At 55.6% G+C, this 50,970-nt stretch carries 45 protein-coding genes, 1 rRNA gene and 2 pseudogenes (1 of these 48 running past the window's edge); 13 read left to right on the forward strand and 35 right to left on the reverse strand.

Annotation, left to right across the window (positions count from 1 at the left end; all coding sequences use genetic code 11):
- The 5 genes from tyrB to dnaB all read right to left on the reverse strand — a co-directional run.
- Window positions 1-125, reverse strand: partial view of an aromatic amino acid transaminase gene (gene tyrB / locus KW829_RS21575; protein WP_218309049.1) — the 5' portion only. It extends 1,069 nt beyond the left edge of the window; only the first 125 of its 1,194 coding nucleotides appear in the window; its start codon is at window positions 123-125; its stop codon lies off the left edge, out of view.
- Window positions 126-200: 75 nt separating this feature from the next.
- Window positions 201-1,211, reverse strand: a complete 1,011-nt coding sequence (locus tag KW829_RS21580) for an AAA family ATPase (RefSeq protein ID WP_218309050.1) — start codon at window positions 1,209-1,211, stop codon at window positions 201-203.
- Window positions 1,208-1,765 carry a nicotinamide riboside transporter PnuC gene (gene pnuC, locus KW829_RS21585; protein WP_218309052.1) on the reverse strand — a complete coding sequence of 186 codons (558 nt, stop codon included), beginning with the start codon at window positions 1,763-1,765 and terminating at the stop codon, window positions 1,208-1,210. The genes KW829_RS21580 and pnuC overlap by 4 nt, the downstream gene beginning before the upstream one ends.
- Window positions 1,766-1,787: 22 nt before the next feature.
- Window positions 1,788-2,867: an alanine racemase gene (alr, locus tag KW829_RS21590; protein ID WP_218309053.1), complete on the reverse strand. Its 1,080-nt coding sequence runs from the start codon at window positions 2,865-2,867 to the stop codon at window positions 1,788-1,790.
- 9 nt (window positions 2,868-2,876) lie between these two features.
- Window positions 2,877-4,289: a replicative DNA helicase gene (gene dnaB, locus KW829_RS21595; protein ID WP_042718383.1), complete on the reverse strand. Its 1,413-nt coding sequence runs from the start codon at window positions 4,287-4,289 to the stop codon at window positions 2,877-2,879.
- A 66-nt stretch (window positions 4,290-4,355) separates the two neighbouring features.
- On the opposite strand from dnaB, the gene KW829_RS21600 reads away from it, so the two are divergent.
- Window positions 4,356-5,339 carry a quinone oxidoreductase gene (locus KW829_RS21600; protein ID WP_218309054.1) on the forward strand — a complete coding sequence of 328 codons (984 nt, stop codon included), beginning with the start codon at window positions 4,356-4,358 and terminating at the stop codon, window positions 5,337-5,339.
- 184 nt (window positions 5,340-5,523) lie between these two features.
- Here KW829_RS21600 and pspG read toward each other — a convergent pair whose 3' ends face one another.
- The 4 genes from pspG to KW829_RS21620 form a co-directional block, all read right to left on the reverse strand.
- On the reverse strand, window positions 5,524-5,766 hold the full coding sequence (gene pspG / locus KW829_RS21605) for an envelope stress response protein PspG (RefSeq protein WP_109492555.1): 243 nt from the start codon (window positions 5,764-5,766) through the stop codon (window positions 5,524-5,526).
- 135 nt (window positions 5,767-5,901) lie between these two features.
- A complete protein-coding gene (gene dusA / locus KW829_RS21610) occupies window positions 5,902-6,897 on the reverse strand; it encodes a tRNA dihydrouridine(20/20a) synthase DusA (RefSeq protein ID WP_218309056.1) in 996 nt (331 codons plus the stop codon).
- A gap of 82 nt (window positions 6,898-6,979) precedes the next feature.
- Entirely contained in the window at window positions 6,980-8,227 is a 1,248-nt protein-coding gene (locus KW829_RS21615) for a conjugal transfer protein TraF (protein ID WP_211449500.1), read from the reverse strand.
- A 173-nt stretch (window positions 8,228-8,400) separates the two neighbouring features.
- A complete protein-coding gene (locus KW829_RS21620) occupies window positions 8,401-8,889 on the reverse strand; it encodes a cupin domain-containing protein (RefSeq protein WP_089598613.1) in 489 nt (162 codons plus the stop codon).
- A 114-nt stretch (window positions 8,890-9,003) separates the two neighbouring features.
- Here KW829_RS21620 and zur point away from each other — a divergent pair, with 114 nt between their 5' ends.
- Complete coding sequence (gene zur / locus KW829_RS21625; RefSeq protein WP_218309057.1) at window positions 9,004-9,516, forward strand: zinc uptake transcriptional repressor Zur; 513 nt, start codon at window positions 9,004-9,006, stop codon at window positions 9,514-9,516.
- Window positions 9,517-9,585: 69 nt separating this feature from the next.
- Here zur and KW829_RS21630 read toward each other — a convergent pair whose 3' ends face one another.
- From KW829_RS21630 to KW829_RS21645, 5 genes and pseudogenes are all read right to left on the reverse strand, one after another.
- Complete coding sequence (locus KW829_RS21630; RefSeq protein ID WP_014830284.1) at window positions 9,586-9,795, reverse strand: CsbD family protein; 210 nt, start codon at window positions 9,793-9,795, stop codon at window positions 9,586-9,588.
- A 49-nt stretch (window positions 9,796-9,844) separates the two neighbouring features.
- Window positions 9,845-9,919, reverse strand: a pseudogene (locus KW829_RS23080) (hypothetical protein); the annotation flags it as partial.
- Window positions 9,916-11,253 (reverse strand): MATE family efflux transporter DinF, encoded by a 1,338-nt coding sequence (dinF, locus tag KW829_RS21635; protein ID WP_218309058.1) that lies wholly within the window; start codon window positions 11,251-11,253, stop codon window positions 9,916-9,918. The pseudogene KW829_RS23080 and the gene dinF, both read right to left, overlap by 4 nt.
- Window positions 11,254-11,315: 62 nt before the next feature.
- On the reverse strand, window positions 11,316-11,924 hold the full coding sequence (gene lexA / locus KW829_RS21640) for a transcriptional repressor LexA (RefSeq protein WP_089598610.1): 609 nt from the start codon (window positions 11,922-11,924) through the stop codon (window positions 11,316-11,318).
- Window positions 11,925-12,032: 108 nt separating this feature from the next.
- A complete protein-coding gene (locus tag KW829_RS21645; RefSeq protein WP_014830281.1) occupies window positions 12,033-12,401 on the reverse strand; it encodes a diacylglycerol kinase in 369 nt (122 codons plus the stop codon).
- A gap of 154 nt (window positions 12,402-12,555) precedes the next feature.
- Here KW829_RS21645 and plsB point away from each other — a divergent pair, with 154 nt between their 5' ends.
- Window positions 12,556-14,976: a glycerol-3-phosphate 1-O-acyltransferase PlsB gene (gene plsB / locus KW829_RS21650; RefSeq protein ID WP_089598609.1), complete on the forward strand. Its 2,421-nt coding sequence runs from the start codon at window positions 12,556-12,558 to the stop codon at window positions 14,974-14,976.
- Window positions 14,977-15,068: 92 nt separating this feature from the next.
- On the opposite strand, the gene ubiA is transcribed toward plsB, so the two are convergent.
- Together ubiA and ubiC are read right to left on the reverse strand one after the other, a co-directional pair.
- Window positions 15,069-15,938 carry a 4-hydroxybenzoate octaprenyltransferase gene (ubiA, locus tag KW829_RS21655; protein ID WP_042718873.1) on the reverse strand — a complete coding sequence of 290 codons (870 nt, stop codon included), beginning with the start codon at window positions 15,936-15,938 and terminating at the stop codon, window positions 15,069-15,071.
- A gap of 12 nt (window positions 15,939-15,950) precedes the next feature.
- Window positions 15,951-16,448 carry a chorismate lyase gene (gene ubiC / locus KW829_RS21660; RefSeq protein WP_089598607.1) on the reverse strand — a complete coding sequence of 166 codons (498 nt, stop codon included), beginning with the start codon at window positions 16,446-16,448 and terminating at the stop codon, window positions 15,951-15,953.
- A 217-nt stretch (window positions 16,449-16,665) separates the two neighbouring features.
- Here ubiC and KW829_RS21665 point away from each other — a divergent pair, with 217 nt between their 5' ends.
- From KW829_RS21665 to KW829_RS21675, 3 genes and pseudogenes are all read left to right on the forward strand, one after another.
- A complete protein-coding gene (locus KW829_RS21665) occupies window positions 16,666-17,019 on the forward strand; it encodes a hypothetical protein (protein ID WP_218309060.1) in 354 nt (117 codons plus the stop codon).
- The gene (locus KW829_RS21670) at window positions 17,016-18,173 is read left to right on the forward strand and encodes a hypothetical protein (protein ID WP_218309061.1); all 1,158 of its coding nucleotides are present in this window, start codon (window positions 17,016-17,018) and stop codon (window positions 18,171-18,173) included. The genes KW829_RS21665 and KW829_RS21670 overlap by 4 nt, the downstream gene beginning before the upstream one ends.
- Before the next feature lie 122 nt (window positions 18,174-18,295).
- Window positions 18,296-19,275: pseudogene (locus KW829_RS21675) on the forward strand (T6SS immunity protein Tli4 family protein).
- An 85-nt stretch (window positions 19,276-19,360) separates the two neighbouring features.
- Here the strand turns inward: KW829_RS21675 and malM are convergent.
- The 3 genes from malM to malK form a co-directional block, all read right to left on the reverse strand.
- Window positions 19,361-20,305: a maltose operon protein MalM gene (gene malM, locus KW829_RS21680; protein WP_089598606.1), complete on the reverse strand. Its 945-nt coding sequence runs from the start codon at window positions 20,303-20,305 to the stop codon at window positions 19,361-19,363.
- A 114-nt stretch (window positions 20,306-20,419) separates the two neighbouring features.
- Window positions 20,420-21,730, reverse strand: a complete 1,311-nt coding sequence (locus KW829_RS21685) for a maltoporin (RefSeq protein ID WP_218309063.1) — start codon at window positions 21,728-21,730, stop codon at window positions 20,420-20,422.
- Window positions 21,731-21,801: 71 nt separating this feature from the next.
- A complete protein-coding gene (malK, locus tag KW829_RS21690) occupies window positions 21,802-22,911 on the reverse strand; it encodes a maltose/maltodextrin ABC transporter ATP-binding protein MalK (protein ID WP_218309064.1) in 1,110 nt (369 codons plus the stop codon).
- A gap of 372 nt (window positions 22,912-23,283) precedes the next feature.
- Between malK and malE the strand changes: the two genes are divergently transcribed.
- From malE to malG, 3 genes are all read left to right on the forward strand, one after another.
- Window positions 23,284-24,474: a maltose/maltodextrin ABC transporter substrate-binding protein MalE gene (gene malE, locus KW829_RS21695; protein ID WP_089598604.1), complete on the forward strand. Its 1,191-nt coding sequence runs from the start codon at window positions 23,284-23,286 to the stop codon at window positions 24,472-24,474.
- A gap of 125 nt (window positions 24,475-24,599) precedes the next feature.
- Window positions 24,600-26,144 (forward strand): maltose ABC transporter permease MalF, encoded by a 1,545-nt coding sequence (gene malF, locus KW829_RS21700; protein WP_089598603.1) that lies wholly within the window; start codon window positions 24,600-24,602, stop codon window positions 26,142-26,144.
- 14 nt (window positions 26,145-26,158) lie between these two features.
- The gene (gene malG, locus KW829_RS21705; protein ID WP_042716434.1) at window positions 26,159-27,049 is read left to right on the forward strand and encodes a maltose ABC transporter permease MalG; all 891 of its coding nucleotides are present in this window, start codon (window positions 26,159-26,161) and stop codon (window positions 27,047-27,049) included.
- 96 nt (window positions 27,050-27,145) lie between these two features.
- On the opposite strand, the gene psiE is transcribed toward malG, so the two are convergent.
- The 6 genes from psiE to pgi all read right to left on the reverse strand — a co-directional run bounded on the left by psiE (window position 27,146) and on the right by pgi (window position 33,525).
- Entirely contained in the window at window positions 27,146-27,556 is a 411-nt protein-coding gene (gene psiE, locus KW829_RS21710) for a phosphate-starvation-inducible protein PsiE (protein WP_000202963.1), read from the reverse strand.
- A gap of 178 nt (window positions 27,557-27,734) precedes the next feature.
- On the reverse strand, window positions 27,735-29,831 hold the full coding sequence (locus KW829_RS21715; protein ID WP_218309065.1) for a YjbH domain-containing protein: 2,097 nt from the start codon (window positions 29,829-29,831) through the stop codon (window positions 27,735-27,737).
- A complete protein-coding gene (locus tag KW829_RS21720) occupies window positions 29,831-30,568 on the reverse strand; it encodes a capsule biosynthesis GfcC D2 domain-containing protein (protein WP_218309067.1) in 738 nt (245 codons plus the stop codon). Before KW829_RS21720 ends, KW829_RS21715 begins: the two co-directional genes overlap by 1 nt.
- A complete protein-coding gene (locus KW829_RS21725) occupies window positions 30,565-31,203 on the reverse strand; it encodes a YjbF family lipoprotein (RefSeq protein ID WP_218309069.1) in 639 nt (212 codons plus the stop codon). Before KW829_RS21725 ends, KW829_RS21720 begins: the two co-directional genes overlap by 4 nt.
- A gap of 63 nt (window positions 31,204-31,266) precedes the next feature.
- Window positions 31,267-31,509, reverse strand: coding sequence for an exopolysaccharide production protein YjbE (yjbE, locus tag KW829_RS21730; protein ID WP_008503423.1), 243 nt, complete (start codon window positions 31,507-31,509; stop codon window positions 31,267-31,269).
- 366 nt (window positions 31,510-31,875) lie between these two features.
- Window positions 31,876-33,525, reverse strand: coding sequence for a glucose-6-phosphate isomerase (pgi, locus tag KW829_RS21735; RefSeq protein WP_218309070.1), 1,650 nt, complete (start codon window positions 33,523-33,525; stop codon window positions 31,876-31,878).
- Between the two features lie 375 nt (window positions 33,526-33,900).
- Between pgi and lysC the strand changes: the two genes are divergently transcribed.
- From lysC to KW829_RS21750, 3 genes are all read left to right on the forward strand, one after another.
- On the forward strand, window positions 33,901-35,250 hold the full coding sequence (lysC, locus tag KW829_RS21740) for a lysine-sensitive aspartokinase 3 (RefSeq protein ID WP_089598598.1): 1,350 nt from the start codon (window positions 33,901-33,903) through the stop codon (window positions 35,248-35,250).
- A 93-nt stretch (window positions 35,251-35,343) separates the two neighbouring features.
- Window positions 35,344-36,288, forward strand: coding sequence for a ketopantoate/pantoate/pantothenate transporter PanS (panS, locus tag KW829_RS21745; protein ID WP_172701804.1), 945 nt, complete (start codon window positions 35,344-35,346; stop codon window positions 36,286-36,288).
- Between the two features lie 50 nt (window positions 36,289-36,338).
- Complete coding sequence (locus KW829_RS21750; protein WP_218309072.1) at window positions 36,339-36,611, forward strand: DUF3811 domain-containing protein; 273 nt, start codon at window positions 36,339-36,341, stop codon at window positions 36,609-36,611.
- Here KW829_RS21750 and rluF read toward each other — a convergent pair whose 3' ends face one another.
- The 5 genes from rluF to metH form a co-directional block, all read right to left on the reverse strand.
- Window positions 36,612-37,484, reverse strand: a complete 873-nt coding sequence (gene rluF / locus KW829_RS21755; protein WP_172701805.1) for a 23S rRNA pseudouridine(2604) synthase RluF — start codon at window positions 37,482-37,484, stop codon at window positions 36,612-36,614.
- Between the two features lie 54 nt (window positions 37,485-37,538).
- Window positions 37,539-37,712 (reverse strand): CcdB family protein, encoded by a 174-nt coding sequence (locus KW829_RS21760; RefSeq protein ID WP_023334123.1) that lies wholly within the window; start codon window positions 37,710-37,712, stop codon window positions 37,539-37,541.
- Window positions 37,712-38,005, reverse strand: coding sequence for a type II toxin-antitoxin system CcdA family antitoxin (locus KW829_RS21765; protein ID WP_032666560.1), 294 nt, complete (start codon window positions 38,003-38,005; stop codon window positions 37,712-37,714). Before KW829_RS21765 ends, KW829_RS21760 begins: the two co-directional genes overlap by 1 nt.
- Window positions 38,006-38,100: 95 nt before the next feature.
- The gene (locus tag KW829_RS21770; RefSeq protein ID WP_218309073.1) at window positions 38,101-39,732 is read right to left on the reverse strand and encodes a Na/Pi cotransporter family protein; all 1,632 of its coding nucleotides are present in this window, start codon (window positions 39,730-39,732) and stop codon (window positions 38,101-38,103) included.
- A gap of 201 nt (window positions 39,733-39,933) precedes the next feature.
- The gene (gene metH / locus KW829_RS21775) at window positions 39,934-43,617 is read right to left on the reverse strand and encodes a methionine synthase (protein ID WP_172701806.1); all 3,684 of its coding nucleotides are present in this window, start codon (window positions 43,615-43,617) and stop codon (window positions 39,934-39,936) included.
- A gap of 193 nt (window positions 43,618-43,810) precedes the next feature.
- Between metH and iclR the strand changes: the two genes are divergently transcribed.
- On the forward strand, window positions 43,811-44,638 hold the full coding sequence (gene iclR, locus KW829_RS21780; protein WP_074136400.1) for a glyoxylate bypass operon transcriptional repressor IclR: 828 nt from the start codon (window positions 43,811-43,813) through the stop codon (window positions 44,636-44,638).
- 68 nt (window positions 44,639-44,706) lie between these two features.
- On the opposite strand, the gene aceK is transcribed toward iclR, so the two are convergent.
- The 5 genes from aceK to rrf form a co-directional block, all read right to left on the reverse strand.
- A complete protein-coding gene (gene aceK / locus KW829_RS21785; RefSeq protein ID WP_218309075.1) occupies window positions 44,707-46,446 on the reverse strand; it encodes a bifunctional isocitrate dehydrogenase kinase/phosphatase in 1,740 nt (579 codons plus the stop codon).
- Between the two features lie 110 nt (window positions 46,447-46,556).
- Window positions 46,557-47,861, reverse strand: a complete 1,305-nt coding sequence (gene aceA, locus KW829_RS21790) for an isocitrate lyase (protein ID WP_218309076.1) — start codon at window positions 47,859-47,861, stop codon at window positions 46,557-46,559.
- Between the two features lie 31 nt (window positions 47,862-47,892).
- Window positions 47,893-49,494 carry a malate synthase A gene (gene aceB, locus KW829_RS21795; protein ID WP_218309078.1) on the reverse strand — a complete coding sequence of 534 codons (1,602 nt, stop codon included), beginning with the start codon at window positions 49,492-49,494 and terminating at the stop codon, window positions 47,893-47,895.
- Between the two features lie 270 nt (window positions 49,495-49,764).
- Window positions 49,765-50,694, reverse strand: a complete 930-nt coding sequence (gene metA / locus KW829_RS21800) for a homoserine O-succinyltransferase (protein ID WP_218309079.1) — start codon at window positions 50,692-50,694, stop codon at window positions 49,765-49,767.
- Between the two features lie 173 nt (window positions 50,695-50,867).
- A 5S ribosomal RNA gene (rrf, locus tag KW829_RS21805) occupies window positions 50,868-50,970 on the reverse strand; the annotation flags it as partial.

Raw genomic sequence — 50,970 nt, forward strand, 5'->3', positions numbered from 1 at the left:
ATGCCATCCTCGTTGTAATACAGACCAATACTGAGGTTCACTTTGTCGCTGCGAGGATCTTCTTTGAAACGCTCCATTAAGGAGAGAATAGGGTCGCCGGCATAGGCGTCAACTTTCTGAAACACGCGATGGTTCTCCGGAATTCGATGAGGCAGGGATTTCAACAATAAACCGGAAGTGGGAGAAGGTCGAGAGCGATATCAGCCCGGCCACGGGATATGTTGGCAAATTTGAGCGATGCGCTCCGACAACGAGCCCCGTACGCGCAAAAACGGTATCTTTCGCTGTGTTAGCACTGCTTCATACCATGCCTGCTGTCGACGGCGAAACGCCTCGCCTTGCCGGGTGCCATCCTGCACGAAAGGAAACTCATCGCCACAGAGTACGACCAGAGCGTAGTCTCGTTCTGCTAACGCCATGAGCTCCTGCGGCGCGCTGCCGAACTGGTCGAGCATATAGAACAGGGTGGTTAAAGGCGAGGTATCACACACCAGATACGGAGCTGTGCAGGCTAATTCCTCTCTGCGCACCTGCTGCCGGGCAATATGCAGCAGATCGTCCTTCTCCAGCACGCCGTTCTTTGCCTCCCAGTGTTCGCGACCAAACTCTGCTACATACGGGGCGTTTAAGGTTTGCGAGAGCGCCTGAGAAAGCGTGCTTTTACCCGTCGATTCGCCGCCTAATAAGCAGATACGAAAAACAAAGCTGCGATAAACCTCAGGGGAGATCATCTGACGGTAGCGGTGAACATCAGAGCGTATGCGTGTACCCGAGGGGGCTTCAGGCCCCTGTGGTCGCTGGAGCCGTATGTGCGCAACCGGGGATCCGAAACGCTGGCTTAACACAACGGCAAAGCCGTCACCGTAGTCTTCGGCGGTGAATACCACCTGTGGCTGACAGTGCAGAACGTCTTCACACAGCGTGGCAACGTAATGACGATGAAGGTCGTCTCCAGCGTCATTCGGTGGCGGTGGCGCAATATCGTGGGTCGCCATCACCTGCTGAGACAGCACAAGGTGGCGGCATTGAGGAAAAAGCGTTTGTAACCAGTGAAGTCGCTTTTCTGGCTCGTAGCCCGGTATTTCCGGCGATGAATAGCTGATGATAATGACCGTCTCGCACTGCGCAAGCGCTGCATGAATAAGCGCTTCATGACCTAAATGTAAAGGTGCAAATTTGCCCACGACCAGGCCGGTTGCGTAACGCTTCATTGCGTCCGTATTTCCTTACGCCATTGATACAGCCCGTGCCAGGCATTACACCAAAACACCAGGTATAAACCGGCCGTCAGATACAGCTCTCTCGTCGCATACAGCGGAATTGCCAGCGTGTTCACTGCCAGCCACACGTACCAATTTTCCAGACGCCGTCCCATCAACATGAACTGCGCAAGAATGCTGAATGTTAAAATAAGGGAGTCCAGCCAAGGTGCCCAGGCATTGGTGTAGAGATGCAATATCAGTCCGTACCCCGCCGCCACGATTGTGGCGCAGGCAAGCAAAATAACAATATGCCCAGGCCTGGTTCGGCGAACAGGTAATACATCCCCGCGGTGCCCTTTAAGCCAGTGTATCCACCCCGTGATGCTCGTGATGATGAAGAAAAACTGGAGGGAAACGTCCGCATAAAGCTGCACAGAATAAAAGACCCAGGCGTAAAGCCCGCTGCCTATGATGCCAATCCACCACGTATGGATGTTATTTCTGGCAGCCAGCCAAACGGAGAGCGCGTAAGCCAGACATGCAGCGATTTCTGAAGGGGACATTGTCCTTCCCTGGTAAGAGGTGTTAGTCGATATATTTCATTGCCACCCGCGAGGTCAGGCGTGTAATAATTTCGTAAGCACTCACTTTCGTTAATTCAGCAATGCGTTCAACGGGCAAACCTTCCCCCCACATCACCACTGCATCGCCTGCTTTGTCCTGCGCTTCCGGCCCGAGGTCAACACAGATCATGTCCATCGCGACGCGACCAACAATTTTCACTTCACGACCATTGACCAGAACCGGCGTACCCGTCGGTGCGGCACGCGGATAACCGTCACCATACCCCATCGCCACTACGCCCAGGCGCGTATCGCGTTCACTGGTCCATGTGCCACCGTAACCCACCGGCTCACCGGCTTTATGCTCGCGCACGGCGATCAGGTTAGAGACAAGGGACATCACCGGCTGGAAACCGAAATCTGGCCCCCAGGGTTTGCCCTCCAGCGGCGACACACCGTAAAGGATAATGCCCGGACGAGCCCAGTCGAAGTGCGACTGCGGCCACAGCAGAATGCCGCCGGAAGCCGCAATGGAACGCATCCCCGGCTTGCCTTCGCAGAAGGTGTTGAAGATATCGAGCTGCTTCTCTGTCGCACCACACTCCGGTTCATCGGCGCGAGCAAAATGGCTGACGATATTTACCGGCTGGCGCACGTTTTTGCACTGACACAGGCGATGATAAAACGCTTCTGCGTTTTCCGGGCGCACGCCCAGACGGTGCATGCCCGTGTCGAGCTTCATCCACACGGTCACCGGCTCGCTCAGCTCGGCGGTTTCGAGTGCCGCAAGCTGTTCTTCATTGTGTACCGCCGTGTGCAGATGCTGGTCGGCAATGGTTGGCAGGTCCGACGCTTCAAAAAAGCCTTCAAGGAGCAGAATCGGTTGGGTAATACCGCCCGCGCGCAGGTGGAGAGCTTCTTCAAGGCGGGCGACGCCAAAGGCGTCGGCATCGGGGAGCGTTCGCGCGGTCTCGAGAAGACCGTGTCCGTAAGCGTTCGCTTTCACGACTGCAACGAGCTTGCTGGCGGGTGCCAGTTCGCGCAGACGTTGCAGGTTGTGTCGCAGAGCGCGGCGGTTAATCACTACAGTTGCCGCTTGCATGTAAAATCCTTATTCGTCGTCGTACTGCGGTCCCGCATAGTTATCAAAGCGCGACCATTGTCCGTTAAAGGTCAGACGTACCGTACCGATGGGGCCGTTACGTTGCTTACCAATAATAATTTCAGCAATCCCTTTCAGGTCGCTGTTCTCGTGATAAACCTCATCACGGTAGATGAACATGATTAAGTCGGCATCCTGCTCGATGGAGCCGGATTCACGCAGGTCGGAGTTGACCGGGCGCTTGTCGGCACGTTGTTCCAGCGAGCGGTTAAGCTGCGACAGCGCCACTACCGGCACGTGCAGCTCTTTGGCTAAAGCCTTGAGCGAGCGGGAAATCTCTGCAATTTCCAGCGTACGGTTGTCGGAGAGCGACGGGACGCGCATCAGCTGAAGGTAGTCGATCATGATAAGGCCGATGCCGCCGTGTTCGCGGGCGATACGACGAGCGCGGGAGCGCACTTCCGTCGGCGTCAGGCCGGAGGAATCATCGATATAGATGTTCCGTTTTTCCAGCAGAATGCCCATGGTGCCGGAAATACGCGCCCAGTCCTCATCGTCGAGCTGACCGGTACGAATACGGGTCTGATCCACGCGTGACAGCGACGCCAGGGAACGCATCATGATCTGTTCGGAGGGCATTTCAAGACTGAAGATCAGCACCGGCTTATCCTGCAACATCGCCGCGTTTTCAACGAGGTTCATTGCAAAAGTGGTTTTACCCATCGACGGACGCGCGGCGACGATAATCAAATCCGACGGCTGCAAACCGGCGGTTTTCTTATTGAGGTCGTCATAGCCGGTGTTTACACCGGTTACACCATCGTGCGGTTGCTGGAACAGCTGTTCGATACGCGCAACGGTAGCGTCGAGCACATCGGCAATGTTTTTTGGGCCTTCGTCTTTATTTGCACGGCTTTCGGCAATTTTAAAGACGCGGGATTCGGCAAGGTCGAGCAGATCTTCGCTGGAGCGGCCCTGCGGGTCAAAACCGGCTTCGGCGATTTCGTTCGCTACCGAGATCATTTCGCGCACAACGGCACGTTCACGCACGATGTCGGCGTAAGCACTAATGTTCGCGGCACTTGGCGTATTTTTTGACAGTTCTGCCAGGTAGGCGAACCCGCCACAGCTATCAAGCTGCCCCAGTCGCTCAAGCGATTCCGCGAGCGTGATCAGGTCTATCGGGCTACCCGACTCCTGCAGGCGCGCCATTTCGGTAAAGATATGGCGATGCGGACGGGTGTAGAAATCTTCCGCCACGACGCGCTCGGCGACGTCGTCCCAGCGTTCGTTATCCAGCATTAAACCGCCCAACACCGACTGTTCCGCTTCAATCGAGTGCGGCGGGACTTTTAACCCGGCGACCTGGAAATCACGTTCGCGGGGTTCAGTCTGTTTGTTGAAGGGTTTGTTTCCTGCCATAGTGAATGGAGTTACCGAGATAAAGAGTGGGTCGAAAGATTACCATATTTTTCTTACGGAGGGAGCATGGCAACGCGCATTGAATTCCAGAAACACGGTGGACCAGAGGTGCTTAAAGCGGTGGAGTTTACCCCCGCCGCACCTGGCGAAAATGAAATCCAGGTTGAAAACAAGGCGATTGGTATTAACTACATCGACACCTACATTCGCGGCGGTCTCTACCCACCTCCGTCGATGCCAAGCGGGCTGGGAACAGAGGCGGCTGGCGTGGTCATCAAAGTTGGCAGCGCCGTTAAACATATCAAAGAGGGCGACCGCGTGGTGTATGCGCAGTCTGCCCTGGGGGCTTACAGCTCCGTTCATAACGTCCCGGCGGACAAAGCCGCCCTTCTGCCTAATGCCATCTCTTTTGAACAGGCTGCCGCCTCATTCCTGAAAGGACTGACCGTCTTTTACCTGCTGCGCAAAACCTATGAAATCAAACCCGACGAGCAGTTCCTGTTCCATGCCGCTGCGGGTGGCGTGGGGCTGATCGCCTGCCAGTGGGCGAAGGCGCTGGGCGCGAAGCTTATCGGCACCGTCGGCAGCGCGCAGAAAGCACAGCGTGCGCTGCAGGCCGGAGCATGGCAGGTCATCAACTACCGTGAAGAGAGCATTGCTGAACGGCTAAAAGAGATCACGCACGGTCAAAAAGTGCGGGTCGTGTATGACTCGGTGGGGAAAGATACCTGGGAAGCCTCGCTGGACTGCCTGCAGCGCCGTGGTCTGATGGTGAGCTTCGGGAATGCATCAGGCGCGGTAACCGGCGTTAGCCTGGGCATTCTGAACCAGAAGGGTTCTCTGTATGTGACTCGCCCTTCCCTGCAAGGATACATCACCAACCGGGAAGAACTGGAGGAAGCCAGCAACGAACTGTTCTCGCTGATCGCCAGCGGTGTGATCAAGGTTGACGTGGCGGATGCGCAGAAATACGCCCTGACCGATGCGCAGCGCGCGCATGAGGTGCTGGAAAGCCGGGCGACGCAGGGCTCAAGCCTGCTGATCCCCTAGCCCCTAAAAAGAAATTGGGCTTCCCGTGGGAAGCCCTTTCTTTTTTTAGTTCGGCTGTATGTAGGGTACAGCTCGATGAATTCTTTAGCGGCAGTCATAGTGACAGATTCGATAAGTAAATCCTATTCTGTTCTAAGGCATGCTGCCGGAAAAGTTACAAGTATGTGACGAACCCCTCAATACCTTAGTAACGAAAGCGGTTATTGCGCTGATAACTGGGCACTTTTGGCGATTTAATCGCCCGTATCACCCATACCACCGCGACAGCCAGCAGCAACCACGGTAGCAGTTTGAGCGTCAACGCAAATAACCCGCCGATAAACATCACCACCGTCGCCACAACGATCGCCGCGAGAATGCCGAGCAGCGATATGCCCGTCACCATCAGCATCACAAAAAAGCCAATCACAAAAAGTAGTTCCAGCATGGTGTTCTCCCACGAGCCCCGAATGATGCAGAAAGCATTACAAGAATCATGCCAAACGTAACGTATTGTTCTGAAAGCAAAACGCCCCGCAACGTTGGGCGGGGCGTGGTGAATTTGACGATCTTTTAGTGAAATTTATCGCTTATCTGCCACCAGGCGCAGCGCATGCTCAAGCACTTCAATATCGGCTCCGGCTTTGTGCGCGTTCTCGCTGAGGTAACGACGCCACTGGCGCGCGCCCGGAATCCCCTGGAACAGGCCAAGCATATGGCGGGTGATATGGCCAAGGTAGGTGCCGTTGCTCAGCTCACGCTCAATATACGGATACATGGCACGCACGACCGCCACCGGATCGGTATCTGCATCTTTAACACCAAAGATCTCACGATCGACCGTCGCCAGGATACCGGGGTTCTGATACGCCTCACGCCCGACCATCACGCCATCCATATGCGCCAGATGCGTTTTCGCGTCTTCCAGAGACTTGATGCCGCCGTTAATCGACATCGTCAGGTGCGGGAAATCGCGCTTCAGCTGGTATACGCGCGGGTAGTCCAGCGGCGGGATTTCGCGATTCTCTTTCGGGCTGAGGCCGGAAAGCCAGGCTTTACGCGCGTGGATGATGAACATCTCGCACTCGCCCTTTCCGGCAACGGTATTGATGAAATCGCACAGAAATTCGTAGCTGTCCTGGTCATCAATGCCGATACGGGTTTTGACCGTCACCGGGATAGAGACGACGTCGCGCATGGCTTTGATGCAGTCCGCCACCAGCTGCGCGTTGCCCATCAGGCACGCGCCGAACATGCCGTTCTGCACGCGATCGGACGGGCAACCCACGTTCAGGTTTATTTCGTCATAGCCGCGCTCTTCGGCCAGCTTCGCGCACTGCGCCAGCGCAGCCGGATCGCTGCCGCCCAGCTGCAGCGCAACCGGATGCTCTTCTTCGCTATAGGCCAGATAGTCGCCCTTACCGTGAATAATTGCCCCGGTAGTCACCATTTCGGTATACAGCAGCGTATGGCGGGAGAGCTGACGCAGGAAGTAACGGCAGTGTCTGTCCGTCCAGTCGAGCATCGGCGCAATGGAGAAACGGTGTGCGGGGAAAGCAGTCTGTAGTTCTGACGACATGGCGAAGTTTTAAGCATCTGGTGGAAAAGGGGCGCTACTATAGCACAAAGAAAAGCCGGAGGCGCAGCGCCTCCGGTTCACGTTAAAACGTCATGCTTAACTGTGCTCCTGCGCCCCAGGTTTCGTCCTCGCCGTACAGGCCCATCAGGTCAACGTGGACGGTGTTAAATGGCGCAAAGCCAACACCGCCGGTAAAGACATTGCTGTCGTTGCCTTTCATATCCGCCCGATAACCGGCACGCACGGCGAGCCAACTGAGCGGCGTCACCTCGGCACCTACGCCAACATATTGCGAGGTATCTTCGCTTTTAAAGCCCTTGGTTTCGGTCAGATCGCCATCAGCCGTCAGGGTCAGAAGATCGGTATGCCATGCCGCACCCGCCGTGACAACAGGGCTAATTTGATAGGTATCACGCACCCCGTCCACCTCTTTGGTGTCGATATCACGCGAGAAAAGGTTTTGTCCGGTCAGGCCGACCGTCCAGTTTTCCCCGAAGTCCGCCGCAAGACCAGCATCGACGTTAAAGCCAGTATCATCATTACGGTAACGGCTGCTGTTGATGTCGCCACTGTCGAAGTTGTAAATCGAGACGGTGTAGTTATAGAGCCAGGTCTTTTGCAGCTTCGGCGTGATACCCAATGAAACCGGCACACCGCTGATATCAAACTGACGCGCGACCGTCACGCCATAGTCCGAAACGATTGCCGCGCGGCCAAAGCCTTTTGATTTTAGATTATTGGGGTTAACCGTGAGCGCGGTCGCGGGAACAGCCTCAACACCGCGCAATATGTCGATATCGCCCTGATCGATATAAGAGCTCACACGTGCACGCGCATTCGCTTTGGCCACAAAGGCGACGGAGAGCACGTCATTAGGAATACTGACGGCGATCCCCCCACCCGCTTTACCGCTGGCGGTTTTCCCTTTCAGGGAATCCAGCTGATCGGCAAGATCGCCCGCAGCGGAAGAGACCTGCTGAGAGGCAGGGCTAAGCGGATTTAAGAGATCGATGAGGTTGATGTTGTCCAGCGTGCTGCGATAGCGGCTTACATCGTCGCTGATGTCATCGATTTTATCCCGCAGGTTATCTTTGTCTGAAATCTGCGCGCCGATGGATGGCAGGATCACCGTGATACCATCGTCAGGTTTCGCTTTGGCCAGTAATGCCGGGTTGATTAATGTACCGCTGCCGTAGGTCCCTGCTGCAACGCCCGTCCCCCCCATCGCGTCACTGCGCGCTTCTGTCCAGGTATTGGCTGCTCCCGCCTGATTTGCCATAAAAAAGGAGACAGCAATGCTAACCACCGAAAATTTAAAATATTTTTTCACAGTATGCCCGTTATAGTCTGTTATGAAATAACCCCTGTCTGTTATCACCCAAACAGGAACGAACTATTGCTGTGAATAAGAAGTAAAAGACCCGCTATTTCTTTCCCTAAGTAAAATTCCCTTACGGCCTGTTGTAATTTGTGACGGCCCTCAATATTTATAGAAGAGGAAAATTATTTCCGCTCGGGTTTTCCATTGTGCGGCCCAAAAAATTGAGGAGGATGATCTACCCAGCGGTCCTCACGCGTCGCGGCATAAACCGGGTTCAGCGGATAGTAGATACGGTTTTGCTTTTTGTTGGCCTCGCCGACAACCAGCAACCGCACCTCTTCGTCGGTATTGTTAATAAAGGTATGGCAAACGCCCGTCCCGGCGGGGAACCCCACGCTGTCTCCTGGCTCAAGCTTCCACAGGTAGCCGTTTATCCAGGCCTCCGGATGCCCTTCAAGCACATAAATAAACTCTTCTTCGTCACTTTCCGCATGCGGATAAGACGTACGACGCCCTGGCGGCAAACGCTCATGATGAATACCGATGCGGCCTAAGCCCAGTCTGCGAGCAAGGGGCGCGCCGATGGAAAAAAGTTCGTTACTGTCGGGATAGGTCGAATCGTCAGCACCTTCCACATCTTGCCAGTGCTTAATACAGTCAGGTCTTTTCATGGTTAATTCCCCGAATTGCGATGCGTCAGGTATAGCACAGCCTGGTGGATCTCGGTGTTTTTACCAGAACATGATAAAGTGAGGGTTTTCCATCCTATACATCCGAGGTGCTAAATGGATAAGTCCACAAAAGAGCTGTTAGCGCAGGCCGAAAAGCTGTGTGCGCAACGCAATGTGCGCCTGACTCCGCAGCGCCTCGAGGTATTGCGCCTGATGAGCCTGCAACAGAGTGCCATCAGCGCATATGACCTGCTGGATTTGCTGCGTGCAAGCGAGCCGCAGGCAAAACCGCCTACGGTTTATCGTGCGCTGGATTTCCTGCTGGAACAAGGGTTTGTGCACAAAGTTGAATCGACCAATAGCTATGTACTCTGCCATCTGTTCGATCAGCCAACCCATACCTCAGCCATGTTTATCTGCGACCGCTGCGGCGCGGTAAAGGAAGAGTGTGCGGAAGGCGTGGAAGATATTATGCATACGCTGGCGGCTAAAATGGGCTTCGCCCTGCGTCATAACGTGATTGAAGCGCACGGGCTGTGCTCGGCGTGTGTGGAGGTGGAATCTTGTCGTCATCAGGATGAATGCCAACACGATCACTCCATTCTCGTGAAGAAAAAGCCGCGTTAACGGCAAAAGAAAAGGCGGCTCAGGGCCGCCCTCAGGGTGTACTTCCTTGTACTTTCGGGTATAGCCCGGTTACCAGCGGTAGTCGTTGCGTTTTTCCCAGTCGCCCACTTCTTTTTCCGCCTGGTCTTTTGCGTAGCCGTAACGCTCCTGGATTTTACCGACAAGCTGATCGCGTTTACCTTCAATGACGGTCATATCGTCATCCGTCAGCTTACCCCACTGTTCTTTCGCTTTACCTTTAAACTGCTTCCAGTTGCCGCCGATTTCGTCTTTATTCATCATCGTGTCCTCTTAGTTAAGCGTTGGGTCGTAACGTCCGTTACGTTCTTTTCTGCTGGACGTGATAATAATTGTAGTTAAGGATTCGGCGGTTGATTTCATATTCGGAATCTTTAACCGTCACGATATATCGTGACGGGAAGGGAGCCAGGTATTGTTTTGCCAGTGGCGGTGCCAGATGAATGCCAGCGACAGTCCGCGCAGCGACAGGAAAACCGCCAGTGCCAGCCATAAACCATGGTTGCCCAAATACGGTAAGGTCAGCAGCGTCAGGCCAAAACCTGCAGCCGCGACCGCCATGCTGTTACGCATCTCCGCGCCGCGCGTTGCGCCAATAAACATGCCGTCCAGCAGATAACACCAGACGCCCACCACCGGTAAGATCACCTGCCAGATGAGATAGTGGCCCGCCAGTTCGCGTAAAGCCGGTAACGACGTGAGTAACGCGATAATATCGCTGCCGAAACAGGCATAAATCAGTGCGAATGCCAGCGCGACCAGACCTGACTGACGGCAAGCCGCTCGCCACACCTCGCGGAGCTGGCCACTTTCACGCGCACCGTATGCCTGCCCGGAGTGCGCCTCCACGGCGTAAGCAAAGCCATCCAGCGCATACGCGGTAAACGTCAGCAATGTCATCAGTACCGCGTTGACCGCAACGATCTCAGGCCCAAGACGGGCACCAAAAACCGTTAACGCACCAAAACAGAGTTGCAGCAGGAGCGAGCGCAACATGATGTCCCGGTTCAGCGCCAGCAGCTTGCGGATGTTGCCGCGCCACGCGGTTTTCAGCATGACGAGGGAGATTCCACGCATGACCAGTACGCGCCAGACCATCCACAGTCCGATGAGAAACGTGCTGTATTCTGCAACTGCGGTTGCCAGCGCCGCGCCCCGTACGTTCATGTGCAAGCCCATCACCAGCCAGAGGTCGAGCACGATGTTCAAAAGGTTTCCCACCACCAGCAGGATGACCGGCGCACGAGCGTACTGCACGCCCAGCAGCCAGCCCAGCAGAACCAGGTTAGCCAGCGATGCGGGCGCGCTAAGCCAGCGGATTTCAAGGAAGCGACGCGCCTGCTCCAGCACCGCCTCGCTGCCGCCCACAATATGCAGCGCCAGATCAATCAGCGGCGTGCGAAACAGCACGATTAACGCGCCTGCCCCAAGCGCCAGAATGAGTGGCTGAACCAGCGCCCGCGCCAGTCGCAGCGGATCTTTCGCGCCATAGGCTTGTGCCGTAAGCCCCGTGGTACTCATGCGTAAGAAGAGCAGGAGCATAAAGAGAAAACTGGTCGCCGTTGCGCCAATCGCCACGCCGCCCAGATAAACGGGAGAATCCAGATGACCAATCACCGCAGTGTCCACCAGGCCAAGCAGGGGAACGGTGATATTGGAAAAAATCATCGGCAGTGCAAGACGCCACAATGCCTTATCAGAAGCCGTCAGCAGTGACATGAAAAATACCGGGAATGGGAAATGAGCCAGGCTACGGAGACCCGTAGCCTGTCAGGAAGAAGTTACAGCCATTCACCGTTGCGGATAACACCAACGGCCAGACCTTCAATGGAGAAGTTCTGTTCGCGCAGATCCACCACAATCGGGGAGAATTCGTTATTTTCGGGCAGCAGCTGTACGGTGTTGCCCTGTTTTTTCAGCCGTTTGACGGTCACTTCATCATCAATACGCGCGACCACAACCTGACCGTTACGTACATCCTGCGTTTTGTGAACGGCCAGCAGATCGCCGTCAAGAATGCCGATATCTTTCATGGACATCCCGCTGACGCGCAGCAGGAAATCCGCACTCGGCTTGAACATACCAGGATCGACCTGATAGTGACCTTCAATATGCTGCTGGGCCAACAGAGGTTCACCTGCGGCGACACGACCAATCAGCGGAATACCTGTCTCTTCTTCCACCAGCAGACGAATGCCGCGAGACGCGCCAGACACAATTTCAATCACACCTTTGCGCGCCAGCGCTTTCAGGTGTTCCTCGGCCGCATTTGGAGAACGGAAGCCCAGACGCTGAGCGATTTCCGCACGCGTGGGTGGCATACCCGTCTGGCCGATATGATCCCGGATGAGATCAAACACCTCTTGCTGCCTGGTCGTTAACGCTTTCATTCCGCCCCCTGGGTGTATATACAGTTATGCTGTGAGTATATACAGTCAAAGGCGATTTTGGAACCAAAAACTGCACAAAAAACCAGGGACTTAATTATTCCTCGAGGCTCATCGGAAATGTGACCAAAGCAACGTGACCCAGGTGATCGCTGCCGTGATAATCGCCAACAGCACAGCGGCAGACCCCATGTCTTTCGCACGGCCAGAAAGTTCGTGGAAATCTGAACCGATACGGTCCACAACCGCCTCAATAGCGCTATTGAGAATTTCCACTATCATCACCAAAAGAACAGAGCCGATGAGAAGTACGCGGGTAATAGCATCAACATCAAGGAAACAGGCGATGATAACCGCGACGATAGCGGCAACGCCCTCCTGGCGAAACGCGGCTTCATTGACCCATGCGGCACGGAAACCTTTCCATGAATAGCCGGCAGCTTTGATGATTCGAGTTAACCCAGTGGTATTATTGGCCATTAATAGAACCTTTTATTGGAAAAAGCGTCAGTAACTCTGGCAGCAGCGCGTTTCGCTGTAGCCTGAAGTATGACGGGTAACAACAGAAATTTTGCGCGCTTTCTGTTATCCTTGCGCCGCAATTGCATTATTAACCAGAGGCTTTACATCGTTTATGTCCGGCTGGCCACGAATTTACTACAAATTACTTAATTTACCATTAAGCGTCCTGGTAAAAAGTAAGTCTATCCCAGCAGAACCTGCGCTGGAATTAGGGCTCGATACGTCGCGCCCTATTATGTACGTTTTGCCTTATAACTCGAAGGCAGACCTGCTGACGCTTCGCGCCCAATGTCTGGCGCATGATTTACCTGACCCACTTGAACCGCTTGAAGTTGATGGCACTCTGCTGCCGCGCTACGTGTTTATCCACGGCGGGCCGCGCGTGTTTACCTATTACACGCCGAAAGAAGAGTCCATCAAGCTGTTCCATGATTATCTCGACCTGCACCGCAGCAATCCCGATCTGGATGTGCAGATGGTGCCGGTCTCAGTGATGTTTGGTCGCCGTCCGGGCCGCGAAAAAGGCGAAGAGAATCCGCCGCTGCGTATGCTCAACGGCATCCAGAAGTTCTTCGCGGTCTCCTGGCTGGGACGCGACAGCTTTGTGCGCTTCTCCCCTTCCGTTTCGCTGCGTCGTATGGCGGACGAGCACGGCACCGACAAGATCATCGCGCAAAAACTGGCGCGCGTGGCGCGTATGCACTTCGCACGCCAGCGTCTGGCTGCCGTTGGGCCTCGTCTCCCGGCGCGTCAGGATCTGTTCAACAAGCTGCTGGCCTCCAAAGCGATTGCCCGCGCAGTTGAAGACGAAGCGCGCAGCAAGAAGATTTCACACGAGAAAGCACAGCAAAACGCCATTGCACTGATGGAAGAGATCGCGGCGAACTTCTCCTACGAGATGATTCGTCTCTCCGACCGTATCCTGAGTTTCACCTGGAACCGTCTCTATCAGGGCATTAACGTCCATAACGCCGAGCGCGTACGCCAGCTGGCCCATGACGGTCATGAAATAGTTTATGTGCCCTGCCACCGCAGCCACATGGACTACCTGCTGCTCTCCTATGTGTTGTATCACCAGGGGCTGGTGCCACCGCACATTGCGGCGGGTATCAACCTGAACTTCTGGCCAGCAGGCCCGATCTTCCGCCGTCTGGGTGCGTTCTTTATTCGCCGTACCTTTAAGGGTAACAAGCTCTATTCCACCGTATTCCGTGAATATCTCGGCGAGCTGTTCAGCCGCGGCTATTCCGTCGAATACTTCGTGGAAGGCGGTCGTTCCCGTACCGGTCGTCTGCTCGATCCGAAAACCGGCACGCTGTCGATGACCATCCAGGCCATGCTGCGCGGCGGCACGCGTCCGATCACGCTGGTGCCGATCTACATTGGCTATGAACACGTCATGGAAGTGGGCACTTACGCCAAAGAGCTGCGCGGTGCGACCAAAGAGAAAGAGAGCCTGCCGCAGATGCTGCGCGGCCTGAGCAAGCTGCGCAATCTTGGCCAGGGCTACGTGAACTTTGGCGAACCGATGCCGCTGATGACGTATCTGAACAACCATGTTCCGGAGTGGCGCGAGTCTATCGACCCTATCGAAGCGGTACGTCCGGCGTGGCTGACGCCTACGGTGAACGGTATTGCTGCAGAGCTGATGGTGCGCATCAACAACGCAGGTGCGGCGAACGCCATGAACCTGTGCTGTACCGCGCTTCTGGCCTCTCGCCAGCGCTCACTCACCCGTGAGCAGTTGACCGAGCAGCTTGATTGCTACCTGAACATTATGCGCAACGTGCCGTACTCGGTTGATTCGACCGTGCCTTCTGCTACCGCGAGCGAGCTTATCGACCACGCGCTGCAGATGAACAAGTTCGAAGTCGAGAAAGACACCATCGGTGACATCATCATCCTGCCGCGCGAGCAGGCCGTGCTGATGACGTACTACCGCAACAACATCACGCATATGCTGATGTTGCCGTCGCTGATGGCGGCCATTATTACCCAGCATCGCCGCATTTCGCGTCAGGAACTGTTGCGCCATCTTGAAGCCATCTACCCGATGCTGAAAGCGGAGCTGTTCCTGCGCTGGAGTAAAGATGAGCTGGCGGTAGAACTGGATAAAATGACGGAAGAGATGCGCCGTCAGGGGCTGATTACCCTGACTAATGACGAGCTGCATATCAACCCGTCGCGTTCCCGCACCCTGCAGCTGCTGGCCGCCGGTGCGCGTGAAACGCTGCAGCGCTACGCCATCACCTTCTGGCTGCTCAGCGCGAACCCGTCGATCAACCGCGGTACGCTGGAAAAAGAGAGCCGGACGCTGGCACAGCGCCTGTCTGTTCTACACGGCATTAACGCACCGGAGTTCTTCGACAAAGCGGTATTCAGCTCACTGGTGCTGACGCTGCGTGATGAAGGGTTTATCAGCGATACGGGCGATGCTGAACCGGAAGAGACGCTCAAAATTTACCAGATGCTGGCCGAGCTGATTACCTCGGACGTGCGTTTGACGATTGAGAGCGCGACGCAGGACGAGTGATGTAAAAAAGCCGGGTGGCGCTAGCGCTTACCCGGCCTACGATCCTGCATGACATGTAAGCCCGGTAAGCGCTAGCGCCACCGGGCTTCTTTTTAGCCAAAGTAACTCATCGCCAGCCCTAAAAACAGCACCAGACCGACGTAGTTATTATTTAAAAACGCTTTAAAGCAGGCTTCACGCTCGCGTTTCGCAATCAGCTTCTGCTGATACGCGAACAGCAGTCCCGCCACCAGCACGGACCAGTAAAATTCCCAGTTCAGCCCGTTCAGGCGACCAATCGCCACCATCAGCGCCAGCACCGCCACCTGCAATATGCCGATAATCAGTTTGTCCTGACGGCCAAACAGGATCGCCGTCGACTTGACGCCAATCTTGAGATCGTCATCGCGGTCAACCATCGCGTACTGCGTATCGTACGCCACTGCCCAAAGAATATTCGCCAGGAACATCAGCCAGCAGCTGAGCGGGACAGATTCGCTAACCGCGGCAAACGCCATTGGAATCGACCAGCCAAATGCCGCGCCCAACACCACCTGCGGCAGATGGGTGTAGCGCTTCATAAACGGGTAGACCCAGGCCAGCGCCAGCGCGGCGACAGACAGCAGGATCGTCATGGTATTAAGCGTTAGCACCAGCAGGAAGGAGAGCAGCACCAGCACCACAAACAGCGTGCGCGCCTCTTTTTCCGTCACCTGGCCGCTGGGCAGCGGACGATTAGCCGTTCGCTTTACATGTCCGTCAAATTTCCGGTCTGCGTAGTCATTTACTACACAGCCTGCAGCACGCATCAGCCAGACACCGGCAACAAACACCGCCAGGATCCACAGCGGCGGCACGCCCGGCGTCGCCACCCACAGCGCCCATAACGTTGGCCACAGCAGCAGCAATGCGCCAATCGGTTTATCCGTTCGCATTAAGCGGTGATAGGCCAGCAGCTTGTTTTGCGTCAGGCTCCACTCCATTTTGTCTTCCTCTCAGTACAACGGCGATGCCGGTAAAAAAAGCTCTGTCAGTATTAACGGTTTACCACTCAGACGAAGGCGGGAACGACGCCCCCACAGGTCGGCATCACGACCAATCTCAATAAAATCTCGGGTAAGTTCAGACGAGGTGAAAAGATATCGCCCCAGCGGCGTTTTCCCCAGACGCTGCAGCGCCAGTTCCGGTCCTGACAGGGTAGACTCAGGCACCACCGTTCGCCCGGCAAGCCACGGCTCGCCGTCAGCACACAATAAAATTTCACGCAGCCAGTAGCGATCTTCTTTTGGCAGCAGCGGCAGCTCGCTGGCGATGTCATCGGCAGAGACAAACCCTTCCTGAATCATCGTCACCGTGACCGTTTTGCCCTGTTGCTCAAAACGTTTCGTCATGGAATCTTCCAGCAGCAACCAGTCCAGTTGCTCCGGGTCAAGCGCAGGTATTTGGTCGAAATAGCGCAGCGCACGCAGTTGCGTTAGCGCGGGGTGTGACATGCCAGACTCTCCGATACATAACGTAATGGCATTGTATCGCAGAAACGCGGATTGAGGGCGGTCTAACGTTATTTAGCGATCACTATCGCAACAATGGCGCAACAGCGCAGGAGAAATGTTCGTGGCAGCAATAGCGGAACTTGATTTTGGTTAAGTATCGCGCGGATAAATTGTGAGCTAATGCTGCTCTTGAGAAGGAATATCAGGAACTTAATACATGGATGACAACAAAAATAGCCCCCCTAATCGGTCTTATCATCGTCCCATCTGGGATGACGATGGCACATTTCATTATAAAGTTTTTTCTCAGCCAAAAGACAAAAACCACACGTCGGTTTGCCTTGTGCCGCCTACAAAAGTGATCCCGGTGATTTTTATTCCTGGGGTGATGGGGTCAAACTTAAAAAATGAGGATGGTGAAGTCTGGCAGTTCAGTGCAGCTTCGCTCGTGAAATTGCCATTAGCCAATGCAAAAAAAAGAAAACAACTGCTTGATCCAAAGACCACCGTCGTCGATAACTCTGGGGAAATTTTAAACGACGGTGCGGATGGGGAAGTGCGTTTTACATGAGCTACGGTGAGGCGCTTGACCGGCTGCAATACCTGCTCAGCGACGACGAGATCCTGATGGATAATTACTTTCGGGAGATACAGTTGCAAACGGCACGTCAGCGTTTTATCGGCGTCAGAATCGGTGACGAGCCTCAGGAGCAGGTGCTGAGCGAAGAAGAAGTGGCTCACGGGCACAAGTTCTTATTCCCGTTGCACGTTTTTGGTTACAACTGGCTGCAATCGAATGCGGACTCTGCGGCGTTGCTGGGCGAATATATCCGTAAGGTGCTAAGTGCGTATCACGGACGCCTGGCAGTCAACAAGGTCGTCCTGATCACCCATTCGATGGGCGGACTGGTCGCCCGCCATTACTCGGAAAATATGGGCGGGCAAGACTCAATCCTGGGTATCGTACACGGCGTCATGCCGGATCTCGGCTCACCGGCAGCTTATCGCCGCATGAAGATCGGTGAGCGTGGCATTACTGGAATGATTATCGGGGACAGTGCTGAAAAGCTGATGCCGGTGCTGGCACAGTCTCCCGGTCCGTTACAGCTTCTGCCGGGCATGGCTTATGGTCCGGGATGGCTGAAAATCAACAGTAAAGAGACTCAACTTTCTCTCCCGGTGGCCGATCCGTATGAGGAAATATATTTAAACAAAACAGCGTGGTGGCGGCTATGTGAGCAGGATTTGCTGCTGGATGATACTGACCGGGAATGGAGCGATTTTCAAGATAGAATAAAACAGGACGTATACAAATTTATTGAGAAGTTAAACGGCAAATACCACCCCCAAACCTGGCTGTTTTACGGAGCCAGCAAGAGCAACTCGTCCGATGGGTTCCTGACATGGGAAGAGCGGATCCCCCAGAGCGTTAGGGAAGCGCAGAGATACAGGATAAATGCAGCTAACCCTTTTGAACTGTCCCCGTTAAGGTCCCATCAACTAATTTCATCCGCAAGCCCCGGCGATGGGACCGTGCCGATCACCTCCGTCCGCACCTCCTCTTCCCGTATACAGGGTGTAATGGCGACAGATGTCGATCATGAAGGCGCTTACGCTGTCGATCCTGTCGATCGCTCCCGCTCGGTATACAGCGATCTCTCCGACGCCCTGGTGTTCACGGTTCGATCGGTGGTGAAGATTGTGCAGCAGGTTCCCGCCCTATGAAAAAAGACACCTCCCCCCTGATTGTCACGCTGACGCTCCTGCTGCTGGCGGCAGGATATTACATCCATAACTATGTGACATTCGTGCATGCGCCCCCGGCGTTAACGGACATGGAAAAACGTATGGTTAATACTCTTTTTGCCACCACCAAATCCCAGTGCGTGGGGCGCTATGTGGTTGAGGTTCCCGCCTCATTCGAAAACACCCTGACTGACCGGGTACAGATTAATGAGATCCGCATCAGCAGCAAGCGGCTCTACCGTCCGGCGTTTGAGCAGCGTATCCGGTTGCGGGAACAGAAACTGAAAAACAGCGCGACCGTGGACCCTGTAGATCAGCCATTTCTCAAGCAGATATACAAGCTGAGGGATAATGCGGTGATTTTTGACCGCAACAGAAATGAAAGTGTGGCGGGTTTTGGGCGCATTCTGGAAGGCCATCTGTACGTTGACGGTGTAGCATTCATCCTTACTTCTGAAATCAGAGATGTATCGGACCCCAAATACAGGAAAGACAGGATTGATTATTTAAACGGGGGGATGAAAGAGCATCAACTCAATACTAAACCCCAGAAACTGGCAGAATTACAGGACCTCATGTCCCGACTGAGCGGACGGCGTGACGAGGATATTCCTTCCGCGCCCGGCACCTGCATTCCGCAAGGGTTTATCCGCGACGGAAACGGAAAGCCTAAGGAAGATATTACCTTTGTATATCCACATAATCCGGTCTTTTCCCTGTCGGTTTCCACTAATACCTATCTTGGCGATCCAGCGAGTATGCTGGAGCGAAGTGATGAGATCCAGCCCTACCTGACCCGGATCAATGCGAAGACTCTGCGTAAGTCAAAAACAGAGATTGCAGGATTTGAGGCTGATGAATGGTTAAATACCGCACCATCAGAAAAATCTCCTGGCAACCCGTCCGGGCAGCTGCTTTTTAACGTGATAGCTAATGAAAAGGTGGTCGATTTTCGGCATCCAATTATCGATGTGACATTGAGCAATCATACCCTGCCCCCCCGGCCTACAGCGATGCTGAACTGGTGGAGATCTGGGATCGCATCATTCGTTCTTTCCGCGTCAGGGATAATGCGTTCTGAACAGATTGCCCCTGAGTAGTGGCAAAAAAAGTGCGCCCACTCAGGCGCACTAAACTACTAACAAATCAGCACTGCGGGGAAACGGTTACCCCTTGCCTTTTACACTGCTGATAAAGGTGGAACGGGCAGTGGTTGAACCTAAACGTTCGGCCTCATCAAGCAGCTTCAGCGCTTTGTCGACATCGCCGCGCTTCACTGCCTGCTTAATGGCATTATTGAAATACGCTTCGGTGTCGTTAAGTACCGGCTCAGATGGCTTCGTTGGTGCTGGTGCAGGGGCCGATGAAGCCGCAGCAGCAGGTGCGGCATAGACTGGCGCTGCGGTGTTTCCTACCGTCACAGGGCCCGGGCCGGATGAGCCGAAAAGTGGGCCGACAAGTACACTTGACGCACTGTTGGTAGAGACTTTCAGTTTGACCAGACCATCAGTGGTATGACGAGCAAGCGGGTCCGGAATATCCGGGACAGAGTTTCCGGTGCCTTTCGCGTAGGCTTTCGCCGGGTCAACCAGCTTTGTCGTCTTCTGCAAATCTTTTTCTGTTGTGAATACCAGGACGTAAATCTTCTGCTGTCCCAGAGCTGGCGTCAGGCGCATTACGCCTTCCAGTCGGTCAGCGCTCATTACGCCCGGTTCCTGATAGCTAAAATAGTCGCTCGGGAAGTAGGCTGATGGCGTCATGTTTTGATCGAGGATCAGAACGTTAGGCGCGAATACGCTGGTTTGCTTGTTCACTTCGCTGGTCAGCGTCAGGGTCAGTTCGCCAATATTGGCTGGCACGCTAAAAGCCGCAACCGGGCCGCTGATACCAGGCACGTTCAGGGATTGACCACCGGCAGAAAGCTGAGTGGTTTGTACTTTTGATTGATCAACTGGCGTCCACACCAGCTGCTGGAGTGCCGCCGCCGGAATCGCTGGCGCAGCACTGGTATTTTGAGGAACGAAATTGACGTCTGCAAAGGTGACAGCCGGAACACAGGCCAGCAGCCCCGCAGAGAGGCACAGCGCGACGAGACTTTTCTTCATTTTCATTGTTATTACCTCTAATAGCGTGAGCACTGCGGTGGCCAGGCAATAGCGCGCAGCACCCTAAGGAGAGAGGGGCTCACGCCCCTCTTTTTAGGTCATTACGTCAGGTCTAACGAATTACCACCAGATTTCCATCTGGGCACCGAAGGTCCACTCATCGTTGTCGCCACGGCTGAAGGTTTTCGCGGAGGTGTCGCTATACGCTACGCCAGAGGTGTAGCCGGTATCGCCATTGTTCGCGTAGCCCCATTTCTCATCCCACTTCGCGTAGGTTGCGAAGACACGGATAGCCGGACGAGACCAGATGCTGTCGCCTGCCTGCCATTGCTGTGCCAGGGTGATTTTGTATTGGCTGTTTTTGTCGTCAGTTTTCTGAGATTTGACGTTGTCGTAGCCCACTTCCAGCAGGGTGCTCATGATCGGCGTCCATTTGAACATTGGACGAACGCCCACGGTCCACCACTCGGTGCCGTTGTTGTTGTCACGATCGATGTTCTGGTACATACCGACGTACATCAGGTCCCAACGGTCTGCCAGGGTGATTGCACCGTGGTCCAGCACACGCCACATGGAGCCGTCGTTATCAATGCTGCCGCCTTGTGGAATACCTTTACCGTTTGAGGTCATGGAGTCCGTACCGTACTGCAGAACGAACTTGTTGAAGCCCTTCATCATGCTCTGGGTGTGTTCAGCGGTGAACAGCCAGCCATCTTTAGAGGCGCCAGGCTGCAGGTAATAATCGTCTGGAATGTTGGTGTGACCGTAATCAACACCCAGCTCCAGCGTACCGCCCGGGTTGGTTTCCAGACCCGCTAAACGGACATCGAAGACATCGTTTGGCACGACGTTGTCGTATACGCGGTCACCGTTCTCATCACGATCGGCGAAGGTCGCAGAACCGCCGGACTCAGAAGAACGGGTTGCAGCCAGAGACAGTTTACCGAAGCCCAGATCGATGTTTTCGATACCCGCACCAGGACCAGAAATATCCCAGTAGTAGAAGTCGATCATGTGGACGTCATGACGTTGATAGAAACGCTTACCGGCCCAGATGGTGGAGCCAGGCAGCCATTCAATCAGGTTTTTACCCTGCACGTTAGCTTCACGGAAGGCCGGGCTGGTGGATTCCCAGTCGTTCTGCTGAGAAACGGAATACGCGACGTTAGTGTCGAAATAGAAGCTCTTATCGCCTTCTTTCCACACTTCCTGGCCAAGTTTCAGCTCGGCGTAGGTTTCACATTCGTTACCGAGACGGTATTTACTTTGTGCACCTGTTGCCTGGAAACATTGTTGTTCACCGCCACTCCCGGTCCAGCCAATGCCGGAACGAGCATAACCTTTAAAGTCCACGGCGCCTGCCTGGGCAGACAGGATGCCTGCCGCAACGGCGATTGCCAGAGGGACTTGTTTGCGCAGAGTAATCATCATTCTATCTCCTGAGATCATTGCTTTTCTTTGAACACTTCACCTGTCGGTTTCGTGTCTTCTTTTGGGAATGCTTAAACGCCTGGCTCTTTATGCAACCGACGACATGCAGTGCCATCCTCACGGAACAGATGACAACGCTCTGGCGGCAAGCCGATAGCGAATTTGGCACCCTCTTCTACCAACACCACGTCATTCTGGCGGTAGACCAGGTTCTGACGGATGGCGGGGATCTGGATATGAATCTGTGTTTCGTGACCAAGCTGTTCGACGACCTGAACGTCACCTTCCAGGGTCACATCGGCGATGTGGCTTGGCAGTAAATGTTCAGGACGAATACCCAGGGACATGTTTGCCCCGACCTGTACGTTGGCGCTGTCGACCGGCAGCCAGACCTGCTGACGGTTTGGCAGCTCCACCTGTACCTGTTCAATGGCTGTCGCGGTCACTTTAACGGGCAGGAAGTTCATCTTTGGCGAGCCAATAAAGCCCGCAACAAAGCGGTCTGCCGGGTAGTGGTACAGCTCCAGCGGTTTACCCACCTGCGCCACGCGGCCAGCATCCAGCACCACGATTTTGTCCGCCAGGGTCATCGCTTCGACCTGATCGTGGGTGACGTAAATCATCGTGCGGCCAAGACGCTTGTGCAGACGGGAGATTTCGATACGCATCTGGACGCGCAGGGCGGCATCCAGGTTTGAGAGAGGTTCATCGAGCAGGAACACGCGCGGCTCTGCCACCAGCGTACGGCCGATTGCCACACGCTGACGCTGACCGCCGGAAAGCGCTTTCGGCTTACGCTCCAGCAGATGAGCCAGCTGCAACACTTCCGCTACCTGCGTCACGCGCTGGTTAATGACATCTTTCTTCGCGCCGGCCAGCTTCAGGCCAAAGGACATGTTCTCGGCAACGGAAAGGTGGGGATAAAGTGCATAAGACTGGAACACCATACCGACGCCACGTTCGGCAGGTGGGATGTCGTTCATTCGGGTATCACCGATCAGCAAATCGCCGCTGGTGATGGTTTCAAGACCGGCAATCATACGCAGCAGAGTAGATTTACCACAGCCTGATGGGCCAACAAACACCACGAACTCACCTTCGTTGATGTCCAGATTGATGTCTTTCGACACCACTACGTCGCCCCAGGCTTTCGTTACATTACGCAGCTGTACGCTCGCCATGCCCTTCTCCCTTCGTTACAACCTGTCACCGACAGAAACATTCAAGATAAGTTCACTATGGGGTATCCATTACTTTCGTGAATCCTCCACCCCCCGGCTTTTTTATGGGGGAGGAGGCGGGAGGATGAGAGAGCAGGCTCTGCGACCGCGGCTGGGTGGCTGAGGCAAAATTCGTGAAGCCACCTGCAAAATTCGGTGGGTTTTTATGTGCGCCAGCACTCATAACTTAAATTTATGCAACCGGGATCACACAAACGGGGGGTGGGGCGTAGGGGCTGGGAGGATGGAAAGAGGATGTCAAATAAGGAGACTGAGTCACGTTGAACCACCTCAGTGTATCCACGAGCACATCACCAAAAAAGGATGGCAGATATGAAGATCAAGACTGGCGCACGCGTTTTCGCATTGTCCGCCCTGGCAGCAATGATGATTTCCGCACCGGCTCTCGCCAAAATTGAAGAAGGTAAGCTGGTTATCTGGATTAACGGCGATAAAGGCTATAACGGCCTGGCCGAAGTGGGTAAGAAATTCGAAAAAGATACGGGCATCAAAGTCACCATCGAACATCCGGACAAACTGGAAGAGAAATTCCCGCAGGTTGCGGCGACCGGCGATGGCCCGGACATCATCTTCTGGGCGCATGACCGTTTCGGTGGTTACGCACAGTCTGGTCTGCTGGCTGAAGTGACCCCAGATAAAGCCTTCCAGGACAAGCTGTTCCCGTTCACCTGGGACGCCGTTCGCTATAACGGCAAGCTGATCGCTTACCCAATCGCGGTTGAAGCGCTGTCTCTGATTTACAACAAAGACCTGGTACCAAATCCGCCGAAGACCTGGGAAGAGATCCCTGCCCTGGATAAAGAGCTGAAGGCGAAAGGTAAATCCGCCCTGATGTTCAACCTGCAAGAGCCGTACTTCACCTGGCCGCTGATTGCTGCCGACGGCGGTTACGCGTTCAAGTTTGAAAACGGCAAATATGACGTGAAAGACGTGGGCGTGGACAACGCGGGCGCGAAAGCGGGTCTGACCTTCCTGGTTGACCTCATCAAGAACAAACACATGAACGCGGATACTGACTACTCCATCGCGGAAGCGGCGTTCAACAAAGGCGAAACCGCGATGACCATCAACGGTCCGTGGGCCTGGACCAACATCGACAAGAGCAAAATCAACTACGGCGTGACGCTGCTGCCAACCTTCAACGGCAAGCCGTCTAAACCGTTCGTGGGCGTGCTGAGCGCAGGCATCAACGCCGCCAGCCCGAACAAAGAGCTGGCGAAAGAGTTCCTGGAAAACTACCTGCTGACCGATCAGGGTCTAGATGAAGTGAACAAGGACAAACCGCTGGGTGCCGTTGCGCTGAAATCCTTCCAGGATCAGCTTGCGAAAGATCCACGCATCGCGGCCACCATGGATAACGCCCAGAAAGGCGAAATCATGCCGAACATCCCACAGATGGCCGCGTTCTGGTACGCCACCCGTACTGCGGTGATCAACGCTGCAAGCGGTCGCCAGACCGTTGATGCCGCGCTGAAAGATGCACAGGGCCGTATTACTAAGTAATGCCGTAGTCCCCTCTCCCTGTGGGAGAGGGTTAGGGTGAGGGTTGTCGCTTTCCGCACGCCCTCACCCCGGCCCTCTCCCCCAGGAGAGGGAGAAAAGATCACACGTTGTAGAGGAAGAACCCCATGGATGTCATTAAAAAGAAACACTGGTGGCAAAGCGACGCGCTGAAGTGGTCAGTGATAGGTCTGCTGTGCCTGCTGGTGGGTTACCTTGTTGTTTTAATGTACGTACAAGGGGAATATCTGTTTGCCATCATGACGCTGATTTTAAGCTCTGCTGGCCTGTATATTTTCGCCAACCGTAAAGCCTACGCCTGGCGCTATGTCTACCCTGGCGTGGCAGGAATGGGGCTGTTTGTTCTCTTCCCGCTGATCTGTACCATCGCCATTGCGTTTACCAACTACAGCAGCACTAACCAGCTCGCGCAAGAACGCGCAACGCAGGTGCTTCTGGACCGCTCTTATCAGGCGGGGAAAACCTTCAACTTCGGCCTGTATCCTGCGGGTGACGAATGGAAGTTAGCACTCACTGATGGAGAGAGCGGCAAAAACTATATTTCCGACGCATTCAAATTTGGTGGCGAGCAAAAGCTGGCCTTAAAAGAGGCTGCGGCCCTGCCGGAAGGTGAACGTGCCAATCTGCGCGTGATTACGCAAAACCGTCAGGCGCTGACCCAGATCATCGCCGTGCTGCCAGACGAAAGCAAAGTGACCATGAGCTCGCTGCGCCAGTTCTCCGGCACGCAGCCGCTGTATACACTTGCGGATGACGGCACTCTGACCAACAACCAAAGCGGCGTGAAATATCGTCCGAATAACGACATTGGTTTCTATCAGTCCATTACTGCCGACGGCAAATGGGGTGATGACAAGCTCAGCCCGGGCTATACCGTCACCATCGGCTGGGACAACTTTACCCGCGTGTTTACCGACGAAGGCATCCAGAAACCGTTCTTCGCCATCTTCGTCTGGACGGTCGTTTTCTCGGTCCTGACCGTGATCCTGACCGTCGCCGTCGGCATGATACTGGCCTGTCTCGTCCAGTGGGAATCCCTGAAGGGCAAAGCGATTTACCGCGTGCTGTTGATTCTGCCGTACGCCGTACCGTCGTTTATCTCGATTCTGATTTTCAAAGGGCTGTTCAACCAGAGCTTCGGTGAAATCAACATGATGCTGAGCGCCCTGTTCGGCATCAAACCGGCCTGGTTCAGCGACCCGACCACCGCCCGCTCGATGATTATCATCGTGAATACCTGGCTGGGTTATCCGTACATGATGATTCTGTGCATGGGGCTGCTGAAGGCCATCCCGGACGACCTGTACGAAGCCTCGGCGATGGACGGCGCGGGCCCGTTCCAGAACTTCTTCAAGATTACGCTGCCGTTGCTCATCAAGCCGCTGACGCCGCTGATGATTGCCAGCTTCGCCTTTAACTTTAACAACTTCGTACTGATTCAGCTGTTGACTAACGGTGGTCCAGACCGTCTCGGTACGACTACGCCAGCAGGCTATACCGACCTGCTCGTGAGCTACACCTACCGCATCGCCTTCGAAGGCGGCGGCGGTCAGGACTTCGGCCTGGCGGCAGCGATTGCCACCCTGATCTTCCTGCTGGTAGGCGCACTGGCGATTGTGAACCTGAAAGCCACACGTATGAAATTCGACTAAGGAGGGCACTGATTATGTCTATGGTCCAACCCAAATCACAGAAGCTGCGCCTTCTCGCGACGCACTTAGGCCTGCTGATTTTCATCGCGGCGATCATGTTCCCGCTGCTGATGGTTATCGCCATCTCCCTGCGTTCGGGTAACTTCGCGACCGGGAGCCTGATCCCGGATGAAATATCCTGGGAGCACTGGAAGCTCGCGCTGGGCTTCAGCGTGGAACACGCGGATGGCCGTGTCACGCCGCCGCCGTTCCCGGTGCTGCTCTGGCTGTGGAACTCGGTGAAGGTTGCGACCATCACCGCGATCGGCATCGTGACGCTCTCCACGACCTGCGCTTACGCCTTCGCCCGCATGCGCTTCCCGGGCAAAGCGACGCTGCTGAAAGGGATGCTGATTTTCCAGATGTTCCCGGCCGTACTGTCGCTGGTGGCGTTATATGCCTTGTTTGACCGTCTGGGCCAGTACGTGCCGTTTATCGGTCTGAACACCCACGGCGGCGTGATCTTCGCCTACCTTGGCGGTATCGCACTGCATGTGTGGACAATCAAAGGCTATTTCGAAACCATCGACGGCTCGCTGGAAGAAGCGGCCGCGCTGGATGGGGCAACCCCGTGGCAGGCGTTCCGTCTGGTGCTGTTGCCGCTGTCGGTGCCGATTCTGGCGGTGGTGTTTATTCTGTCGTTTATCGCTGCGATCACCGAAGTACCGGTTGCCTCACTGTTACTGCGTGATGTGAACAGCTACACCCTGGCCGTCGGTATGCAGCAATACCTCAACCCGCAAAACTACCTGTGGGGCGACTTTGCCGCGGCGGCCGTACTTTCTGCCATCCCGATTACCGTGGTGTTCCTGCTGGCCCAGCGCTGGCTGGTGAATGGCCTGACGGCGGGCGGTGTGAAAGGTTAAGTTTCATTTGTTATGCCACTGCAACCCTCAACTTTAGACGTATTGTATTGACCCAACTTGTGACTGTTGTTAGGCGGCCTCCGGGCCGCCATTTTTTTATTCGCGTTTCAGCCGCTTCGAGTTGCACAGCCAGAGGGTGATCACCAGCAGCAGGATCGCCGCCGAGTAGATCAGCACGTCGAGCGGGGATTTATGATCGACGATGATCAGCCGCACTATCGCGGTGATCCCAATGTAGACAAAGTAACGCAGCGGGAAGTGAAAGCCGGACTGAAAGTATTTCACAATCAGGGCGATAAATTCGAAGTAGAGAAAGTAGACCACCAGTCCTTCCACCAGCGCATATTTGCTGGTTTGTTCAGGGGCGAACAGTACATCCGCCAGATGCACCGTCTCTTTGCCGAGAAAGACGACCAGTATCAGGCCAAGGCTCAGCAGACCGAGGTTCAGCACGGTCTGGAGGATCGTTGAGATAAACTCAACGCGCGGACGCGTCAGGGATGTCATACAGCACCTCATTCTCCAGGGCGAGGTTCCTGTATAACGCAAAAATGTGACGGGGATCTATATTTTTTGTTTATGTTTTGTTCGCATGAGCATTCTTGCCGGGCGGCACTGCGTTTGCCCGGCCTACAAAAACACTATCGTAGGCCCGGTAAGCGCAGCGCCACCGGGCAAAGAAACATCAGCGGAAGTTAACGTTCTTATCACTGGTCATGTCATACAGCTGGAACTTACGTCCAAGCTGCTGGCCGCCGTCGCGCGTCAGCGGCGTCCAGCCAATCGCCGCACGGCTGCGGGTTGGTCCTGACGAGAAGAGATCCAGCGGAATCGACACATAGACCCCTTTGGTGAAGTCCCCTTCCCCGTATTCGTCCGGCGAGACGTTGGTGATGGTGGCATAACCGCCCACCACGACGCCGCTGTCGAAGTGTTTGGAGATATCCAGCGTACCGCCCTTATCGCCCGCCAGATACTGGCCGACGCTGGCTTTCACCAGCACGTCCTGCGCGAACGACGGCGTCCAGTAGGCGGTCAGGTGACCCGTTTTGACGCTGTAGTCGGTGAACGTCATCATGTCCTGCGCGCTGCGCCAGTCACGCTGTTTGACGTAGTTAGCGTCAATCCCAAACGCCCAGTTGCTGTCAACAGGACGGTACAGCACCTCCGCCCCCGCACCGCCAAACATGGTTTCCAGATACCCACCGTACACCTGGCCGTAGAAGCCGTTGCCGAAGTACTGGAAGTAGTTGGCCTGCAGGTTGTTCACGTAAGCATTGTTTTGCACATACTCACGCACGCGGGTACGCACGCGAGGCAGCGTTGAGTCGTTTGGCGGGTTGGTGTAGTTGAACTTATCGTAGTTGTTAGCGACGTTGCCAAACAGGCTGCCGGTGGTCAGCAGGTGGTCGGTGACCCACAGATCCGCCGTCGCCATCACGCCCAGCTGGTACATATAGAAGTTTTCAGGCCCGCCGACGGACTGGTTCAGCACCGGGTCGATATGGAAATCAAAGCGGGATTTATCGATATACCAGCCCTGCTCGGTGGTGTCTGGCACCACGGGCTCGATGCGTTTTTGCACCAGCTCGGTTTCATGCCCGAGCGGTTCACCTTCCAGATGGCGCTTGAGGCTGGCGACGTCCGTTTCGGTCGTCACCTGTGGCATGTTGAGGCGGTTTTCCGTCACGCGGATCGTGCGGATCCCCTCCGGCAGATCGTTCATCACGATCCGGTTGGCGCGCTCGATCCCTTCGCGCGAGTCGCGGTATTTCACCTGCTCGCCGGTGACGTACAGCGTGTCGCCCTTGGTCTGAATTTTCGGATCGGCCAGGCCGGCGTTGTATTTCAGTAACGTCAGCTGATTGGCGACCACGGAGTGCTGGAGGATCGCATCCTGCGGCTCCGGCTGATACGCGGGCCGCGCATTGTCGTTATAGTGCGGACGCATATCGTTAAAGTTGGTGCGCAGCGTGAAGCCAAACATCAGGGTATTGCCACGCTCGTAGCTGAGGTTAACGTCGGCCCAATCGGTGACGCGGTAAATGGCGCCGACGTTAAACTTGCTCTTCTGCTCAATTTTCCCGGCGAAGTCCTGCGAGTAATCATTCCCTTCATACTCCAGCTTCAGGCGTAATGGCTGCCAGGGCGTTTGATACTCCACGCCGCCAAACAGCGAGGCCGGACCATGAAACATCTGATCCCCGTTGATGGAGCCCGCTTTCTGGTAGCTGTTATCGCGGTAGCAGTATTTATCGCTGTAGGTACAGAACGGGTTTTTGACGTTACCGCTGGTACCCAGATAGCCCCAGCCAAGCCCCAATGAGAAGTCAAACGGCCCCCAGGCTTTGCTGGCCACGACGTATTCCGCATCAAACAGGCCGGTCCCGCCGATATCTTTCGCGCCTACGGAAACCTGCGGCATCCAGTAGCTCTCTTCCCAGAGTCGCAGCTTGACGTCGAAGGCCTTGTCCTTATAGGTCTGATCGCCGGAGAACGCGTCGACGCTGCTGTATTGTTTCGTTCGCACGTCTGTATAGCGCAGCGTGGTTTCGAGCCACGGGAACAACTGTACGGAGGCGGAGTAGTAGCGATACTGGTCGTTGTCGCGGTAGTTGAGGCTGATCTCCCCCTCGCGCGCCATACGCGCGGTAGGGGTTTGCAGTAAACCGACGCCGCCGAAGTCTGATTGCGACGGCCCAATGGGCGCCGGATACGTTTCCGCATGGCAGGCAGCGCTTACGCACAGCGCCAGCATGCTGTAGAGATAGGTTCTTTTCATTAATCCGGTATCCGCTGCGTCAGGGAATGAAGGATATCGGCATTAAGCCCGTCATACGCCTTCGTCCAGAAATGGTCGGCAAAGCCGACAAAAATCACGCTGCCGGGCATGGGTTCGAGATGTCGCTTATTCCAGTATGCTACGGGTGCTTTTTGCGTATGCCCGTCGGGGTAAACAATCCAGGCGTAGCTGTTATCCGCGCCGCTCAGCAGGCTTTGTTCATCGAGATAGCTCGCCACATCGCGACCGGGGGTAAAGGGCTTTTTGCCCGGGCTGCTGATTAGCCCCATCACGGTCACCGTCGTCGGCTTCACCGGCAGCCAGAGCGTGTACTCCCCTTCAAGCGTGGGGTTACCCTTTTCCGCGACGCGCACTTCATCTGGATCAAGGTTCACCTTCTGGCGGCCTGTTACCTTCAGCGCCTGGAGCTGCTGGCGAACGTTGTTGATAGCGGCGGCATCGTCGCCGTCTTCCTGCTCCGCCAAACCCGTCAGGCGAGCCAGCAGGGCATGGTGTTGTTGTTCCGCCGCTACCGTTGCCTGACGCTCGCTGATGACCGCTCCCGGCCACCAGCTATTAGCCAGCCTTGGCTGTCCAACGAGATCGAGCAGATGCTCTGCGTTAGTTAAGGTTTTGGGTTGCGCGTTGTCCGGCGTGTAGACTTTCACTGTTCCCGCTGACCATGCCAGCGGCGTGGCAAGACTGGCGAGAAGCGCAATGTGGATGAGCGTTTTCATGATTTCGCCGCCTTGATCAGGGTTGTTTTCACCGGGAAGAAATCGGCACCGAGATACTGCAAGGACTGGCGAATTTGCCCTTCTTCATCTATCCAGTAACGGTTATGCCAGGTCGCCTGGTCGGTCGTGACCTCTTCATCCAGCACGCGAGTCTGCGTTTCGTCGCTACCGACGTTGACACTGTCTGTGCCGTCCCAGCGGAAGGTAGAACGCGCCGTGGCGTAGCGCACCTGCTGGTGTTCGGTCCAACCCATTGTGCGCGTCCAGCTTGCGCCGTCGGTAATCTGGTTAGGTTTGATCAGCGGATCGTCGGCGAGATTGTTTACCTCAAGCAGATTGTCGCCACCAAGCAGCGTTTTCACGATACGACCATGCTGCGTCACGATGGTGGCCTGATCCTGCGTCACCCATTTCTGCTGCCCGTTTTCATCGAAAGCGAGCACCACAAACAGTTGCGGGCCATCGTTTAGCTGCATGTACTGGCTGGCATACGGCATGTTCTGCAGTTCGTCATCGGTCAGATGCACGCCCGGCGTACCGAACAGGCTGTCCCACAGGGAATTCCCCAGCCCTTTGGTAGTGGCTGAGCACGCCTGCAACAGCAGGCAAATCATAATGATTGCAGGTCGCTTCACGACTCTTCTCCGAAGGGGCGAAATAACCACACCGAAGTGTGGTTATGATTAAAACACCCGCTATTACTGGGTGCTGGTCGTCGTGGTGGTCGTGGTTCCGGTATTGGAGCCATCACCGCCACCGGTTGCCGCCAGCGCGACACCCACGGCTGAACTTACGGTGCTGGCGCTGGCTGCGGTAGAACTTCCCGCAGACGCAGACGTCGCAGCCGACCCTGCTGCTTCCCCGACCTGAACCGGAGCTGCATAAACAGATGTCGCCGCAAGCGCAGATATGGCAAAAATGCCATACAGTACTTTTTTCATAACAATTTCCCTTCAATGAATGAATGGAGATTTGCCCGAAAAGAAATTCAGGCGGATTCGAGTATACACAACTAAAGCAGCGGGATTGCCGTACGGATAAATAGGGAGGGAGTTTTCAGACTAATGGATAAAAACGAAACATAAGACGAATAACTAAAATATATTATGATTAAAAATCAACAATATATAATTAATCACTAATAATTTAATTATCCGGATTTTCCTAAAATAAACCGCAGTGATTAACGGGTTAACGGGCTTTTTCAGATAAAACTCAGAACCAGAATTTGAGTTAACTAACAGACATCAGGAATTATCCGATAAAAAAATGCCGGCATATCGCCGGCATTTTTCATGACATATTTATTACGCACGCCATGCTTTATAACGGTTAATCAGGCCGTTTGTTGAGCTGTCGTGGCTGTCGATTGCTTTATCGTCACCCAGCTCTGGCAGAATGCGGTTTGCCAGCTGTTTGCCCAGCTCAACGCCCCACTGGTCAAAGGTGAAGATGTTCAGGATAGCGCCCTGAGTGAAGATCTTGTGCTCGTACAGGGCAATTAGCGCGCCCAGGCTGAACGGGGTGATTTCGCGCAGCAGAATGGAGTTGGTTGGACGGTTGCCTTCGAATACCTTGAAAGGCACAACGTGGTCCAGGGTTGCCGGATCTTTACCCTGGTCACGGTATTCCTGCTCAACCACCTCGCGAGATTTACCGAACGCCAGCGCTTCAGTCTGCGCGAAGAAGTTGGACAGCAGCTTCGGATGGTGGTCAGACAATGCGTTGTGCGTGATAGCCGGCGCGATGAAATCACACGGTACCATTTTGGTACCCTGGTGAATCAGCTGATAGAACGCATGCTGGCCGTTGGTGCCTGGCTCGCCCCAGATGATTGGGCCAGTCTGGTAATCCACCGCGTTGCCGTTACGGTCAACGTATTTACCGTTGGATTCCATGTTGCCCTGCTGGAAGTAGGCCGCAAAGCGGTGCATGTACTGGTCGTACGGCAGGATCGCTTCGGTTTCAGCGCCGAAGAAGTTGTTGTACCAGATACCGATCAGCGCCAGCAGCACCGGCAGGTTTTTCTCCGGTGCGGTGGTGGAGAAGTGTTTATCCATCGCGTGCGCGCCGGAGAGCAGCTCAACGAAGTTGTCGAAGCCCACAGACAGGATGATGGACAGACCAATCGCGGACCAGAGTGAGTAGCGGCCACCAACCCAGTCCCAGAACTCGAACATGTTCGCGGTATCAATACCGAACTCGCCCACCGCTTTACCGTTGGTAGACAGCGCCGCGAAGTGTTTCGCCACGTGTTTGTTGTCGCCAGCCGTTTTCAGGAACCAGTCGCGCGCGCTGTGGGCGTTGGTCATGGTTTCCTGGGTGGTGAAGGTTTTGGACGCGACCAGGAACAGGGTGGTTTCCGGGTTCACTTTCTTCAGCACTTCGGCGATATGGGTACCATCAACGTTAGACACGAAATGCATGTTGAGGTGGTTTTTGTACGGACGCAGCGCTTCGGTCACCATGAATGGGCCGAGGTCAGAACCGCCGATACCGATGTTCACCACGTCGGTGATAGCCTTGCCGGTGTAGCCTTTCCAGCTACCGGAGATGATCGCTTCAGAGAAGGCTTTCATCTTTTCCAGCACCGCGTTCACTTCCGGCATGACGTCTTTGCCGTCAACGATAATTGGCGTATTGCTACGGTTACGCAGGGCTACGTGCAGCACGGCGCGGTCTTCGGTACGGTTGATCTTCTCACCGGAGAACATGGATTTGATGGCGTCGGCCAGCTCAGTTTCTTTCGCCAGATCCTGCAGTTTTGCCAGCGTCTCTTCGGTAATGCGGTTTTTGGAGAAATCCACCAGCATCAGGTCGTCGAAGGTTGCGGAAAACTTATTGAAACGATCGGCATCTTTCGCGAACAGATCCGCGATGGTGACGTCTTTCATTTCATCAAAATGTGTCTGTAGTGCCTGCCAGGCAGCGGTCTGCGTTGGATTGATGTTTTTCATTAGCAATACTCTTCTGATTTGAGAATTGTGACTGCGGTCGATTGTAGCGCCTGCAAATAAAAATTGTGATGGTTTTTATGCCATTGCCCTGGCCTGCATCAAACGCAGGTGAAAAGACCCGAAAAGTATAGCTGCTGGCGGAGCCTCCTGGGGCGGCGAAATGTCGCCCAAAACAGGCTAAAAGGGAGCATAAAATATGGCCCTGTTATAAGTCCTGTTACTGAGGGGTACCCCCCCATAAAAAATCCGCATAATCCCAGCATTGACAGGACCTCCCCCACATTTTATTTATAGGGCCGTATTTTGCGCCTGCACCTGTTTTCGTTTCTTTCTTGTGCCATGGTCGCTCTATTCATTCCCTGACACGAGGTTGTTATGACGAGTTTTGTGGTCGCCAAGTTTGGCGGCACCAGTGTGGCCGATTACGATGCCATGAACCGCAGCGCCGATGTGGTGCTGGCCGATCCGAATACCCGCCTGGTGGTGCTTTCTGCATCCGCTGGCGTGACGAACCTGCTGGTTTCTCTGTCTGAAGGACTTGAAGCGACAGAACGTTTCGTGAAGCTGGATGCACTGCGCAAAATTCAGTTCGACATCCTGGAACGTCTGCAAAATCCGAACGTGATCCGCGAGGAAGTGGAACGTCTGCTGGAAAATATTACCACCCTGGCAGAAGCGGCTTCCCTGGCGACCTCCACCGCCCTGACCGACGAACTGGTCAGCCACGGTGAACTGATGTCCACCCTGCTGTTTGTTGAAATCATGCGCGAACGTAACGTTCAGGCGCAGTGGTTTGACGTGCGTAAAATCATGCGTACCAGCGACCGCTTTGGCCGCGCCGAACCGGACGTTGAAGCGCTGGCTGAACTGACCAACCAGCAGCTGGCCCCGCGCCTGGCGGAAGGCATGGTGATCACTCAGGGCTTTATTGGCAGTGAAGCGAAAGGCCGCACCACCACCCTTGGCCGTGGCGGCAGCGACTACACCGCCGCGCTGCTGGGCGAAGCGCTGCACGCCACCCGCGTGGATATCTGGACAGATGTTCCAGGTATCTACACCACCGATCCTCGTGTGGTCTCTGCGGCAAAACGTATCGATGTAATCGCGTTTGAAGAAGCGGCTGAAATGGCGACTTTCGGCGCTAAAGTGCTGCACCCAGCGACGCTCCTGCCTGCAGTGCGCAGCGATATTCCTGTCTTCGTGGGTTCCAGTAAAGATCCAAAAGCGGGCGGCACGCTGGTCTGCAAGAAAACCGAGAACCCGCCATTGTTCCGCGCGCTGGCCCTGCGCCGTAAGCAGACGCTGGTGACGTTACACAGCCATAATATGCTGCACTCTCGCGGCTTCCTGGCGGAAGTGTTTGGCATTCTGGCGCGCCACAACATCTCCGTGGACCTGATCACCACCTCTGAAGTGAGCATTGCGCTGACGCTGGACACCACTGGCTCAACGTCTACCGGCGACACCCTGTTGACGCAGTCACTGCTGATTGAACTGTCTGAACTGTGCCGGGTTGAGGTAGAAGAAGATCTGGCGCTGGTGGCCATCATTGGCAATAAGCTGTCGCGCGCCTGCGGCGTGGGCAAAGAGGTCTTCGGCGTGCTCGACCCGTTCAGCATCCGCATGATCTGCTACGGCGCGTCCAGCTACAACCTCTGCTTCCTGGTCCCAGCCGACCAGGCGGAGCAGGTGGTGCAGAAACTTCATCAGAATTTGTTTGAATAAAATTCGTTAGCACGATAAACATTATCTACAAGCCGGGCACAGACCCGGCTTTTTCATAACTAAACAACACGACAATACTGCAAGGAAACCACTATGTTATCCGCCATCACGCGGCTGTTCCCGTTATGGGCGCTGCTGCTCTCCGTACTCGCGTATTACACCCCCACCACGTTCACCGGTATTGGCCCGTGGGTCACCACGCTGCTAATGTTGATTATGCTCGGTATGGGCGTACATCTGAAAATCGACGACTTTAAGCGCGTGCTGTCCCGCCCGGCTCCGGTTGCTGCAGGGATCTTCCTCCACTACCTGGTGATGCCGCTTGCGGCGTGGCTGCTGGCTATGGCTTTTAAGATGCCGCCCGACCTCTCCGCCGGGATGGTGCTGGTGGGCAGCGTGGCCAGCGGCACGGCGTCAAACGTGATGATCTTTCTTGCGAAAGGCGACGTGGCACTCTCCGTCACTATCTCTTCCGTCTCAACGCTGGTTGGCGTAATTGCCACACCGCTGTTAACCCGCCTGTATGTAGACGCGCATATCCAGGTTGACGTGATGGGTATGCTGCTGAGCATTCTGCAAATCGTGGTGATCCCGATTGCGCTGGGTCTGGTGATTCACCATCTTTTCCCACGCGTGGTGAAAGCGGTTGAGCCGTATCTGCCTGCGTTTTCGATGGTCTGTATTCTGGCCATCATCAGCGCCGTGGTGGCGGGCTCCGCGTCGCACATTGCTTCCGTAGGATTTGTGGTGATTATCGCGGTGGTGCTGCATAACACTATCGGCCTGCTGGGCGGCTACTGGGGCGGGAAGCTGTTTGGCTTTGACGAATCGACCTGCCGCACGCTGGCAATCGAAGTGGGCATGCAGAACTCCGGCCTGGCGGCGGCGCTCGGGAAAATCTACTTCTCACCGCTGGCGGCACTGCCGGGAGCCCTGTTCTCCGTCTGGCATAATCTGTCCGGTTCGCTGCTGGCGGGCTACTGGTCCGGCAAACCGATTGATGGGCAAACGAAAAAAGATGCGGTGAAACAGGGTTAATTGGCGGTACTTGCTTTACACTGAAGCCTCTCTCTCAGGAGGCTTCAGCAATGGCTACACCACGATTGACCCAGAAAGACATGACGGAAGCCGAGCAGCGCGAACTTAAAACGCTTCTCGACCGCGCGCGCATCGCACATGGCCGTACGCTGACGAACGCCGAAACCAATCAGGTGAAAAAGGAGTACATCGATAAACTGATAGCTCAGCGTGACGCCGAGGCGAAGAAAGCCCGCAAACTGAAAAAGCAGCAGGCCTATAAGCCGGATACTGAAACGACCTTTTCCTGGTCGGCCACGACCTCAACCCGTGGAAGGCGCTAATTAGCGCCCTTTCTTTTTGCGGCCAGGCTGGGCAAAGCGTTTTCCGTTGGCCGGTTTGCCTCGACCTTTCTCTTCCGCCTGCGGCGCCTTCACCACCGGGCGCTTAATGGCCTGCGTTTTCGGTTTCGCTTTAGCTTTCGGCTTCGCTTCGGAGGATGAGTTCTCGATAAGCCTGAACAGCTCGATCAGCTCGTCTCCGGTTAAATCACGCCACTCGCCGAGCGGAATGCCCGACAGGCTGACGTTCATAATGCGCGTGCGTTCCAGCTTCGTCACTTCATAACCGAAGTGCTCGCACATGCGGCGGATCTGACGGTTTAAGCCCTGCACCAGCGTAATGCGGAACGCGAACGGTGCTTCTTTCTTGACCTTACACTTTTTCGTGACGGTACCGAGGATCGGCACGCCCGCGCCCATGCCACGAATAAATTCGTCCGTCACCGGCTTGTTCACCGTGACAATGTACTCTTTCTCGTGGTCGTTACCGGCACGCAGAATTTTGTTGACCAGGTCACCGTGGTTGGTAAGGAAAATCAGCCCCTGAGAGTCTTTATCCAGACGGCCAATCGGGAAGATACGGCTGCTGTGGTTCACGAAATCAACGATGTTGTCCCGCTCACCGTCTTCCGTGGTGCTGACAATCCCAACCGGTTTGTTCAACGCGATAAACACCAGGTCTTCAGCATCACGCGGCTCGATGACCTGACCATTCACTTTAACCACATCGCCAGGCACCACCTGGTCTCCGATGGTGGCGCGTTTGCCGTTAAGAAACACGTTACCTTGTTCAATGTAACGGTCAGCCTCGCGACGTGAGCAGATCCCGCTCTCGCTAATGTATTTGTTTAATCGGGTTGATTGAGTTGGCAGCATAGTTTCTCCTGTGAAGGGCGAAATATACCTTACCTTGCGGCTGACAAAAAAGTGTTAGTAGCCGTTGATCAAAAAATCGAGTGCATCCCGCAGTGAAGCCCGGTTTTGCGTAAGATCGGCAACACGCTCGCCTAACTCTTTTGGCGATATGCCTGCCATCATGTGCATCATGACCACGCAGGGTTTTCCCGCGACCTCAACGGCGGGAGCGACCAGTACATGCTTCATCAGAACGACCTCTGAAAGTCACTAAAGGAGCCGTTTTCATCAACCCACTGGTTAATGGCGTCAATCGAAGCTTTATTTTCTTCCAGCCACTCTGCGCGCCGATGTTCACGAAATTGCTCCTGCAAAGCCGCCGTTAGCACGGCAGAAAGGTTAAGTTTAAGCCTTCGCGCCTCTTCAAGGATGTCGGGCGACAGGGAAACATTCACTGATTTTTTAATGCTATTAGCACCGCGCATGAGAACCCCCATTGGAATGCGCATGAATTGGCGAAGTGTAGCGTAATAATTGAGCACTTCCTATTCCTTTAAAAATGTAAGGGTTGAAGAATAAATTGCTCTTTATGGGGAGTCACGCCTCACAAAACCGTTTTGCGAGGCGCTTTCAGAGATTAATACTCATCCCGCTCGTCATCTTCATCCGGTTGCTCCATCACGCTGTACGCCACCGCGCAGAACAACGAGTTGAGACGTTTCATATCCCCCAGCAGCCCCAGATGCAGGGAGCTGGTTTCGATACTCTGCACGTTCTGCTGGTGCAGACGCTCGACGTGAGCGTGCGAGTAGCGGCGGTTCAGAATGCGGAAACGGTGCTTGTTGCGGCGCAGGCGGCGCGCGCTCGGTACGTCGCTTGAGAAGAAGACCGACATCGCCAGCTTCAGGTTGCTGACCAGCTGTTCGTGCAGCGCTTCCAGCTCCTTCAGCCCTTCGCCCGAGAACGCTCGACGCGCGGCCAGGGCTTTGTCGGCGATCTCGCTGCCCATACGTTCAACGATATCCGACGCCTGCTCAAGGTTGAGCGACATCTCGATAATTTCCGCCCAGCGTCGGGACTCCTCTTCCGCCAGTTCGTCCTGCGGGAGGCGCGCCAGATAGAGCTTGATGGCGGTGTACAGCACGTTGATGTCGTCTGCCAGCCTGCGCAGCTCTTTCTCTTCGCGCGGCTCGCCGTGCATCACCTTCTGCAGCCCTTCGAGCATGGTTTCCATCGCATCGCCCATGCGCAGCGTTTCACGGGCGGCATTAGCGATAGCCAGCGCGGGCGTATCCAGCACCGAGGTATCCAGATGCTTCGGCTTAAGGCGCGCATCCAGCTCCGGTTCATCGCGGATGAGGCGCTCGCAGAAGCGGGCCATCGGCGCGGCGAACGGCACCATCGCCAGACAGCGCACCAGGTTGTAGAAGACGTGGAAGTAGATCACCAGCTCCGCCTTCGGTAGCGGAAGGTTGTCCATCAGGTTCGCCAGCGGGTGAACGAACGGCAGAATAATCAGGCTGCCCACCAGCTTAAACAGCAGGCTGCCCAGCGCCACGCGGCGGGCGGCGGCATTGGCGGCGCTGTTATTGAGCATCGCCAGCAGGCCGGAGCCGAGGTTGGCCCCGATCACCAGGCACAGCGCCACCGGGAAGGAGATCGCGCCTGCAGCGGTGAGCGTGGCCGTCAGCAGAACTGCCGCCAGGCTGGAGTAGCTGACGATAGCAAACACCGCACCGATCAGTGCATCCAGCATGATATCCCCGGTCAGCGAGGCGAAGATGACCTGCACGCCGTTGGCTTCGGTGATAGGGGTAACCGCCTGAACAATCAGCTCCAGCGCCAGCAGGATCAACCCGAGGCCAATCCCCACGCGGCCAAGCTGTCCCGCACGCGTCTGCTTACGGCCAAGGAAGAAGATCACGCCGAGGAAAATCAGCAGCGGCGACAGCCAGGAGAGATCGAAGGTCAGAACACGCGCCATCAGCGCGGTACCGACGTCGGCCCCCAGAACGATCACCAGCGCCGGGGCGAGTGCGACCAGATCCTGCGCCACAAACGAGGTGACGAGCATCGTGGTGGCGTTGCTGCTTTGCACCAGCGCCGTAACGCCGATGCCCGCGCAGAACGCGAGCGGCTTCTTCTCAACGCTGCTGCTGAGGACGGTACGTAATCGCGCGCCGAACACGCGCATCACGCCGGTACGGACGATATGGGTGCCCCAAACGAGCAGTGCGACTGCAGAGAGCAGGTGTAACAACGTCAACACGGAAGGTTTTCCTCCTTATCGTTATCTATTTTCCTGAGGTTCGCTGCGCGTTGCCTTGCCGAATGACGGCTACGCGTAGGCCCGGCAAGCGCAGCGCCACCGGGCAATAGGGTTAGAACCTTATTTCAGTATAAGGGTTTAAACGTAAGAAAGAGACAGGGCGCCCCATGAGCGCCCTGTTTGTTGTAAGGAAAAGTGATTTTAGTCGGCGTCGTAGCCCAGATTCGGTGCCAGCCAGCGTTCCACTTCAGACACGCTCATGCCTTTGCGCAGGGCATAATCTTCGATCTGATCCCGCTGCAGCTGAGCCACGGCAAAGTACTTGCTGTCCGGATGGCTGAAATACCAGCCGGAAACAGACGCGCCCGGCCACATGGCGAACGACTCGGTGAGCTTCATGCCGGTATGTGTTTCCACGTCCAGCAGTTTCCAGATGGTGCCTTTTTCGGTGTGCTCCGGGCAGGCCGGATAGCCCGGCGCCGGGCGAATACCCTGGTAATTTTCGCGGATCAGTTCCTCGTTGCTGAGGTTCTCATTCGCCGCGTAGCCCCAGTGCACCTTACGCACACGCTCGTGGAGGTACTCGGCGAAGGCTTCCGCCAGGCGGTCAGCGATCGCTTTCACCATGATTTTGTTGTAATCATCGTGCTTCGCTTCGAACGCATCCGCCAGCGCGTCTTCTTCCAGACCGCCGGTTACCGCAAAGGCGCCGATGTAGTCGGCTTTACCACTTAACTTAGGTGCGACGAAATCGGCCAGGCAGTAGTTGGCAAAGCCCACTTTCTCCGTTTGCTGGCGCAGATGGCGGCTGACCGCCAGCACGTGGGTGCGGGTTTCATCGCGGTAAATTTCCACGTCGTCGCCCACGCGGTTCGCCGGGAACAGGCCCACCACGCCGCGCGGGTTGAGGGTTTTCTCTGCGCTCAGCGTGTCGAGCATGTCGTTGGCATCGTTAAACAGACGCTTCGCCTCCTCTCCTACCACCTCATCTTCCAGGATACGAGGATATTTGCCCGCCAGCGACCAGGTCATAAAGAACGGCGTCCAGTCAATGTAGTTGCGCAGCGTCTCGATGCTTGCCGTTACGTCCTGCACGCCCAGACGGTGTGCGACCGGCGGCGTATAGCTGGACCAGTCAAACGCCAGATCGTTGTCGCGCGCCGCCTGAAGTGAAACAGGCGGGGTGCGTGGCTTCTTACGGCCGTGCTGGATGCGAACGGTTTCGTACTCTTTGCGGGTGCGCGCCACAAAATCGTCGCGCTGGGTGTCGGAGAGCAGCGCGGAGACCACGCCCACGGTGCGCGAGGCGTTTTGCACGTAAACCGTCGGGCCGCTGTAGTTCTGCTCGATTTTCACCGCCGTGTGCGCTTTCGAGGTGGTCGCTCCGCCAATCAGCAGCGGGATGGTAAAGCCCTGACGCTCCATCTCTTTCGCCACGTTGACCATCTCGTCCAGGGACGGGGTAATCAGCCCGGAAAGGCCAATCAGGTCAGCATTCACCTCGCGCGCGGTCTTGAGGATTTTGTCCGCCGGGACCATCACGCCGAGGTCGATAATTTCGTAGTTATTACACTGCAGCACTACGCCGACGATATTCTTGCCGATGTCGTGCACGTCGCCCTTCACGGTGGCAATCACCATCTTGCCATTGCTGGAGCCTTTCTCTTTGCTGGCTTCGATGTAGGGCTCGAGATACGCCACCGCCTGCTTCATCACGCGGGCGGATTTCACCACCTGCGGCAGGAACATTTTGCCCTCACCGAACAGATCGCCGACCACGTTCATGCCGTCCATCAGCGGGCCTTCGATCACTTCGATGGGACGGGCGGCCTGCTGACGTGCTTCTTCAGTGTCGAGTTCAATAAATTCGGTAATGCCTTTGACCAGCGAATATTCCAGACGCTTTTTCACGTCCCAGGAACGCCACTCGGCCTGCTGTACGTTTGCCGCCTCATCCGATTTGCTGCCGCGGTATTTCTCCGCCAGGTCCAGCATGCGCTCGGTGGCGTCGTCACGGCGGTTAAGGATCACGTCCTCAACGGCATCGCGCAGCTCGGCAGGGAGGTCGTCGTAAATTGCCAGCTGCCCGGCGTTAACGATCCCCATGTCCATTCCGTTGCGGATGGCGTAGTAGAGGAACACGGCGTGGATCGCTTCACGCACCGGGTCGTTGCCGCGGAACGAGAACGACACGTTCGACACGCCGCCGGAGATCAGCGCATGCGGCAGTTCACGCTTGATGTCTTCACACGCCCCGATAAAGTCCTGGGCGTAGTTGTTGTGCTCTTCAATCCCGGTCGCGACGGCGAAGATATTCGGGTCAAAGATGATATCTTCCGGCGGGAAGCCCACCTCTTCGGTCAAAATCTTGTACGCGCGGCGGCATATCTCGATTTTGCGCTCGCGGGTATCCGCCTGGCCCACTTCGTCGAAGGCCATCACCACCACGGCGGCACCGTAGCGGCGGACCATCTTCGCGTGGTGGATAAAGATATCAACCCCCTCCTTCATCGAGATGGAGTTAACGATGCCTTTGCCCTGGATGCACTTCAGCCCTTTTTCAATGACTTCCCATTTGGAAGAGTCAATCATGATCGGCACGCGGGCGATGTCCGGCTCACCGGCAATCAGATTGAGGAAACGCACCATCGCCGCTTCGGCGTCGAGCATCCCCTCGTCCATGTTGATATCGATAATCTGCGCGCCGCTTTCCACCTGCTGGCGGGCAACGTCCAGCGCTTCGCTGTACTTCTCTTCTTTGATCAGGCGCTTGAACTTTGCCGAACCGGTGACGTTAGTACGCTCACCCACGTTCACAAACAGGCTGTCGTCGCCGATGGTCAACGGCTCAAGGCCGGAAAGGCGACAGGCAACCGGAAGCTCGGGCAGCTTGCGCGGCGGCAGCCCGGCCACGGCGTTGCTCATGGCCGCGATGTGCTCCGGCGTGGTGCCGCAGCAGCCGCCGACGATGTTCAGGAAGCCAGACTCGGCCCACTCGCGGATTTGCGCCGCCATGGTGTCGGCATCGAGATCGTATTCACCGAACGCGTTCGGCAGACCGGCGTTCGGGTGGGCGGTGACGTAGCATTCCGCGATACGGGAAAGCTCCTGCACGTACTGGCGCAGTTCATCTGGCCCCAGCGCACAGTTGAGGCCAAAGGAGAGCGCTTCGGCGTGGCGCAGGGAGTTATAAAACGCTTCGGTTGTCTGGCCGGACAGTGTACGGCCAGAAGCGTCAGTGATGGTGCCGGAAATCATGATCGGCAGGTCAACGCCCAGCGCCTCGAACTCCTCTTTCACCGCGTAAATCGCCGCTTTGGCGTTGAGGGTGTCGAATACGGTTTCAATCAGGATCAGGTCGGAACCGCCTTCCACCAGCGCTCTGGTCGATTCGCGGTAGGCGGCCACCAGCTGGTCAAAGGTGATATTACGAAACGCCGGGTCGTTGACGTCCGGTGAAATCGACGCGGTGCGGTTCGTCGGGCCAAGCACCCCGGCAACGTAGCGCGGTTTGTCCGGCGTGCGGGCCGTCCACTCGTCGGCGCAGGCGCGCGCAAGCTTTGCGGCTTCAAAGTTGATCTCCGCCGACAGGGATTCCATCTGGTAATCCGCCATGGCGATGGTTGTCGAGTTGAAGGTGTTGGTCTCAACGATATCCGCACCCGCCTCGAAGTAGGCGTTGTGGATATCCTTAATAACGGACGGCTTGCTAAGCACCAGAAGGTCATTGTTCCCCTTCAGGTCGCAGGGCCAGTCGGCAAAGCGCTCGCCGCGGAAATCGTCTTCACCGAGACGATAACCCTGGATCATGGTGCCCATGCCGCCGTCCAGCACCAGAATTCGTTCATTTAACTGCGCACGCAGTTGCTCTACTTTGCTGCTCACACTTGCTCCCGACAACGCTCAACAAGGCCAAAAGGCTGGGTTCCATACTGGCACAATCTCGCAGGGTGGAAAAGTCACACAGCGGTAACATGAGACATGTTCACCATCACTCCTCCGATCAGTCATGAAAGCGGTTGCAAAATCACCAAATAAAACGAAAATGATTTCCACGATACAGAAAAAGGAGATCGTCATGGTCACGACCGTTCCCGCCAAACGCGGTAGAAAGCCAGCTGCCACCACCGCAGCACAACCCGGCGGACAGGTTCAATCGCTCACGCGTGGTTTGAAGCTGCTGGAGTGGATAGCCGAGTCGCACGGCAGCGTGGCCCTGACCGAGTTGGCCCAGCAGGCTGGTCTGCCGAACTCCACGACGCACCGCCTGCTAACCACCATGCAGCAGCTGGGCTTTGTCCGTCAGGTGGGCGAACTGGGGCACTGGGCGGTGGGCGCGCATGCGTTTATCGTCGGCAGCAGCTTCCTGCAGAGCCGCAACCTGCTGGCGATTGTGCATCCGATTCTGCGCAAGCTGATGGAAGACTCCGGCGAGACGGTCAACCTGGCGGTGCTGGACCAGAGCGACCACCAGGCGATTATCATCGACCAGGTGCAGTGCACACAGCTGATGCGTATGTCCGCACCGATTGGCGGCAAGCTGCCCATGCACGCGTCCGGGGCGGGGAAAGCGTTTCTCTCGCAGCTGAGCGAGGAGCAGGTGACGGGGCTGCTGCACCGTAAAGGTCTGCACGCCTATACCCACGCCACGCTAGTCTCGCCCGTGCATCTGAAAGAAGATCTGGCCCTGACCCGCAAGCGCGGCTACTCGTTTGATGATGAGGAGCATGCGCTGGGCCTGCGCTGCCTGGCATCCTGTATTTTTGACGAGCACCGCGAGCCGTTTGCCGCCATCTCCATCTCCGGCCCCATTTCACGCATGACCGACGACCGCGTGACCGAGTTGGGTGCGCTGGTGATTAAGGCGGCGAAAGAGGTGACGCTGGCGTACGGCGGGATCCGTTAAGATTGAGTGCGGCCTGATGCCCTCACCCCGGCCCTCTCCCACAGGGAGAGGGAGAAAACATGATGACCTCACCCTGCGGGAGAGGGAGAAAATCGGATGCTAAACCGCTGCTTGCGGCGGTAAGCGTACACATCTTCCACGTGCCCATTTTTGATCCGCGTTTGCAGCCCGCGCCAGTAGCTGGCGCGGAAAAGATCCTCATGCATCTCTTCGAATAGCGGCCCGATGCGCGGGTCGGCGCACAGCCAGTGGCGAAACTCCTCCGGAAACACGTCCCCCGGCGAGACGCTATACCACGGCTCACCGGACAGCTCATCTTCCGGGTAGCGGGGCTGTGGGATATCGCGGAAATTCACCTCGGTCATGTAGCAAATTTCGTCGTAATCGTAGAACACCACCCGCCCGTGACGGGTGACGCCAAAGTTTTTAAACAGCATGTCGCCGGGGAAAATATTGGCGGCGGCAAGCTGGCGAATCGCGTTGCCGTATTCTTCAATGGCGTCACGTAAGGCCTGACCGTCAGACTGCTCAAGCCAGATATTCAGCGGTACCATGCGGCGTTCGATGTAGAGATGGCTGATCACGATTTTGTCACCAAGATCGGTGATTTTCGCGGGCGCTTCCTGCATTAACAGCGCCATGAGCGCCGGGTCGATCTGCTGTTTATCCAGCACAAAGTTTTCGAATTCCTGGGTATCTGCCATCCGCCCGACGCGGTCGTGCTCTTTAACCAGCTGATAGCAGGCGCGGACGTGCGCAGCGCTCATCTCCTTCTGCGGCGCGAATCTGTCTTTAATCACCTTAAAGACCCGGTCGAAACCCGGCAGCGTAAAGACCAGCATCACCATACCGCGAATGCCTGGCGCTTCGATAAACTGCTCGTCGGCCGTGGTGACATAGCGCAGGTACTCCCGGTAGCTTTCCGTTTTGGCGTGCTTCTGGCATCCAATCGCCATATACAGCTCGGCGGTAGTTTTGCCCGGCAGGATCTCGCGCAGCCACTCCACCAGAGCGGCAGGCAGCGGGGCGTACACCATGAAATAGGAGCGGGCGAAGCCAAATACGATGCTGGCCTCGGCGCCGGTAGTCAGGCAGGTATCGACAAACAGTTCCCCGTCGTCGGTACGGTGAATCGGCAGCAGAAACGGCACAATAGCGGTTGGCGTAACCAGTTTGCCCACCAGCCAGGCGGCTTTATTGCGGTAGAAAAGCTCGTTGGCAACCTGCAAATGGCTGCGGCTGAGCACCTCCGCGCCGAAGGTTTCGTTGAGATGCGCGTGGATATAACCGATATCCCGGGTTTTATTTTCCCAGGGCAAGCGCAGCGGCAGATCCGTTAGCACGCGGTGCAGGAGCTTTTCCCATCCGCGATCGGGAAAGAAGTCTTTCGCCAGCGGACGCGGAATGGAACGAAAGCGTCGCTCCGGCTGGGAGCTGAAGATAAATAACCGCTCAGGAGATAATGAGCGGTGGTCAAATAACCGGCAATAGACGGAGTTGAAAAAGCTCTCCGCAATCTCGAAGCGCGGGTAATCGGGTAACAAATGGGTGTAATGCTCTTTGACGCGCAGTAAAAAATCCGCGTCCGGGCTTTTACCGTCGGTAATACAGCGCAGTTGCTCCACCACCAGACCCACGTGGTGGTCGTAGAGATGAATACGCTGCTTCATGGCCTGCTGAACCGCATGCCAGTCTGCATGTTCGAAGCGCTGCTGCGCGCCGGATGTCACTTCAAGAAAACGACCATACTGGGCATCAAAGCCCTGCAAAATGGTTTGGGCAATCAGCAATTCCAGGCCACGCGACATATATTCCCCTCACCCTAGCCCTCTCCCCAAAGGGGAGAGGGAACGGTCTGGTGCGAATCTGTTTTCCCCCCTCGCCCCTTCGGGGAGAGGGCCGGGGTGAGGGGGGAAAATCAGAACTGTGCTTCTTCGGTTGAGCCCGTTAAGGCGGTGACGGAGGAGGTGCCGCCCTGAATAATCGTAGTCACATTATCAAAGTAACCGGTTCCCACCTCCTGCTGGTGAGACACGAAGGTGTAGCCGTCTTTACCCGCGGCAAACTCCGGCTGCTGCACCTTCTCAACGTAGTGCTTCATGCCCTCACCCTGCGCGTAGGCGTGCGCCAGGTCGAACATGTTGAACCACATGCTGTGGATGCCTGCCAGGGTAATGAACTGGTATTTGTAGCCCATGTCGGACAGCTGCTGCTGGAAGCTGGCGATGGTTTTGTCATTCAGCTTTTTCTGCCAGTTGAAGGACGGCGAGCAGTTGTAGGCCAGCAGCTTGCCCGGGTATTTCGCGTGGATGGCGTCGGCAAAGCGTTTTGCCAACGCCAGATCCGGCGTTGAGGTTTCACACCAGACCAGGTCCGCATAAGGCGCGTACGCCAGGCCACGGCTGATAGCCTGTTCAATGCCGGCATGGGTACGGTAGAAGCCTTCACTGGTACGCTCGCCAGTGATGAACTCGCTGTCGTACGGGTCGCAGTCAGAGGTGATCAGGTCCGCCGCGTCCGCATCGGTACGGGCAATCACCAGCGTCGGCACGCCGAGCACGTCAGCAGCCAGACGCGCCGCAACCAGCTTCTGTACGGCTTCCTGTGTAGGAACGAGCACCTTACCGCCCATGTGTCCGCATTTCTTCACTGACGCCAGCTGGTCTTCGAAGTGAACGGCCGCTGCACCGGCCTCAATCATCGATTTCATCAGCTCGAAGGCGTTCAGCACGCCGCCGAAGCCCGCTTCTGCATCCGCGACGATCGGCAGGAAGTAATCCGTAAAGCGCGGATCGTTTGGCTCGATACCGGCGGCCCACTGGATCTGATCCGCACGGCGGAAGGTGTTGTTGATCCGATCCACCACCGACGGCACGGAGTTAGCCGGATAGAGCGACTGATCCGGGTACATGCTGGAGGCCAGGTTAGCGTCCGCCGCGACCTGCCAGCCGGAGAGGTAAATCGCCTCGATCCCGGCCTTCGCCTGCTGCAGCGCCTGACCGCCGGTCAGCGCGCCGAGGCTGTTGATGTAGCCCTTTTTGGAGCCACCGTGCAGCAGCTTCCACATTTTCGCCGCACCGTTCTGTGCCAGCGTGCACTCCGGGTTGACCGAGCCGCGTAATTTCACCACTTCCTCTGCGCTGTACGGACGGCGGATGCCTTCCCAGCGCGGTTGAGTCCACTCTTTCTTTAACTCTTCGATTTGTTGGGTACGGGTTTTCATGTGCAGATGCTCCATATTGTTATGTGGTGAGTTACGCCAGGAAGCGGTAGCCCGGCAGGGTCAGGAAGTCGATTAAGTCATCTGATGTGGTGATTTGCTCCATCAGGCGCGCAGCGTCATCAAAACGTCCGCTGCTGAAGCGGTGTTCGCCCAGCTCGTCCTGGATCACCCGCATCTCTTCGGCCAGCATCTGGCGGAACAGGGATTTAGTCACCGGTTTGCCGTTGCTGAGCGTTTTTTGATGATGGATCCACTGCCAGATGGAGGTGCGAGAGATCTCCGCCGTCGCGGCATCTTCCATCAGGCCATAGATAGGCACGCAGCCGTTACCGGAGATCCACGCTTCGATGTACTGGACCGCGACGCGGATATTGGCACGCATGCCCTCCTCCGTACGCTCACCCGTACACGGTGCCAGCAGCTGTTCTTCTGCGATGGGTGCATCGTCTTCACGCGTGACAAACAGCTGGTTTTTATTGTCACCAAGCACGCGGTTAAAGACCTCCATCGCCGTATCGGCCAGACCTGGATGGGCAATCCACGTGCCGTCGTGGCCGTTACGTGCTTCAAGTTCTTTATCGGCTTTCACCTTGTTGAGCACCTGGTTATTGCGTTCTGCATCTTTGCTCGGAATGAATGCCGCCATGCCGCCCATCGCAAAGGCACCGCGCTTGTGGCAAGTTTTGATCAGCAGACGCGAGTAGGCGCTGAGGAATGGTTTATCCATGGTGACCACCTGACGATCCGGCAGCACACGATCGCCGTGATTTTTCAGGGTTTTGATGTAGCTGAAGATGTAGTCCCAGCGTCCGCAGTTCAGGCCGACAATATGATCGCGCAGCGCATGCAGGATTTCATGCATCTGGAATACCGCAGGCAGCGTTTCAATCAGCAGCGTGGCCTTGATGGTGCCGCGCGGCAGGTCAAAACGGTCTTCCGCGTAGCTAAACACTTCGCTCCACCAGGCCGCCTCCTGCCAGGACTGCGTTTTTGGCAGGTAGAAATAGGGGCCGCTGCCTTTTGCCAGCAGGCTTTTATGGTTGTGGAAGAAATAGAGTGCGAAATCAAACAGGCTGCCCGGAATGGCTTCCCCACGCCAGGTGACATGTTTTTCAGGCAGGTGCAGGCCGCGTACGCGACAGATCAGCACCGCCGGGTTCGGCTTGAGCTGATAAATTTTACCGGCTTCGTTGGTGTAGCTGATGGTGCCGTTTACAGCGTCGCGCAGGTTGATCTGCCCCTCGATGACCTTACGCCAGTCCGGCGCCAGCGAGTCTTCGAAATCGGCCATAAAGACTTTAACATTCGCGTTCATGGCGTTGATCACCATTTTACGCTCTACCGGACCGGTGATCTCAACGCGACGATCCTGTAAATCTTCAGGAATGCCGCGAATTTTCCACTCACCACGGCGAATGGAAGCGGTTTCCGAAATGAAGCCAGGCAACTTGCCATCGTCAATTTCCTGCTGCTGATGAATACGTGCCGCCAGCAGCTTATTACGCTGTGGCGTAAAGCGGGTCACCAGCTCAGTCAGAAATTCTACCGCTTCTGGCGTCAAAACCTGCTGTTCTTGCTCGCCATACGGCTGGGTAAAGGCCAGTTCATCGACCGTCGTTGCCTGTTGAGTCATTACTCTGCTCCTCATCAAAGATCCAAAATCACGCCCCCGATGCGAACGAAAGATCGTTGGGTAGTTTTCGCTCAGCAGAATTAAGACTATCTATATTTTTTCCAAAATCAAAAACAATTTCCATTTTAATTGTTAATTGCAATTAATTTATTGATTTTATTGAGATTAAAGTTTAATCGAATGGTGAGTGGCATTTCGGAAATAAAAAAGGCACCCGAAGGTGCCTGATTTGAATAGCTGAAACGCTTTAGGATCGTTTAGTGCAGAAGATTACTCCAGCGTCGGATTCATGTGACGCAGATCGTATGGCGTTATCTGGTAGACGTAATAGTTGAGCCAGTTAGTGAAAAGCAAATTCCCGTGGCTGCGCCAGGTTGCTCTCGGTTTGTTTTGCGGATCGTCTTTTGGGAAATAGTTGTACGGTACTTCCGGATTAAGACCCGCTTCGACATCACGGAAATACTCTGACGCGAGAGTATGCGGATCGTATTCAGGATGCCCGGTCACAAAAGCAATACGTTTATCCTTGCTGGCAAACAGATAAGCATCTCCATCTTCCGTTTCGGCCAGGATCTCCAGATCGGTGTAATCACGAATCAGCTGGGCCGGGAAATCGGCGTAGCGAGAATGTGGGGCCAGGAAAGAGTCATCGAAACCACGTGTCAGCAACGCATGTGGATGAAGAATGTGGTGTTCGTATACGCCGGAGAGTTTTTCATTGCGGGTTTGCTTGGGGATGCCATAAAGAATATTCAGTGCGGCTTGTACCGCCCAACAGACAAACAATGTGGACGTGACGTGATCTTTTGCCCACTCCAGGACCTGTTTGATCTGTGGCCAGTAGGCGACATCGTTAAATTCAACCAGACCGAGCGGCGCACCGGTCACAATCAGTCCGTCGAAGTTTTCACCCTGAATGTCATCGAAGTTACAGTAGAAGTTGTTCAGATGCTCAGAAGGCGTGTTACGCGACTCGCGGGCATCGATCCGCAGCAGCTGTATATCGACCTGCAGCGGAGAATTCGACAGCAGGCGCAGAAACTGGTTCTCCGTTTCGATCTTTTTTGGCATCAGATTGAGAATAAGCACCTTCAGCGGGCGAATTTCCTGACCTGTCGCACGCGAAGCCGTCATGACGAAGACATTTTCTTCACGCAAGAAATTGACGGCTGGTAGCTCGTCCTGCACCCGAATCGGCATAACTTAATATCCTCACAACATACGTATAAACGTTTAGACATCCAGATAGCTAACGATACCCAGAAACGGGCATAATGTCGAGCCTGCAAGCGTAAGGTGAGAAAGTTTCAAGGAGGGGGAAAAACAAAAGCAAAAAACCCCGCACCTTACGGTACGGGGTTCTTCTAATTGATGCCTGGCAGTTCCCTACTCTCACATGGGGAGACCCCACACTACCATCGGCGCTACGGCGTTTCACTTCTGAGTTCGGCATGGGGTCAGGTGGGACCACCGCGC

Origin of the sequence: Enterobacter sp. ENT02 (assembly GCF_019219165.1) — a bacterium.
Taxonomy (GTDB): Bacteria; Pseudomonadota; Gammaproteobacteria; order Enterobacterales; family Enterobacteriaceae; genus Enterobacter; species Enterobacter mori.

Excerpts from the sequence above, each read along its gene's own strand:
- malG (WP_042716434.1), top strand. The coding sequence starts at position 26,159 with ATGTCTATGGTCCAACCCAAATCACAGAAGCTGCGCCTTCTCGCGACG.
- KW829_RS21685 (WP_218309063.1), bottom strand. The coding sequence starts at position 21,730 with ATGATGATTACTCTGCGCAAACAAGTCCCTCTGGCAATCGCCGTTGCG.
- plsB (WP_089598609.1), top strand. The coding sequence starts at position 12,556 with ATGTCCGGCTGGCCACGAATTTACTACAAATTACTTAATTTACCATTA.
- iclR (WP_074136400.1), top strand. The coding sequence starts at position 43,811 with ATGGTCACGACCGTTCCCGCCAAACGCGGTAGAAAGCCAGCTGCCACC.
- dnaB (WP_042718383.1), bottom strand. The coding sequence starts at position 4,289 with ATGGCAGGAAACAAACCCTTCAACAAACAGACTGAACCCCGCGAACGT.
- aceB (WP_218309078.1), bottom strand. The coding sequence starts at position 49,494 with ATGACTCAACAGGCAACGACGGTCGATGAACTGGCCTTTACCCAGCCG.
- KW829_RS21715 (WP_218309065.1), bottom strand. The coding sequence starts at position 29,831 with ATGAAAAGAACCTATCTCTACAGCATGCTGGCGCTGTGCGTAAGCGCT.
- dinF (WP_218309058.1), bottom strand. The coding sequence starts at position 11,253 with ATGTCACTGCTGACGGCTTCTGATAAGGCATTGTGGCGTCTTGCACTG.
- pspG (WP_109492555.1), bottom strand. The coding sequence starts at position 5,766 with ATGCTGGAACTACTTTTTGTGATTGGCTTTTTTGTGATGCTGATGGTG.
- lysC (WP_089598598.1), top strand. The coding sequence starts at position 33,901 with ATGACGAGTTTTGTGGTCGCCAAGTTTGGCGGCACCAGTGTGGCCGAT.
- KW829_RS21760 (WP_023334123.1), bottom strand. The coding sequence starts at position 37,712 with ATGAAGCATGTACTGGTCGCTCCCGCCGTTGAGGTCGCGGGAAAACCC.
- dusA (WP_218309056.1), bottom strand. The coding sequence starts at position 6,897 with ATGTCGTCAGAACTACAGACTGCTTTCCCCGCACACCGTTTCTCCATT.
- alr (WP_218309053.1), bottom strand. The coding sequence starts at position 2,867 with ATGCAAGCGGCAACTGTAGTGATTAACCGCCGCGCTCTGCGACACAAC.
- yjbE (WP_008503423.1), bottom strand. The coding sequence starts at position 31,509 with ATGAAAAAAGTACTGTATGGCATTTTTGCCATATCTGCGCTTGCGGCG.
- KW829_RS21750 (WP_218309072.1), top strand. The coding sequence starts at position 36,339 with ATGGCTACACCACGATTGACCCAGAAAGACATGACGGAAGCCGAGCAG.
- lexA (WP_089598610.1), bottom strand. The coding sequence starts at position 11,924 with ATGAAAGCGTTAACGACCAGGCAGCAAGAGGTGTTTGATCTCATCCGG.
- pnuC (WP_218309052.1), bottom strand. The coding sequence starts at position 1,765 with ATGTCCCCTTCAGAAATCGCTGCATGTCTGGCTTACGCGCTCTCCGTT.
- KW829_RS21665 (WP_218309060.1), top strand. The coding sequence starts at position 16,666 with ATGGATGACAACAAAAATAGCCCCCCTAATCGGTCTTATCATCGTCCC.
- KW829_RS21620 (WP_089598613.1), bottom strand. The coding sequence starts at position 8,889 with ATGAAAAGACCTGACTGTATTAAGCACTGGCAAGATGTGGAAGGTGCT.
- ubiC (WP_089598607.1), bottom strand. The coding sequence starts at position 16,448 with ATGTCACACCCCGCGCTAACGCAACTGCGTGCGCTGCGCTATTTCGAC.
- aceA (WP_218309076.1), bottom strand. The coding sequence starts at position 47,861 with ATGAAAACCCGTACCCAACAAATCGAAGAGTTAAAGAAAGAGTGGACT.
- malK (WP_218309064.1), bottom strand. The coding sequence starts at position 22,911 with ATGGCGAGCGTACAGCTGCGTAATGTAACGAAAGCCTGGGGCGACGTA.
- KW829_RS21630 (WP_014830284.1), bottom strand. The coding sequence starts at position 9,795 with ATGAATAAAGACGAAATCGGCGGCAACTGGAAGCAGTTTAAAGGTAAA.
- panS (WP_172701804.1), top strand. The coding sequence starts at position 35,344 with ATGTTATCCGCCATCACGCGGCTGTTCCCGTTATGGGCGCTGCTGCTC.
- aceK (WP_218309075.1), bottom strand. The coding sequence starts at position 46,446 with ATGTCGCGTGGCCTGGAATTGCTGATTGCCCAAACCATTTTGCAGGGC.
- psiE (WP_000202963.1), bottom strand. The coding sequence starts at position 27,556 with ATGACATCCCTGACGCGTCCGCGCGTTGAGTTTATCTCAACGATCCTC.
- malE (WP_089598604.1), top strand. The coding sequence starts at position 23,284 with ATGAAGATCAAGACTGGCGCACGCGTTTTCGCATTGTCCGCCCTGGCA.
- malM (WP_089598606.1), bottom strand. The coding sequence starts at position 20,305 with ATGAAAATGAAGAAAAGTCTCGTCGCGCTGTGCCTCTCTGCGGGGCTG.
- ubiA (WP_042718873.1), bottom strand. The coding sequence starts at position 15,938 with ATGGAGTGGAGCCTGACGCAAAACAAGCTGCTGGCCTATCACCGCTTA.
- KW829_RS21670 (WP_218309061.1), top strand. The coding sequence starts at position 17,016 with ATGAGCTACGGTGAGGCGCTTGACCGGCTGCAATACCTGCTCAGCGAC.
- KW829_RS21720 (WP_218309067.1), bottom strand. The coding sequence starts at position 30,568 with ATGAAAACGCTCATCCACATTGCGCTTCTCGCCAGTCTTGCCACGCCG.
- KW829_RS21645 (WP_014830281.1), bottom strand. The coding sequence starts at position 12,401 with ATGGCCAATAATACCACTGGGTTAACTCGAATCATCAAAGCTGCCGGC.
- KW829_RS21580 (WP_218309050.1), bottom strand. The coding sequence starts at position 1,211 with ATGAAGCGTTACGCAACCGGCCTGGTCGTGGGCAAATTTGCACCTTTA.
- zur (WP_218309057.1), top strand. The coding sequence starts at position 9,004 with ATGGATAAGTCCACAAAAGAGCTGTTAGCGCAGGCCGAAAAGCTGTGT.
- pgi (WP_218309070.1), bottom strand. The coding sequence starts at position 33,525 with ATGAAAAACATCAATCCAACGCAGACCGCTGCCTGGCAGGCACTACAG.
- metA (WP_218309079.1), bottom strand. The coding sequence starts at position 50,694 with ATGCCGATTCGGGTGCAGGACGAGCTACCAGCCGTCAATTTCTTGCGT.
- malF (WP_089598603.1), top strand. The coding sequence starts at position 24,600 with ATGGATGTCATTAAAAAGAAACACTGGTGGCAAAGCGACGCGCTGAAG.
- rluF (WP_172701805.1), bottom strand. The coding sequence starts at position 37,484 with ATGCTGCCAACTCAATCAACCCGATTAAACAAATACATTAGCGAGAGC.
- KW829_RS21600 (WP_218309054.1), top strand. The coding sequence starts at position 4,356 with ATGGCAACGCGCATTGAATTCCAGAAACACGGTGGACCAGAGGTGCTT.